The organism is Bacteroides sp. L008, from assembly GCF_040812255.1.
Taxonomy (GTDB): Bacteria; Bacteroidota; Bacteroidia; order Bacteroidales; family Bacteroidaceae; genus Bacteroides; species Bacteroides vicugnae.
Genome location: NZ_JBFNXO010000001.1, coordinates 1,903,161 through 1,960,831, shown reverse-complemented (window position 1 = coordinate 1,960,831; position 57,671 = coordinate 1,903,161). Strand labels below are relative to the sequence as shown.

The following is a 57,671-nucleotide window of genomic DNA, read 5'->3' as shown; positions in this document are numbered from 1 at the left end:
ATGCCATCCTGAAAAAACTATTATATTTGCATCTGAATTCTAAAAGCAATGATTTTGGGCACAATTCTTAAATTTGTTATAGCTTACTATTAGCCTCATAAACCACAGGCTAATTTCTTTCGTTTGAGTAGTTCTATACTTGAACAGGTTTTTCATTTTATCATTTTTATTATTCACTGCATCGTTTTTCAAGACTGATGCAATTTAGCTATTCAAGCTTTCAGTCCGGTTCATAGTAATCAGATGGGAGTGGTGGATGCGTTGAGAATGAATGGAAAATTTCGTAAGAAATAGTAAGCTGAACATAGAAGAAGAAATAAAAAGGATCGAGCTACAGTCGGTTGATCCTTTAGATAGAATCAGGCAGATCATTGGTGTCCTACAGGTTTCACTGACTTCGCTGAAAACAGCAGTTGCCGGATATCAGTTTCGAAATGATGAAGAAGAGATTCTTTTCTTTAAAGTATCGAAACCGCAGATTTCCGGTCTGTTGATGTTTTATGTCCGTTTGTATCAGATTGAAAAGAATCGTATCGGCAAATCTCTGTCCTCCCAATGCAGATATCTGAAGATTGAATTGGAGAACCTGCAAAAAACATTTTCGAATAATAGCTTTTATGAATATTATCGTGCCGGTCGGACAGAGTTTGATAACCACTATTTTATTCGGGAGAATTATGATATTCTTTCTGATATACATTGTCATCTATTGGATAGAGATACTTCTTTTACCACCTTGCATGATTCGAGTGTTGCAGAAATTCTGGCGAATAATCGTTTGATAGAATATGTATCGGAGGAAATAGAGCAACTGACAGAGAAACTTCATCTTAAATTTACTTTCATTGTAGACAGTAAGCTGTTGCAATGGACGGACAGTAAAGTGGCTTTGGTTGAGTTTATCTACGCTTTGTATGCAGGTAAATGCTTTAATAATGGAAATACGAGTTTGAAAGACATTGCTTTTTGTTGCGAAACACTGTTTAATATCGAGATAGGTGACTTTTATCGTATATTCTTGGAAATCAGGAATAGAAAGAAAAGCAGGACTCAATTTCTGGATAAGTTGAAAGAACAGATTATAAAGATGATGGATGAGCTTGACAGATAAATTTCAGGGCGTCTTGTGACATCTTGTGAATTATACAAATGGCTAATCTCCAACTTTGCGGAGAAATATAATTGATTCACAAAGAAAGATAACCGCTTTTGTATAGTTATGGAAACAACATTTACATGGGAAATAAGGGTGAAGAATTGCCCCTTATTAATTAAGAAATGCAGTCACTGTGATAGTGACCGCTTTTATTGCAGTGATAAGTTCAGGATGAATGCACAGAAGAAAAACATTGATGTCTGGCTGATTTATAGATGTGTGAAATGTGATAACACTTGTAATATGACTCTGTTATCACGAACAAAAACCGACTTGATTGATAAGAAGCTCTTTCACAGCTTTTCTATGAATGACAGGGAAGTTGCCTGGCAATATGCTTTTTCTGCCGGAGTGGCAAGCAGGAATAATCTTCAATTAGATTATGACAGTGTTGAATATGAAGTGATAAATACCGTCTCTTTAGAAGATATCCTGAATATGAGTAGTGAGATCATAAGTATCCGAGTCAAATGTGATTTCGACTTGAACCTTAAATTATCTTCGTTGATAAAAAGATGTCTTCCTCTTTCCAGTACCCGCTTGAAGCTGCTGTTTGAAAAAGGGTATATTTCTTTACTTTCCGGCAAAACATCTTCCAAGTGTAAGGTAAAGAATGGCGATACTATTTTGATAGATCGAAAAAGCCTGATTGATTTCTTGGGATAAAATCGGTTTTACAGTTTTTTTTAATAGCTTTGTGAAATGATCATTCGCATTCTGTAAAAGAGGTTGTACTATTAAGATTGAAGATATGAAAAAGGTATGTTTATTCGCTTTTATTTTGTTTGCTTGGAGTATCGTTGTGAATGCACAGGAAAGTGATGGACGATACGTTGAAGTGACCGGTTCTTCTGAAATAGAAGTCGTTCCGGATGAGATTCATTTTCTGATTCAGATTAAGGAGTATTGGCAAGAAGAATACACCGGTAAATCAAAAAAAGAAGAAGATTTCCGGACGAAAGTGCCATTGGCAATGATAGAGAAAGATTTGCGTAAAAGTTTGCGCAAAATAGGAATAACGGATGATGCTATCCGCACACAGGAAATAGGAGATTATTGGCGCCAGAGAGGAAAGGAATTTCTGATAGGTAAGCAATTGGATATCCGGCTTACGGATTTTGAGCAGATTAACTCTATTATTCGTTCGGTCAATACGTGGGGAATTGAGTCCATGCGCATCGGAGAACTCAAACATAAGGATTTGCCAATGTATCGGAAACAGGGTAAGATTGAAGCACTGAAGGCTGCCCGTGAGAAAGCATCTTATCTGGTGGAAGCGATGGGGCAGCAGTTGGGTGAAGTGATTCGTATCATCGAGCCTGCCGATAATAACATAAGCCGTTATCTTCCTTTCGAGGCGCAGAGCAATGTAAGCATGGGGGCGGCAGCTACCGAGCAGTACCGGGTTATCAAGCTACGGTATGAAATGACGGCTCGTTTTGCCATTAAATAAAAATAGTCTATCTTTGTCGCATGACAAGAAATAATAAATCGGATTTGGTTTAGTAAACAATCTGTGTTGCTGATACAGATTGTCCTTTCGTTTGCTCTCGGATGATTCCTTTCGGGAGTACTCTTTATGTCTTTATAATTTCAATTTTTAACTTGCGTACAAGGGTGCTAAAAGCATCGTGGTGCTTTGTAACGTGTGCGCTGTATACATTAAGATCATGAATAACGAAAATCAAACAATTCACAAATTCGACGTTAATTTAAACTGGTATGGCTGGAATGATAAACTAAGCCGACTAAAACAAGAATCACTCTACAGCACTCTTCTTCATGGACGTATATCCATAGTACACCGTACCTGCTACGAGGTCGTTTCCGAAAACGGATTGTTTCAGTGTGAACTCACGGGAAACATGATGTGTGGGAAATCTGATGCTGAATTACCCTGTACGGGTGATTGGGTGCTTTTTCAACCATTTGATGAGAATAAAGGGATTATTGTCGATATGCTGCCTCGTGAGCGGACATTGTATCGCAAGAAAAGCGGTACAGTTGCCGATAAGCAGGCCATTGCTTCTTACGTCGATAAAGCATTTATTGTGCAGAGCCTTGACGATAATTTCAATGTTCGCAGAGTAGAACGTTTTATGGTTCAGGTATTGGAAGAAAACATCAAGCCTGTATTGGTACTTAATAAATCCGATTTAGATTTTGACAGGCAGAGTGTTGAAGAACAAATAAAGCATATCTCCAATCAGATACCCGTATTTTTTACGAGTATTCATCAACCCCAAACGATTCTCCGGCTGCGGGAATCCATATCAGAAGGAGAAACTGTTGTATTTGTCGGTTCTTCGGGTGTCGGGAAAAGTTCTCTGGTAAATGCACTCTGTGAAAAATCTGTGTTACTTACCTCCGATATAAGCCTGTCCACAGGAAAAGGCCGGCATACATCGACCCGTCGGGAAATGGTATTGATGAATGATTCGGGTGTTTTAATCGATACTCCGGGTGTGCGTGAATTTGGCTTGGTTATCGACAATCCGGATTCACTGGCCGAAGTACTTGAAATCTCTGACTATGCAGAATCGTGCCGTTTCAAAGATTGTAAGCATATCAACGAACCGGGTTGTGCTGTTTTAGAAGCAGTCAATAGCGGTGTATTAGACTATAAAGTTTATGCAAGCTATCTGAAACTTCGCCGGGAAGCGTGGCACTTTTCTGCTTCCGAACATGAGAAACGTAAAAAGGAGAAGTCCTTTACAAAACTTGTAGAAGAAGTAAAGAATCGTAAGGCAAATCGCTGATTTCTATTTAAACGATGCAGGTATTGGAATTTATTTTTTTCTTCAAAAGAGCAAAAAAGTTTTAGCTGCGCAAAAAGGCTGCGCACCACTGCATCTATCTTTGTCGAAGAAACAAGAAAACAGGTCAAGTACGGGTTACTTCAACAACTCATTTAAGGTATGGAAATCACTCATACGATTATCCGTTTTCCTGTTTCGCAAAGGGGCAGTAGCTCAGTGGGTAGAGCATCATCTTTAATCTTGAGATTATCCTGATGAAAAAGGTCAATTAAGATTTACTCCTATCCCGTGACCGTCGTCGGTTCGACTCCGACCTGCTCCACAAAAAAATATATAGAGGTAGGACAGCAGCTTCGGGATTATCTGAAATGAGGTCAACCGGGGCTTACTTCTTAACGGTGGATAACGCTGGTTCGAATCCGGCCTGTTCTACCTCTTTTTATCAACTAAGGTCAAGGAAGACTTACTTCAAAACCGCAGGAATGCTCCATTGATTCACAGTCTTCCGATTACCTTACTTAAAAAAACAAAGTTATGAATAAAGATTTGTTGAAAGTGTCTATCAGGCAGAATGCAATCTATTTGCCTTTGATAGAAGGAGAGAAAAAGCAGGAAGAGTTGACTTCGACTACCATTGCATTGGTAGCCCAACTCCGTAAAGTAGGATATAGCTTGTCCGAAGAACTGCTGCATGCTGTTAATCAGTTATATCCGGCTCAACAGATGATGATTCTTCAGGTGATGAAAGAAGCATTGGGTGTGACGCTAAACTGGGCTCCATTGGTGAAAGGGTGGGATGTACCTACCGGAGAAACGCGTTTGGATCATCTGGTTACATGGATCGCTAACCTGTTTAATACCCCCAAAGGCGTTAAACTACCTTGCGGACACGTGATCCCTGATAATACATTCCCTATGGAACGATACAATGGTTGTCCGTTCTGCGGAACTCCGTTCCAAACGGCTACTACGGAATACTTCGGACAGGGAAGTAAACTGAAAGTGCTGGAACTTTGGCAGGACAAGGAGCTGAATGCTTTTTTCTGTGACTTGCTTGAATCGCGTACAGCTCTTGATGCCACACAAGCAGATAGCTTGAAAATAATGCTTGGCGAACTTCCGTTGCCGGCAGTCGGAATCAAAATGAAGGAGACATTGATGTTGGTGATAGATACATTGGTGGAGCAGGATAGAGCGCAGGAAGCGCAAATCTATTTCTCTACTCCGAATGATATATTGCGTTATCTGTGGTATAAGAAAACCGGATTCCTGCAAATCATAGAGCCTAAGACTATTATCCGTAAAACAGGTAGAAACAACACACATATATGTGGAGTTTTGGATAAAAGTCGTTCGGCAGCCCAAGCGAAGCGTGAGGAGTTGAAGTTGAAATATACGCGTCGTGAATGTAAAATGGTAGCTCTTTGGTTGAACAACCTGACAATGGCTCCGGAGAAGGCTTGCGAAATCATGCATCCGAAAAGAGAGATGTGGGTACGTATGATACGTGCGTTGCGTTTGGCGGAATATGCCCGTAAGCCGGAATTCGGGAATTTAAAGGAATTGATGGATATATTCTACCGTCAGGCATATACCGTTTGGCAGGGAGAAGTGGAGCGCAACCGTTTGAAAGCGGATGCGGAACAGACATTTGCTTTGTTAAAGCAGCGACCGGGTATGTTTGCACGTTCTTTATTTGCGAATATGCTTTGGTTCGGAGCGGAAGAGACGTTGGCTGCATTTAAAGAAGTGGTTCATTTGTTGCCGGCACGTTTGGTCGTTACCTTGGGTATGTATGCGGAGAGCTACTTTGAACCGGGACGTAAGAGAATGGTGAAACCTTTAGGGGGGAATGCTCTTTTGATAGAACCACACTATTTGGTGGGTCTGTATATGGAGGATCAGCTAAAAGCGATGGTGAAGGATGTACAGGATTTGTGTAAGGAAGTCGTAGCTGCCCGTTTCGCCGGTGTAACTGTCGGAAGTGAAAACAAAAGTATGTATATTGACCCTATGTTGTTCCATATTCCGTTGGCTATCGGCGATCGTAGCGAAACAATTCAGGATACTTCCTGTGCTTTGCAGGGAACGCGTTTCCCGGTAGAGGGAGATAAAGTGCGATTGTTTATGCAGTGGGGAAAAGGACTTCCGGCACAGCATCTTGATATGGACTTAAGTTGTCATATCACTTTGCCTTCTACAACAGAAGTTTGTTCCTTCTTCAACTTGCAAGCTATTGGCGCTAAACATAGCGGGGATATCCGAAGTATTCCTAATAAGAAAGGTACTGCCGAATATATCGAGCTGGATTTGAATGAACTGAACCGTGTAGGTGCAGAATATGTCGCTTTCACTTGCAATGCATATAGCAACGGGACTATCTCTCCTAATCTGGTGGTAGGTTGGATGAACTCTGCCTATCCAATGAAGATATCGGAAAGAACAGGAGTAGCTTACGATCCTTCTTGCGTGCAACATCAGGTACGTATTTCCCAAAGTTTGCAGAAAGGACTCGTTTTCGGAGTTCTGAAAGTGAAAGAACGGGAAATCGTTTGGCTAGAAATACCTTTTGGTGGACAGACGATTCTTTCTTTGGATACACAGACCATCGAAAAGTATCTGGATAAACTGGAAGCGAAAACAACTGTCGGTGAACTGTTGGCAGTTAAAGCGCAGGCACAGGGGGTGAAGTTAGTTGATATTCCGGAAGCGGACGAGATATATACTCGTGAATGGGCATTGAATACTGCCGCTGTGACTAAATTACTGTTAGGTGATTAAATTCTTGGGAGGAATTGTCTTTTTCCTCCTAAGATTTAAAGGTCGTATCGCATAAAGTTATACCTTTGCATGCGATAGATTAATCGTCTGACAGCTGTTGAACTTTCGTCTGACAACTGTTATCTTTCCGTCTGACAACTGTCAGACGAAAAAGATACAGCTGTCAGCAGGGCAGACGCATTATATTTTTTACTATCCCACTCCTGTTTTCATTCTATTTATATAATTGATTATTAACTTATTAATTCTTTCTTATTTCGACTATTTTCCTTATCTTTATAAGATATTATAAAACATAAACTAACATGAAAATAGGGATAATTGACCTTTGTAAACAAATAGAAGATCCTAGAATGAACCGTAAAAAAGTCCATAAAATGGAAACCATCGTCTATATATCCATTGCTGCTGTAATTTGTGGTGCCCAATCCTGGAATGAGATTGAGGAATTTGGCAATGCCAAAATTGCTTTTTTCAAAAGTCGCATACCTAATCTGGAGTTCATACCCAGCCATGATACTTTTAATAGATTCTTTAGCATCATAAAGCCCGAATATTTTGAGTTGATCTTCCGTAATTGGGTCAAACAAGTCTGTCAGGAGGTGAAAGGGGTTATAGCTATAGATGGCAAACTTATGCGTGGTCCAAGTAAATGTGACGGAGAACATACGACGGGAAAGGAAGGATTCAAATTATGGATGGTTTCCGCATGGTCCGCTGCCAATGGAATTTCTTTAGGACAAGTGAAGGTGGATGATAAAAGTAATGAAATTACCGCTATTCCATTGTTACTAAACTCTTTGGATCTCAATGATTGCATTGTCACAATTGACGCGATGGGCTGCCAGACAGATATAACACGGACCATCATTGAGCGTGACGCAAATTATATTATAGCTATAAAGGATAACAAGAAGAAAAACTATCAACTGACCAAACAGATCATTGAAGATTATCAGGATAAAGACGAAATAATCAATAGAGTCACCAGGCATGTGTCTCAAAATACCGGACATGGAAGGATAGAGACAAGAACTTGTACTGTAGTTAGTTATGGACCTATAATGGAAAAAATGTTTAAAAAGAAACTTGTGGGACTGAAGTCTGTTGTTGGGATAAAATCGGAAAGAACAATAGTGGCAACAGGAGAATATACACAAGAGGTAAGATACTATGTAACTTCAATGGATAATACCAAACCGGACGAAATTTCCTCTGCCATCAGACAGCATTGGTCTATTGAAAATAATCTGCATTGGCAACTGGATGTTACCTTTCGAGAAGACTATAGTAAAAAGGTCAAAAATGCAGCCAGAAACTTTTCCGCAGCAACAAAAATGGCACTTACTATCCTGAAGAAGGATAAAACAACTAAAGGAAGTATGAATCTAAAAAGGCTAAAAGCTGGGTGGGATGAAAAATATTTATCAAAACTTTTACAGGATAATGATTTTTAATGCGTCTGCCCTGCAGCTGTCAGACGATTATTTTTATATGAACTGAAGATTAAAGTTCAATGAACAGACGATTAAATATACGCAGTGAAAGTAATAAATGTATGAACTAATAAAAAGATATACTTATGAGTGCTCAATATGATTTGTATGAAACACCGGATCCTGATAGTACCGGAGAACAAAAGCCTTTGCATGCCCGTATCGTTCCAAATGGAACTTACTCGAAAAAAGAATTCCTGGAACGTGTATCTCGTTCTTCCCAGACTTTTAACTATAACGTGATAGATGCGGTAGTAGGAGTTGTATTGGATGAACTTGCCGAAACGTTAGCGGAGGGATATATCGTAGAACTTGGCGAACTCGGGCATTTCAGCATCTCTTTGAAATGTACGCATAAAGTAATGACTAAACGGGAGATTCGTGCCGAATCAATCTGTTTTGATAACGTGCATTTGCGCACTTCCAAAGAGTTCAAAAGGAAGATTAAACGTGAGATAGAGTTGGAACGTGTGGATAAATCCAGACACTCTTCTCAAAAAGTGGAATTTTCTATGGAGCAACGCCAGCAGCTTTTACAGGAATTTCTAAAGAAAAATGGTGGTATTACCCGATTGGAATATAGTAGCCTGACCGGACTTTCCCGGCTGAAAGCAATAGATGATTTGAATACTTTCATTGAGAAAGGGATTCTTCGTAAACGTGGAGCTGGAAGAACCGTGTTTTATGTCTGGCAACAAGAGCAATAATAATCAATTCAAAGATTTCTTCTTGTTATTGCTAACAATTTTGTACCTTTGTTTGTCTATAGAAAAAACAGTAGGATTATGGCAAGAATAACAATTCCTTATGCAGTAGCAGATTTCATAGAAATGCGTGAACGTGGTTTCTATTACGTAGATAAGACCCAATATATAACTAAGCTTGAAGATTATAAGGCTCCTGTATTTCTGCGTCCCCGTCGCTTTGGGAAGAGTTTGTTAGTCTCTACTCTAGCTTGCTATTATGACCGTACGAAAGCGCATCGGTTTGAAGAACTGTTTGGTGACACGTGGATTGGTAACCATCCGACAAAAGAACATAACCGTTATATGATAATCCGTTATGACTTCTCCGCAATGGTAATGTCAGACCATATTCAAGGGCTGGCACAGAATTTTAATGACCTGAATTGCGGTCCGGTAGAAGTAATGGTAGCACATAATCGTGATTTGTTTGGTGATTTTGAATTTAGCAATCGTGGCGATGCATCTAAAATGCTGGAAGAAGTGCTTACCTACGCCCGCTCTCACGAACTGCCTAAAGTTTATATTTTGATTGATGAATATGATAATTTCACCAATCAATTACTTACTGCCTATAATGACCCACTCTATGAAGAAGTTACTACTAATGACAGCTTTCTGCGTACTTTTTTTAAAGTAATTAAAAAAGGTATTGGTGAGGGGAGTATCCGTACTTGTTTTTGTACAGGTGTGCTGCCCGTCACTATGGATGATTTGACCAGTGGATATAATATTGCAGAGATATTGACTCTTGAGCCTAATTTCCTGAATATGCTTGGGTTTACATACGAAGAAACAGAAACATATCTACGTTATGTACTGGATAAATACTCTACGGGACAGGAGCGTTTTGACGAAATCTGGCAACTAATTGTAAGCAACTACGATGGCTACCGTTTCCGTCCCAATGGAGATCGGTTATTCAATGCCACTATCCTTACTTACTTCTTCAAGAAATTTGCAGCCAATGCCGGCAGTATTCCGGACGAGTTGGTAGATGAAAATCTACGTACTGACATTCATTGGATTCGTCGGTTGACTCTTTCGCTGGATAATGCGAAAGCGATGTTGGATGCATTGGTAATTGACGATGAACTGCCTTATAATGTGGCTGATCTTGCCAGTAAGTTTAATAAGAAAAAGTTTTTTGATAAAGAGTTTTATCCCATTAGTTTGTTTTATTTGGGAATGACAACGTTGAGGGATAAATTTGTGACAACATTGCCCAATATGACGATGCGTAGTGTATACATGGACTACTATAATCAACTGAACAAAATAGAAGGTAATGCACAACGTTATGTCCCTGTGTATCGGCACTATGATTCCAATCGAAGCCTGGAACCACTCGTTCAGAATTATTTCGAACAATATTTGGGACAATTTCCAGCACAAGTTTTTGATAAGATCAATGAAAACTTTATCCGGTGTTCTTTCTACGAACTGGTATCGCGTTATTTAAGTAGTTGTTATACCTTTGCCATCGAACAGAATAATTCAGCAGGCCGATCAGACTTTGAAATGACCGGTATTCCCGGTACGGATTACTATATGGATGATCGTGTGGTCGAATTTAAATACTATCGTATGAAGGAAGCTGAAAAGATGCTTGCACTTTCCGAGCCTCTTCCCGAGCACGTGGAACAGGTGAAAAGATACGGTGAAGACACTAAGAAAAAGTTTCCCAATTATAATGTGCGGACATATGTGGTGTACATTTGTGCTAATAAGGGATGGAAATGTTGGGAAGTATGAGACAATAAAATCTGCAATATTGCACTAACTGTTTATGAAAAATGAGAGTCATATTATCTCTCGAATGATTTCCGGAGATATAAATGCTTTTAAACTTCTTTTCGATCGTTACTATTCTCAAGTGCGTTTTTTCACATTGGGGATAGTGAAAGATTCTTTTGTTGCCGACGATATAGCCCAAAATGTATTTATCAAGGTCTGGACAAAAAGAGAACTGATTGATTGCGAGCGGAAGTTTAACAACTATTTGTATTCCATCACAAAGAATGAGATAACAGATTATTTCCGTTCTTTAGTCATTTCAGAACCCTTGGAAAGCATCTCTTATCTGAAGGATAGCGATCATACAGATGAAATGATAGAAAGTGTTTATGATCTGTCTCATATTAAAGAACTGGTAATGAAAGAGGTGGATAATATGCCGCCGCAGCGTCGTGCAGTATTTGTAATGAGTCGTTTGCAAGGATTGTCTAATGATGAGATAGCCTCTGAACTAGGAATATCCAAACGCACGGTAGAACGCCATCTGAATATAGCATTGCACATACTTCGTGAAAAACTGGGAGGGTTTCTTTATTGGATTGCTGCTTTGTTTATTCTTTCACTCTGATTTTAATTTTTCCGCTCTGCCATACTACTTTCTGTTACACCTCTATCCTTCAATTAATGGTTTATAAATGTTAAAGTCGAAAAAGCATTGGGTGTACTTTTCATAGCTTCCGTATATCAGATATAACCAGATAATACGAAGAAAAATGAAACTCTTACCTCCCGGAATATTGAAAGACTATTTCTATAACTTGAAGAAGGATATCACTTCAAGTGCATTTGGACGATGGTTCATAGAGAATGAGTCTAAACCGGAATTCGATCAGGAATTGCAAGAAATTTGGAAAGAATCGTCTCAAGTAGCCTGTGACCGGGAAATGACCTCTTCTGCCTTTGTGAAGGTCTGTGAAGCTATTGGCGGAGTAGCTCCGTCTCCTCAAAAGAGTACATTCACGAGAACAATACATTATCTGATACGTGTTGCAGCTATTCTGTTTATTCCTTTATTGGGAGCTACTCTTTATCTATATCTGGATAATAAGGAATCACAAGTCAACTGGATAGAAGTCTATGCCGAATATGGGCAAAAGAAAGAAGTTGTTTTGCCCGACCAGAGTAAAGTCTGGCTGAATTCCGGTACACATATTATCTATCCCGAACGGTTTACCCAAGTTCGCCAGATATTTGTTAGCGGAGAAACCTTTCTGGAAGTGACAAAAGATCCGGAACGTCCTTTTATTGTAGATACAAAAGATTTAAGCATCAAAGTACATGGAACAAGATTTAATGTACGTTCTTATACGGAAGATAAAGGCACGGAAGCCACACTGCTTGAAGGAAGTATTTCTTTGTTGGTAAAAGGAGATTTAAATCAGCATGATATTTTCCTTGTTCCGGGTGAGAAAGCCATACTGGATAAAAAACAAGTTAAACTTGAAAAGTTTGACGTCGATGGGTATCAATCCTGGCGAAACGGACAGTATACATTCAGAGACAAGACACTGCAAGAGATTATAACGGAACTTCAACGTCTGTTCAATGTTCAGATTGTGATAAGGGATAAAGCGCTACTCAAAGAAATTTTCTTTGTCACATTTGCCCAGGGACTTTCTTTGGATGAGATGCTCGAAGCATTGAATATAGACAATGAATTATGTATCAAGCGAGATCAGGATATTATTGAAATTTCAAGAAAGACGAGATAGACAACCCAGTTATTAACCTTAAAATACATGTGCGGAATGGATGGATAAACAAATAAAAAAATAAACGAGAAAGTGGTTGCGACACTTTCCCGTTTTGGAAATCAGTTAACAAAATTAATTATTAACTTAGATCATTGCCAAAGGTATGAAATATCATGAAAAACCGGCTCATTTTAGAGAGCTATTTAGCAATCTTTTACCAATTCTATTGGCGCTATTTATCTGGACGAATCCGGTATTGGCGCAGAATAATGGAGAACTTATCACGCTTAGTCTCAAAAATAAGACAATTGGTGAGGCGTTGGAAACAATCAATAAGCGATACAACTACACGTTTGTTCTTCGAACACCGGATATTGATACAAAAAGAAAAGTTTCAATAGACGCCAAACAACAAAAGATCGAAGATGTACTGAATAACCTGTTCCGGGGGCAGGATGTCTCTTTCGATATCAATAACAAGACTGTCCGTATCTCCAAGAATGTCAGGCAGAAAGACGCAGAATCTACACAGGCGGCTACTGCCAGAAACGTGACAGGACAAGTTACGGATAGTTCCGGCGAACCGATGATAGGTGTCAGTGTGATGGTGAAAGGAAGTAATAATGGAGTGGTGACCAATATGGATGGTAAGTACGAAATCAAAATCGATCATCCTAATCAAGTACTTCAATACTCTTTTCTCGGTTATCTGTCCCAGGAGAAAAGAATCGGAGACAACCGGATGCTGAATGTAACTTTAGAGGAAGATGTGAAGAAACTGGATGAGGTAGTTGTAGTAGGCTATAGCGTACAGAAGAAGAAAGATATAACGGGAGCTGTATCTACTGTTCTGGCAAAAGATATAGAAAATATTCCCGTGAATGATTTCGGTTCGGCACTTGCCGGACGTTCTCCGGGAGTACAGGTTATCACCCCTTCGGGAAAGCCGAATGAAGGTTTCTCTATCCGTGTCCGGGGAGCTACGTCTATCAATGCAGGAAACGAACCTTTGTATGTGGTGGATGGAGTGCCGACCAGTGACACAAAAACGATCAACCCTTCCGAAATAGAAAGTATTACGGTATTGAAAGACGCTTCTTCTGCTGCAATCTACGGAAATGCAGGTGCGAATGGGGTAGTACTGATTACCACCAAAAGAGGCCGGAAAGGTGAAGCGCAAATTGAGTTGAATGCCTACTATGGCTTTTCGGAACGTGCCAAGAGAATAGATGTCTTGAATAAAGATGAATATCAGGATTTACTTTCCGATTTGGGATATCCGGCCATGGATACATCCGTGTATAATGCCAATATCGACTGGCAGGATGAAATGTTTCGCAATGCGGCCATGCAGAATTATCAGTTATCCATTTCCGGCGGAAATGAAAAATCCCTTTATTACATTTCAGCCGGATTTATCAAACAGGATGGTATTGTCAAACCATCTTCGTTTGAACGTATGAATTTTAAGATCAATCTGGAGCAGGAATTGAAAAAATGGGTAAAGATCGGAACGAACCTAAGTTACAGTAAGATCAATGATGTCGATGTTTCGGATGGAAATTCCGAGACCGTTATTCTGCAAGCCATCACCACTCCATCTGTGGTAGGTAAATATAATGCGGACGGAACATTTCCTACGCTACCGTTTCTGTCTTCTTTGGAGAATCCTTTAAGTGCGGTAGAGTCATATACTCGTGATTATGTATATCATAAATTGTTGGGTAATCTCTATGCGGAGATTTCTTTTACCCCGGATCTGAAGTTAAAAACAAGTATGGGTATCGAAATGGGTGCTTCCCGGTACAAGGAATTTCTGGACCCGTTCAGTTCAGCTTGGGGACGTAACCAGCAGGGACAAGCGAGTTATAACACTTCGTTAAATTACAAATGGATCAACGAAGAAATTCTGACTTATAGCAAGAAGATAGGCGATCACAGTTTCTCAGCTTTGGCAGGGTTTGTAGCTTCCCGTTATGTGGGAGAATCGGCAAACAGTTCTATACGTGGATTCTCTGATAATAAAATACATTCTATGAACGCCGGAACTGTATTAAACAAGCCAAGTGAAGATTATGGTGCATCTACCAATGCTTCTGTATTGGGGAGAGTGACCTATGACTACCAGAATAAGTACCTCGCCACTGTCAATTTCCGTGCCGACGGTTCTTCCAAGTTTGGTGTGAACAACCGTTGGGGATATTTCCCTTCCTTCTCTTTGGGATGGAGACTGACTGGGGAGGAATTTATGAAACCATTGGATTGGTTGAGTGATTTGAAACTGCGTGTCGGCTGGGGACAGGTTGGTAATGACCAGGTGGGTTATTATAGTTCCTATGGAATTTATGGAATAGGAGCGAATTATAATATGGATGGCGTTATTCTACCGGGATATTATCAGAGCCAGATAGGTAATGATAAGCTACGTTGGGAGAGGACTACCCAGACAAATGTGGGACTCGACTTTTCTTTCCTTAATGGAAGAATAACGCTGACTGCCGATGCATACTATAAGAAAACAACCGATTTGTTACTAATGGTAAAACTGCCTCAAACTTCCGGATTTGATTCGGGTATGCAGAATGTAGGTAGCGTGGTTAATAAAGGACTGGAGTTCCAACTGACTACCCGTAACCTGACCGGAGAGCTGAAATGGACAACAGATTTCAATATCTCTACTAATAAGAATGAGGTGACAGATATGGCAGGAAGTCCTGCTATCTTTACCGGATCACTTGATAAGAAAATCTCCGGAAATGTGTCTATCATTCAGAAAGGACAGGCTTTAGGTTCTTTTTATGGTTTTCAGGCAGCAGGAGTAAACCCGCAAAACGGACGTATGATGTACGAAAAGGCTAACGGAATGTTAGTGTATGAAGAAGATTTGAGTGCAGATGAAGACCGCCGGATCTTAGGTTGTGCACAGCCGAAATTTCTGTATGGCATCAACAATGTCTTTTCATATAAGAATTTTGACCTGTCTTTCTTCTTCCAGGGCTCATACGGGAATGATATTTATAATGCCACCCGTATGTTTACCGAAGGAATGTTCGACTCCCGCAACCAGTCCGACCGTGTCCTGATGCGTTGGCGTAATCCGGGAGACTACACTACTGTTCCCCGTGCGGAGAAAGATAAATATCCGGCTATTTCTTCCCGTTTTGTAGAAGACGGATCTTACTTTAAACTGAAAAATGTGAAACTGTCATATACCTTGCCGCGTTCGTTGACCCGGAAGGCGTTGATGGACAGAGTGACGGTCTATATATCAGGAGATAACCTGGTGACTTTTACCAATTACAGAGGTTATGATCCTGAAGTGAATATCGGTGGGGGCAGTTCTTCGGCTATGGGAATCGACCAAGGTGTCTTCCCCCATGCGAGAACTTATATTCTGGGAGCTACTATTGTATTTTGAGCATTGTTCAACTCATTAAATCTAAAAAAGACATGAAACAGATATATTCTATATTTATATCCGCAGCTTTGCTGCTCAATGTAGGGCTGACCTCCTGTGATAGTTTCCTGACAGAAACACCACAGGGAGAACTGACCGAAGCCAATGCTTTTACTTCCATAAAAGATGCGGAAGCACTGATTATCAGTTGCTATGACGGAATACAGAAAGGGCATGAAGAATATTATATGTGGTATTACATGATTCTTGCAGACTGTTTTGCGGATAATGCATACAGTGGTGGTGATGATGTGGATATCAATAATGTGTTCTTGCGCGACCTGACTCCCCGTAATGCGGTTGTTATGAAATCATGGAAGTCACTTTACGGAAGTATTATGCGTTGTAATGTAGCTTTGAAATATATACCTCAAATTAATGATCCGTTATTGGACGCAGAAGCTTTTACCGGAGTGAGTAAACGTGAAGAAATGCTTGGAGAAGCTTCCTTCTTGCGGGCGTTGCATTATTTTAATTTAGTAAAGACTTGGGGATGTGTGCCTGTTGTGACTACTACGGGAAGCACTGCTCCGGCTGATGTGCAAGTGCCTCGTGCCGATTCGGAAGAGGAAGTTTATGCACGTATCATTGAAGATTTGGAATTTGCGTTGACCCGTTTACCGGACAAGCGTGCTACGGAAGCTGAAACCAGGGGATTTGCCAGTAAAGGGGTGGTTAACGCTTTGTTTGCAAAAGTGTATGCAACGAAAGGTGCACCCGGCAATGTAGAATGGGATAAGGTGAAGACCTATTCGGAAGCAGTGATGAATTCGCCGGTATACCGATTGGTGGATACGTATGACCATCTGTTTGACGATGAACATCGTAATAATAGTGAGACGATTCTGGCTGTACAGTATATTGCCAACAGTACGGAAAATAATTACGTACCTGTTCTTCTATTGCCTCCTTCCATGACAGAGCAGAATTGGCGTAAATATCTGACACCTTCCCAAAGTTTGCTGAAAGCTTTTGATGACGAAGGAGATCAGGTTCGTAAAAACTCTACGGTCATCTTTGAGGACATTAATAATATTTGGTTCGACCAGTATTATGCGCAACTGAAGAATGGACAATGGGAAACCCGTACATTGCCTTTCCCTTACAAGTGCAGGGCAAAGAATCGGGTAGGATGGGATTGCGGAGACTTGATCTATATTTTCCGTCTGGCTGATATTGTTCTGTTGCATGCAGAAGCAGTCAATGCTTTGTCCGGTCCGGCAACTGCAATAGCGGAACCCAATCTGCAAAAGATTCGTACTCGTGTCGGACTTCAGGAATTGAATGCCAGTTCAAGAGAAGAACTGACCCGGCTCCTTTTGAAAGAAAGACGCTTGGAACTGGCTTACGAAGGAGAGCGATTCTTTGATTTGAAACGTTATGGAATTGCTCAAAGCACCCTGTCAAGTCTGACGTGGTCGGAAATTGTGGATGGAGAGCAAACGACTGTTACGGGTAAATTTCCCGCACACATGTTGCTGATGCCTATTCCACAGGAAGAAAGGGATCGTAATCCGAACCTAACTCAAAATCCGGGGTATAATTAATCCTCTTCCTTTATTAATCTTTAAATGAAGAAATATGAAAACGAATTTATATAAGCTTGTTTCATTCTATATATTTATCGGGTTACTGGCTGTTTCTTGCCAGAATCAGGATGAAATGTTTTTCGATCCGTCTGCCGAAGCACCTGTCATTGGAAAGTTATCCTTGAATCAGGAACAGTTGCAATATGGTGGGTCGGTAAAATTAAACGTGGAGGTGACGGATGCAGATGCCTTGTCGCATGTAGAAATACGTTTGGTTGCCAATCAGGCGGTGCTTTATTCCAAAACTCTTCCGGGAAATAATCAAAAGACATTGAAAGTGGAAGAAGAAATCGAAGTGCCGTTCGGACGTTTGTGTGGCGAGCAACTTGCTTCTCTGGAGGTTGTGGCTACAAATAAAAATGTGAAAACAGCAGAACAATCTTACGAGATTCCATTGGAAAGGCCGGATTTTGCACAATTATATTTAGTGGTTGGTGAAACAGGGGAAGAAATTGTGCTGCAAAGGGATGAAAGTAATCCGTTAACTCCTTATTTATATAAGGCTACTGTAGACTTGCCGAATAATACAAATGTGTTTATATATAGCGAGCCGGAAAAGAAAGGAATGGTATGGGGATTTGATGCCAGTACGAATACTTGTGAGTTGGCTTCGTCGCGTCCGGTTTCCCTTTGTGATTCACAGAGTACGGAAGAGAAAGTGAGAGAGGTGGTATTCGATGCTTTTTCTTTTGAGATTTCACCTCTGAAAAAGGAAATGACAGTAAATGATGTTGTCTTCATGCTGTATAAGAAGAATGCGGCGGATAATGATTTTGTAAATAATACACTTCGTGCCCAGAATGTTTCTTTGACAAACGGTGAAGAAGTGAGGACAGAATTGATTGATCTCAATGCGTTGAAGTTTGATCCGGATTTCTTTAAACTGGAAGGAGATAAGTTGATGTATATCGGGCAGACAGGTAATGTGACGTTATATATGAATACGATGTTCAACTTTGTTTTTGTAGAGAGTGCGGAAAATCCGTTGACTACTAATGTTTCCTATCCGGAAGTTTTGTTTGTGAATGGTTGGGGAATCGGTCGCCCGGAATTGTGGAGCTATAATCCGGATTGGGATTTTAATAATGCGGTTATTTTCCGTAAGGTTTCGGAAGATGCTACCCAAACAGTTTACTCGCAGACTGTCATTGTCAGTAAATGGGTTCAATTCAAATTCTATAATCAAAAAGACTGGGGAGGTGAGTTCTCTTGTCCGAATATAACGTTTGAAGATGACAACTTTAAAGCCGTAGAAGAAAGCGGTAAACCGGGAAATTATAATATATCACCTTCGTTGGGCGATGATACGAGTTATAAATCAGCGGTTGCCAAGATTACATTTATTGTTCCGAAATCGGGAAATACAACTCATTTCCGGAGTACTATTCTGGTAGAAAGTGACCTGGATTGAGCAATCACTTATCATTAAACTAATTTGTATTATGCATAAAAAGATTCAATATATATTATTGCTTATGTTATTTACCTGTTTGATACCTGTTACGGCGAAAAACAAAAGCCGGATCAGTCTGAATGATGAATGGCAGTTCAAGCAATCTATATCTCAAAATTGGCTCCCGGCACAAGTGCCCGGAGCCGTACATACCGATTTGATGAATAATCGTATGATAAAGGACCCGTTTTACGGAGTGAATGAGAAATCCCTGCAATGGATTGGAGAAAAGGACTGGGAATATAAAAAGACTTTCACTGTAGACGAGGCTCTGCTTCAAGCGCCCAACGTACAGCTTGTTTTTGCCGGACTTGATACGTATGCCGATATTTATATCAATGATTATATGGTGATGAAGTGTGACAATATGTTTCGTACATGGACTTTGAATCCTCTTCCTTATTTGAAGAAAGGGGAGAACACTATCCGCATCTATTTCCATTCTATATTTAAGGTGGATATGCCTAAGTACCTGGCATCTCCTTTCCAGTTGCAGGCATGGCCTAATAATGATCAGTCAGATATTATGTTAAGCCTTTATGCCCGCAAAGCCGGATATAATTATGGGTGGGACTGGGGTCCTCGTTTGATTACTACCGGTATTTGGAGAGATGTTTATCTGGAATACTGGGATGATATCCATATCGATGGGACTCAAATTATTACCCGGAAACTGGAATCGGGAAAAGCGAAGATGGAGGCTGTTTGTACGGTGATGAGTGATGAAGATACGAAGGCAACGTTTACGGTGGAATATGATAAGAAAGAGGCTGTTCGTAAACAAGTAGCATTGACTAAAGGGATGAACACGGTACGAGTAGACTTCGAAGTGAAGAATCCTGAATTATGGTGGACTAACGGATTAGGCAATCCCCGGATGTATGATTTTGATATTGTATTAGATAAAGAAGGACATAAGGTTACAGACCGTGTAAAGACGGGTATCCGTACATTGGAAATAGTTCGTGAAAAAGATGAACAGGGGCAGTCGATGTTTGTGAAACTGAATGGAAAAGCGGTCTTTATGAAAGGAGCCAATTATATTCCTTTGGATAATTTTCCGAACAGGGTGCCTGAAAGTTGGTACGAATATATCATAAAGTCGGCAGCTGATGTGAATATGAATATGTTGCGTATTTGGGGCGGAGGTATTTATGAGATGGATGCGTTTTATGAGATGTGTGACAAATACGGTATTCTTGTCTGGCAGGATATGATGTTTGCCTGTGGCATGTTCCCCGCTGACGAGCATTATTTGAATAGTGTGGCCGAGGAAGTGAAGGACAATGTGAAACGTTTGCGTAATCATCCTTGTATTGCACTCTGGAATGGAAACAATGAAAATGAGATTTCATATTTCGGATGGGGATGGAAAGATCGTTATACGCCCGAAGAAGACAGAATTTATCAGAGTAATCTGCATAAACTCTTTTATGACGTAATTCCGGAAGCGATACAGGCTGTGGATGAAACGAGGTATTATCACCCGACATCTCCTGTGACCGGTTATAATAATATAGATTATAATATGGGAGATGTACATTTCTGGTCTGTCTGGAAAGGAGGATGGCTTGAAGAATATACGGAAGCTAAAAACATAGGTCGCTTTATGAGTGAGTATGGTTTCCAGTCTTATCCGGAGATGCGCACCATTCGTCGTTTTGCAAGTGAACATGATTTGCGTTTGGATTCGGAAGTTATGTTGTCTCATCAGCGTGCCCGCAATGACCAGACCCGTGATCCGAATTTCGGGAATAATATGATGAAGATGTATATGGAGAAATATTTTAAAGTTCCTGATGATTTTAGTGAATTTGTTTATATGAGCCAGTATTTGCAGGCGGAGGCGGTGAAGATCGGAATTGAAGCTCATCGTCGTGCAAAACCCTACTGTATGGGAACACTTTATTGGCAGATTAATGATTGCTGGCCGGTAGCTTCGTGGTCGAGCATTGATTATTATGGCAGATGGAAGGCTTTACAGTATTATGCCCGTGATGCTTATGCTGAGGTATTGGTTTCTCCTTATGCTTCCGGAAAACAAGTTGTGTTCAAAGTCATTTCCGATCGTTTGCAAAAGATGAAAGGAGAGTTGGAGATAACGACTCTGACCTTGGAGGGACAGACGGTGTTCTCAAAGAGAGTTTCACTTGAATTGGGTGCTAATGGGTGTGAAGATGTGGCTTCGATAACAACTATGGAACTTTATGGAGGTAAGAAAGAGAACGAAGTTTTCACTTATGTGACGTTGAATGAAAATGGTAAAACGATTTCTTCGAATATCTATTATCCGGTCTATTCCAATCAATATGCTTATTCAAAGGTAGCTCCTGTTATAACGGTGGAGAAGACCAATGAAGGAGTTGATTTGCGGCTTCGTTCTTCTGCATTGATCAGAGGACTCTATCTTTTCGTTGATGATGATGAAAGTTTCTTTGAGCAGAATTACGTAACGCTGATACCGGGAAAAGAGGAAGTGGTTCGGGTGAAGACTCATCTTTCAGCGGCAGCATTTGAGAAGCAATTGAAATGTCTCTCGGTAAATCAAGTCAATTGATTGTGAAATGTATATCTCAATCGGACCTATTAATACATAATAAAAATGAAGAAGATAATGAATAATATATTGGCAGCTTGTCTGCTTTCCAGCCTGATAGCTTGCACTTTGGATGATCCCTATATGCCGGTTAATCCAGAAGAAAAACCGGCTCCTCCTGTGGTTACGGAATATCAGCCTATTGCTTTAACGGTAGGGGCTAATGGTCATTTTGATATTTCCGGTTCCTCTGTAAAAATAGGGTTGAACGGGAAGAACTCTACTTATGGTGTTTGTCTGCCACAGATTGCGCAGGGACATTTTATTGCGGAGGTAACAGCTGATAAAACAACTAACTTTGGCTTGGCTATTGTCCGGGAGAAGAACGGGAAACCGGATTTCAATAATTATACTTCGGTGAGTGTGTGTACAGAATCCGGTGTGTCGACCGTACGGGTATTGGATCGTCAGGACGGAATAGATAACGTTTTGGATCATACGAAGAAGATAAATAAAAACGATTATTCTTTCCGTTATTCCATACCTCTCAATAATAGCTATTTTTCTGTTCCTTTTACAGCTTCTACAGGTAAGGCGCGTATCATCAGGAATAAGATATCCGGTTTCTTTCATTTTTATGTGAGCGTTGGGAAAGAAATAGACGGGGAGTTTCATGAAAACTGGATTGAACTTGCTCAATCGAAAGATTGGGGAGGACAGGGGCAGAACTATTTTATTTGTCCGATTGTCAGGAATGGTAATGAAAATTCGACCGAGGTGAATTATTCTGATATCCGTTTTGAAGAGTTTCCGGCAGAAGATGTTGTAGAGGCGTCACCGGACTTTGATGTAAAGCAGCGTAACTTCACGTGGGCAGGTTTTCCGGGTGATGCAACGGTAATCAGTTTCAATCCGAAACATTGTCCGGCTGCTGCACAAAACAGGCAATTTGTATTTTGGTCGGAAGCGAATTTCGTACCTGCCTGGCACATGAGCAATGAATTGCTTTATTGCTATGAGTTTGCTGAAACATGGTCGGATTTGAATAAAGGATGTTTTGAGCCGATGTCGGATCGTTTGTTAGCGTATGCAAAAGTAGATATCATAGAGAATAACAAAGTACGGAAAGTGGTTAAGTACCATTATGCGTTGGTAAATCCGGATTATAAGGCTCCTTATCCTGACGGGATATATCCGGAAGTAGACGAGTATTATACTTTCTATGCTGACGGAGTAGGTGTGAGACGCATCGAGTATATTCAGAAACAGGCGGGACAGGCTTATTATCGCTATCATGAGTTGAGTGAACCCATGGTTATTTCCGGCAGTTCATCCATTCCGTCAGATCATGTGAAACAACCGGCTTTTAGTATTTCTAATCTTTCAGGCAACCGGTATGATCTTTATCCGGCTAAACCATTTGATGAAGTCAACCAGAATGTGAAAAACTGGAAAGAGCAAATCTATACTGCTCATTTAAATAATGCTCCTGATGCTTTTTCTGTATTCTCTTACACTCCCGAACGTCCGGAAGTCTCTCCGTTGCCGATTGAGAATGACTTGACCTGGCATGATATAAATTATCAGATGTCTCATTGGCCGGTAGATAAACAACCCTATTTAAATGCCCGTTATGGGGATTATGATAAGTCGACGGCTACCTGGCCGTCACAGGTTTCCCATTCTTCATTGATTGGTGTGGAGGCTAAAGGAGATGTTTCTTGGAATACTGCTTATCAGGTTAATTCGGATGGAAATAAATATAGAGTATATCTGATGCTGTTGGGTATCAATCAACCTGATGCGGCTTCTGACATAGATGCATATACAAGAGGATGGCTGTATATGGGAAGTCCGACGAATCTGAACGGAGTTTCTTATAATCCGGATGTAACAGGGTATTCCAAACGGGAGATGGTTTTGATGAAAACGGCAGGTACGGAAAGTTGCCAGTTTACTTGTAACCCTACCGGTGCAGTGAAAAATCCTGTATTTAGAATTGATAATTGGATCGGAAGCGGAAATGTAACGGTCAAGGTTGATGGAAAGGCATTGGTGTCTGATAGTGACTATTTGAGTGATACAGTAGGAGGAAGCCTCGTAATCTGGCTTAATAAAACAATATCTTCTACATTCTCTGTCGAAATTATTCCGGTATAATATGATCCTTTGGAGAGGACTTTTCAAATCCTCTCCAAAGGATTTTAAATGAATCAAGAGAGGTTGTTTTTTTATGAGATATATACTATTCATTCTTTTGTTTTTTCTCTGTTTATCCTGTTCACATCATCCGGTTCAGGAGGTTGATACAGTTTCTTACAGAGGGTGGGAGAACTGTCTTAAGCTATCTAACAGGGTTGTTTCCGTTATTGTTAATCCGACGTATGGCGGACAAATTCTATATTTCGGCTTAGAGAGTCGTGGAGATAATATATTGTGGAGTGATTCTGTTATCAACGGCTGGACTGTAGAGAACTATATACGAACAAGACGAAGTCCTGATGCCGGTAGATTTGATATCGGTAATGAACGTAAAACGGAGAATATCCATGATTCAATTTGGGCAGGACCTTATCAAACCTTTGTTGAGGAAGATAAATTGCGCTTGGTCAGCCATCCATCACAGGCGATGGGTATTCAGGTGGAGAGGATTTACTTTTTGGAAGAGAACCAGCCGGTTCTGCATATTAAACAGCGAATGTCTAATATATCAAATGGGGAGGTTGAATATTGTTTTTGGACACGTACATTACTGCCTGCCGGTGGTATTTACTATTGTGAAGCGATTCCAAATTCACAATATCCATTGGGATTTAGTGAGATTTCATTGTCAGCAGATACATTAATTCCCTCTCATCATTTGCAGGAACGTATTCATGTAGAGAATCGTTATTTTACAGCCTTTCCCGGAGGAGACGAGCAAAAGAAATATGGGATAAATACTACAAACGGTATGTATTTTTATCAGTTCAATGATTATTTGTATATCAAACAAAATAAGTATTTTCCGCAGGGGAAATATGATAATAATTTGCGGGTGTGCTTTCCTAACATGATTTATTTTAATGATGAATTTTTGGAAATGGAACCGAACAGTCCTATGGTCAAGCTAAAGCCGGGAGAGGCTTATGAATATGAGGAGATTTGGACATTAAGGGAGTTGAACTCTATTACTGATAACACATATTAAGACTGATTATTTGCTGGTTCTTTTTCATACCGGTATATTTGTCCCGCTATTCTATTAATCAATAGAGAGAGAATGTATCAAAAGAAAAATATAAGGGTATATATAGCATGGATGTTATTCATGACATTCATTCCTTTCTTTGTAGTGAAGACCTTTCACTATCATGGAAGTGAGGATGAAAAGTCGTGTTCCCATGCAAAGCATTCCCATAATTCTTCCGATGATTGTGCGATATGTAAATACTCTCTTTCTCTTTTCACGGAACCTCAATTAATAGAATATCATACTATACTGACGCTCGTGCCCTACGAGCCGGTTATTTACCAGGATAAGGTTGTTTGCAAACCAACTTATTCGCATCATTTACGCGGGCCTCCGTTCGCATGATTACATACTCATATTTTCAATGGAGATAGATTGGCTTTCAATCTATCCTCACATTCATTTTACACATTAAATAAAAGATTGTAATTGATGCGTATCGGAATTATTTCGGGCGTAATAGGGTTATTTGTAACCTTATCCGTCCATGCACAGAAATCCGATTCAATCAAGAGCATGCTTTTGCCTGATGTTGTGGTAACCGAAACGTACCAGCAACGTCAAGTAAAAAAGTCTGCCCTTACGGTTGATGTAGCCGATCAGGATTTTTTGCGCAAACATTTTACAGGAAACTTCATGCAGGCGATGGAGAACATTCCCGGAGTACAGGCAATGGATATTGGTTCGGGCTTCTCCAAACCGATGATTCGCGGAATGGGATTCAACCGGATTGCTGTATTGGAAAACGGAATCAAACAGGAAGGACAACAATGGGGAGCTGATCACGGACTGGAACTGGATGCTTTCAATATCGGAGCAGTCAATGTATTGAAAGGACCCTCCTCACTGCTCTATGGCAGTGATGCAATGGGAGGAGTGATTGATGTTGTTCCACCGGCTGTTCCTGCTGATAATCGTGTGTTCGGAGATGTCACACTGCTGGGTAAATCAGTCAATGGAACCATCGGAGGATCACTGATGCTGGGAATCAGGAAGAATGCCTGGTACTCCCATATCCGTTATTCGGAACAACATTTCGGTGACTATCGTATTCCGACGGACTCTATTGTCTACCTGACACAAAGAATTCCCATATATGGGCGTAAACTCAAGAATACAGCAGGCATTGAACGTAATATCGGACTTTTTACCCAATATCAACGAAGAGCCTATAAAGCGAATTATGCTGTGAGTAATGTATATCAAAAGACGGGATTCTTCCCGGGGGCACATGGCATACCCGATGCGTCACGTGTGGAAGATGATGGAGACAGCCGTAATATTGAATTGCCATTCAGTAAAGTGAATCACCTGAAAGTGACTACCCACCAGCAATATGCATGGGAGAAACTGATCTTGTCAGGCGATTTAGGTTTCCAGAACAATCACCGTGAAGAGTGGAGTGCTTTCCATACTCACTACGGTTCGCAACCCGCACCGGAGAAAGACCCCGACAAGGAACTTGCTTTTAATCTGAACACTTTCAGTGCTTCGGTGAAAGCTCGTTTTATTGGTTCTTCTTCGTGGGAACATACATTGGGGTGGGATGGACAACATCAACGGAACGACATTTCCGGCTATTCGTTTTTACTGCCTGAATATCGCCGTTCCACTACCGGAATGCTTTGGCTTACGACATACAGACCTAACAATGTGTTTTCAGTCAGCGGAGGAGTGCGATATGACTACGGATATATGAATATCTCTTCGCATGAAGATGCTTACCTTGCCGATTATCTTCGGAAACAGGGCTATGATCCGGAACAGATAGACTTCTACAAGTGGAACAGTCACTCTGTGAATAAGCACTACGGTGATTATTCTCTTTCTCTGGGACTGGTATGGACTCCCTCCGACAAGCATCTGGTAAAGGTGAATATCGGGCGTAGTTTCCGCCTGCCCGGTGCGAATGAGTTGGCTGCCAACGGTGTACATCACGGCACTTTCCGCCATGAACAGGGAGATGCAAACCTAAAGTCCGAACAAGGCTGGCAACTGGATGCTTCTTATCATCTGAAGTACCGGGGAATTTCTTTCTCCGTCTCTCCATTTGTCAGTTGGTTCAGCAATTACATCTTTCTGCGTCCTACCGGAGAGTGGTCTGTATTGCCTCATGCCGGACAAATCTATCGCTATACCGGAGCGGAAGCGCTATTTGCAGGAACTGAAGCTACCGTAGATGTTGATTTTCTGCGCAACTTCAATTATCGGATTTCCGCTGAATACGTTTACACCTATAATTGTGATGAACATATTCCATTGAGTTTCTCGCCACCTCCTGTTATGCGCAATACATTAACCTGGCAAAAGAAGCGGTATATGTTGTATGCAGAATGGCAGAGCATTGCCCGGCAAAATAGAGTGGACCGTAACGAAGATCGTACAGCCGGAGCAAATCTCTTTCATCTGGGTGGTTCATTGAATATTCCGATAGGTGGAAACAATGAGATTGAAATAACCCTGACCGCCCGGAATATATTCGATACCCGATATTACAATCATCTTAGTTTTTACAGGAAAGTTGAAATCCCCGAACCGGGACGTAACTTCCAGATATTAATCAAAGTTCCATTTAAAAAAATACTGAAATGAAAAATAAATTTTATCTCCCAATGATTAGCCTTTTGGCAACAGTTACTTTCATGTTTTCCTCTTGTGATAATGATGACTCCAGCGATACGACCAAACCTTTGATTGAACTTCACGAACCGGAAGAAGGTCAGGCTTTGAAGATTGGAAACGAACATGGGGTTCATTTTGAAATGGATTTGTCGGATGATGTCATGCTGAAATCCTATAAGATTGAAATTCATAGTAATTTCGACCACCATTCACACGGAGGTAATAGCAGGGCTGCACAGGAAACTGTAGATTTTAGTTTCAACAGATCCTATGATGTGTCCGGACAGAAAACCGCCCATATTCATCATCACGATATTGTAATACCGGCCAATGCTACTGCAGGGGATTATCATTTGATGGTTTATTGCACGGATGCCGCAGGTAACGAATCTTATATCGCGCGCAATATCAAATTGAGTAATGAGGTGGAAGACGAAGACCATCATCATGATGAATAAGATAGATTGCAATACATAAGGAAGGAATGTCTACTATCCATAGGACGATAGATAGACTGTTTTTTTTGTAATGAGTATTTTTTCTTTTGAAAGGTGTAATATCTATTACACCTTTTTTGTTTCCAATCCTTTACTTTTGTGAAAAATACTTTTTCATATGATGAAGTTTCCAATAATAAATCGACTCTTTCCTTCTTATAAATGGAAGGTAGCGGCTGTCATCATTGGCGGTGTTATTGTGGGTGGAGGAGCACTGTTTATGTATATGCTCCGGGCGCATACCTATCTTGGGGATGACCCGGCTGCGTGCGTGAATTGCCACATTATGACTCCTTACTATGCAACTTGGTTTCATAGTTCGCATGCCCGGAATGCCACCTGCAATGATTGTCATGTGCCGCATGAAAATGCTGTGAAGAAATGGACCTTTAAAGGTATGGACGGTATGAAACACGTGGCTGCATTTCTTACCAAAAGCGAGCCGCAGGTCATTCAGGCTCATGAAGCCAGTTCCGAAGTGATTATGAATAACTGTATTCGCTGTCATACACAACTCAATACGGAATTTGTGAAGACGGGGAAGATCGATTATATGATGTCACAGGTAGGAGAGGGGAAGGCTTGCTGGGATTGCCATCGTGATGTTCCTCATGGTGGAAAGAATTCCCTGTCTGGTACTCCGGGAGCGATTGTTCCTCTTCCGGAATCGCCTGTTCCCGAATGGCTCCGGAAGATGGTGAATCAGAAAGATAAATAAGAAATGAAATACGTAATAAAATAATAAAACCGATATACAATGGAAAAGAAATTAAAATCATGGCAAGGATGGCTGTTGTTCGGAGGTTCAATGGTCGTTGTATTTGTTTTGGGATTATGCGTTTCTGCGTTGATGGAACGGAGGGCGGAAGTTGCCAGCATTTTCAATAACCGTAAAAACGTTATCAAAGGGATTGAAGCACGGAATGAACTGTTTAAGGATGACTTTCCCCGTGAATACCAGACTTGGACGGAGACTGCAAAGACTGACTTTGAGAGTGAATTTAATGGGAATATTGCTGTAGATGCTTTGGAAAAACGTCCTGAAATGGTGATTCTATGGGCGGGATATGCTTTCTCAAAAGATTATTCCACTCCACGGGGACACATGCATGCCATTGAGGATATTACGGCATCTTTGCGTACCGGTTCGCCCATGAGCCCGACCGAAGGTCCTCAACCGTCTACCTGTTGGACTTGTAAGAGTCCGGATGTTCCCCGTATGATGGAGGCATTGGGTGTCGATTCTTTCTATAACAATAAATGGGGGGCTATGGGCGCTGAAATTGTGAATCCTATCGGATGCTCCGATTGCCATGATCCCGAAACAATGAATCTTCATATCAGTCGTCCCGCTTTGATAGAGGCTTTCCAACGTCAGGGTAAAGACATCACTAAAGCTACTCCGCAGGAGATGCGTTCATTGGTATGTGCACAATGTCATGTGGAATATTATTTCAAAGGGGATGGCAAATACCTGACTTTCCCTTGGGACAAAGGTTTTACGGTAGAAGATATGGAGGCTTATTATGATGAGGCCGGTTTCTATGATTATATTCATAAATTGAGCCGTACTCCGATTCTGAAAGCGCAGCATCCTGACTATGAGATTTGTCAGATGGGTATCCACGGACAGAGAGGTGTCTCTTGTGCCGATTGCCACATGCCGTATAAGAGTGAAGGTGGTGTGAAATTCAGCGATCACCATATCCAAAGCCCGTTGGCTATGATTGACCGCACCTGTCAGGTTTGTCACCGTGAAAGTGAAGAGACTTTGCGTAATAATGTGTACGAACGCCAGCGTAAAGCGAATGAAATCCGTAACCGTCTGGAACAGGAATTGGCAAAAGCACATATCGAAGCTAAATTTGCCTGGGACAAGGGTGCCACAGAAACACAGATGAAAGATGTGCTCGCACTGATTCGTCAGGCACAATGGCGTTGGGATTTCGGAGTAGCTTCACACGGAGGTTCTTTCCATGCACCGCAGGAAATTCAGAGAATTCTTTCTCATGGATTGGATCGTGCCATGCAAGCCCGTCTGGCTGTGTCTAAAGTATTGGCAAAGAACGGATATACGGGAGATGTTCCAATGCCGGACATTTCAACAAAGGCAAAAGCACAGGAATATATCGGCTTGGATATGGATGCTGAAAGAGCGGCTAAGGAGAAATTCCTGAAAACAACTGTTCCGGCATGGTTGGAGAAAGCGAAAGAAAACGGTCGTCTGGCACAGAAATAAGAGAGTTTATATATGTGGAGCAAACCATGGAGTTATAAAGAAGGGCTGGTGATTGGCGCAGGATTACTGGTGATAGGGTTATTGCTGCAAATGACAGTGGGAGCCATTCATTGGGATCTGTTTGCCTGTCCGGTCAATGTGATTGTGTTAGTGGTTTATATCATTGCTTTGCTAGCCATGCACCTTCTTCGCAAACGTATCTATTTATTCGGATGGTTGAGTCATTATTCCGCTGCTGTCTCGTCTCTATTGTGGGTGGTCGGCATGACGGTAGTGATGGGACTGATCCGGCAGACTCCTTCCGGTCATGCTCCGGCTGATCTGCTGGGATTTTCGCAGATGATTTCTTCCTGGCCTTTTGTCTTGCTCTACTTTTGGATGGTCACCGCCTTGGGGCTGACAATCCTTCGCACCGGTTTCTCTTTGAAGATCAGCAGAATTTCTTTCCTACTGAATCATATCGGATTGTTTATTGCACTGATAACAGCCACTTTGGGAAATGCCGATATGCAAAGGTTGAAAATGACAACCCGGATGGGAAGTGCCGAATGGCGGGCTACGGATGATAAAGGCCAACTGATTGAACTTCCGTTGGCTATCGAACTGAAGGATTTCACTATCGACGAATATCCTCCGAAACTGATGTTGATTGATAATGAAACCGGCCGTACGCTTCCCGACAAATCTCCTGTACATGTATTGTTGGAAGAGGGAGTGACAAATGGCAGCTTGCAGGATTGGCAGCTAACTATCGAGCAATCTATTCCGATGGCTGCTTCTGTGGCTACCGAAGATACCTTGAAGTTTACAAAATTCTATTCGATGGGAGCGACTTATGCTGTCTATCTGAAAGCAGTCAATCAGAAGAATCAAACAACCAAAGAGGGATGGGTAAGCTGTGGTAGTTTTCTTTTTCCCTATAAGGCAATCCGGCTGGATTCTTTAACCAGTATTGTAATGCCGGAACGGGAACCGCAGCGATTTGCATCGGAAGTGAAGATTTACACACAAGAAGGAACGACCACGGAAGGAACCATTGAAGTGAACCGTCCGATGGAGATAGAAGGTTGGAAAATTTATCAACTTAGTTACGATGAAACAAAGGGACGATGGAGCGATGTCAGTGTTTTCGAGTTGGTTCGCGATCCGTGGTTGCCGGTTGTTTACACAGGAATTATAATGATGATGGCAGGAGCCATCTGTCTGTTTGTCAGCGCACAAAAGAGGAAAGAGGAGGACAAAGCATGAGTTGGGAATACTTTATACTATTTGCAATAGCTGCACTGGTTTGTTGGGCTTTGGGAGCTTTTGCTGCCTGGAAAGGTACAAAACCGGGATGGGCTTATGGATTTACTTTCTTAGGTCTGGCTATTTTCTTCAGCTTCATTATCGGAATGTGGATTTCATTAGAACGTCCTCCGATGCGGACAATGGGAGAGACACGGCTGTGGTATTCTTTCTTCCTTCCGTTGGCGGGATTGATAACCTATGCACGCTGGAAGTATAAATGGATTTTAAGTTTCAGTTGCATCCTTTCATTGGTCTTTATCTGTATCAATATCTTCAAACCGGAGATTCACAATAAGACATTAATGCCTGCTTTGCAAAGCCCGTGGTTTGCCCCTCATGTCATTGTGTATATGTTTGCTTATGCTATGTTGGGAGCGGCGACGGTGATGGCCGTCTATCTGCTTTGGTTCAAAAAGAAGGAGGTTGAACGGAAAGAGATGGATTTGTGTGACAACCTCACCTATGTAGGTCTGGCATTTATGACATTAGGTATGCTTACCGGAGCTATCTGGGCAAAAGAAGCCTGGGGGCATTACTGGGCTTGGGACCCGAAAGAGACTTGGGCGGCAGCAACTTGGTTCGCTTATCTGGTGTATATCCATTTCAGATTAGGCAAGCCATTGAAGGCACGTCCTGCGTTGATTATTCTGTTAGTATCATTTGTCCTGTTGCAAATGTGCTGGTATGGAATCAATTACCTTCCGGCCGCACAGGGAGTCAGTGTGCATACTTATAATTTAAATTGAAATATCGAATCACTAAAACTTCAATATCAATGAAAACATTTTATGGGTCATTCTTGCTTATGCTGTTGCCAAGCATGGCATATACACAAAACACGGAGAAAGAGAATGAATTTACGATGTCTATGCAAATCAGACCTCGTGCGGAGTATCGGAATGGTGCATTGACTCCACGGGATGAAGGGGTAGCTCCTACATCTTTCATCAATAACCGTGCACGCCTCTCGATGGATTATAAACGTTCGGATCTGGAACTAAAGATGTCGGCACAGCATGTCGGTGTTTGGGGACAAGACCCGCAGATTGAGAAGAATGGGCGTTTTATGTTGAATGAGGCTTGGGCGAAACTGAACTTTGGTGAAGGGTTCTTTGCTCAACTGGGACGTCAGTCATTGATTTATGATGATGAACGTATTTTGGGAGGACTGGATTGGAATGTAGCGGGTCGTTACCACGATGCATTGAAGCTGGGATATGCTAACAAAAATAATGAAGTGCATCTGATTCTTGCTTTTAACCAGAATAATGACAATAGAACAAGTGGAGGTACTTACTATGATTCTTCTACCGGACAGCCTTATAAGAATATGCAAACCGTCTGGTATCATTATAAAGCGGATAATGTTCCGTTCGGAGCTTCTTTATTGTTTATGAATCTGGGATTGGAAACGGGTGATAAAGCCACGGATGATTCTCATACCCGCTATTTACAAACAATGGGTACTTACCTCACTTATAAGAATAGTAACTGGAATCTGGATGGTGCTTTCTACTATCAGATGGGTAAGAATAAAGCTGCGGAGAAAGTTTCAGCTTTGATGGGAAGCATACAAGCCGCCTATACCTTTAATCAGACATGGGGAGCCGTGGCTAGTTTTGATTATTTAAGCGGTGATAAAGGAAATGGCGGTAAGTATAAGGCTTTTGATCCTCTTTATGGAACCCATCATAAATTCTATGGAGCAATGGATTATTTTTATGCTTCTACATTTGCGAACGGTTATGCACCGGGATTGATGGATGCTCGTATCGGAGGTCGTTTCCGTCTATCTGACAAGGTGGATATGGAACTCAATTACCATTACTTTAGTACAGCAGTTAAAGTTCAGGACTTAAAGAAATCATTAGGTTCGGAAGTTGATTATCAGATAAACTGGTCAATCATGAAAGATGTGAAACTCTCTGCCGGATATTCTTTTATGCGTGGCACGAAGACAATGGATATTGTGAAAACAGGTAATCATAAAAGCTGGCAGGACTGGGGTTGGGTATCATTGAATATCAATCCGAAAATATTGTTTGTAAAATGGTAAATCCAAGGAAATAATAAGAATTAAATAGAGAGAGAATTTTTGAAAAGTTTTGAGTTTATAAAATCATCCTTACTATACATATTGCAGTAAGGATGATTTTTTGTTTTAGAGACTTCCCTGATAATTATCTTTATTGTTATGGAATAGATTATTACAGATATTTCTCTAAAGTTATTTGATCTAAAATCACTATTCGTTTTCCTTCCATAGTGACAAGCCCTTCTTTAATCATCTTATTGATTTCTTTAGATAGGGCGGGACGTGATACATTTAAGTATTCGGCGAGTTGGGATTGAGTATGCATGATATCTACCACCAATGAATCTTTTTTCTTATGTTCATATAGATAAACAATAAATCTTTCCCGCACGGTTTTGCGTGAAAGAGGTTTCAGGCGGGATACGGTACAGATATTGCAATTTCCTGCTATGCAAAGAAAATTATGTAATACTTGTGGATCCTGACTGATTACTTTGAAAGTTGACTCTTTTGTTGCCATGAGTAATATGCTGTCTTCCAAGGCTGTGAATGTAGCTGGCAATGTGTTGTTTGTATTGAATAGGTGAGGAGTAGCAAAAGTTCGTGGAGCGATGATATATTCAATCATTACTTCGTTTCCAAGTCCGTCTATAATGTCTGTGCGTAGTTTGCCTTCTAATAATACATATAATTTATTGCATGGGGTACCTTGGGTTACAACAATCTCTTTTTTTTCTGCTGCATAGACTACAAATTCAAGTTTCTCAAGCAAAGAAAGTTTGATATTCAGAGGTAAATCCCGAAAAAGAGGGATTTGAAACAGCTTATCTTTATGAGAGTCAGTCAGTAGTATTTTCTTCATTGTATTATATTGTTCGTATCCTGAACAAAGATATGAATTAAAATTGAGACTTAGCGCAAAGCGTAGTAATAAGGCTGACAAATAGCGATTTAGGCGAGAGAAAGAAAAGAACAGAACGCTATCCGAAACCAACAGAAAGCCAAGTGAGGACAAAGTTACATTACTATCCCGTTACTTTCTTTTGGCAGGCAGATGATTGCAATATAGTTTTCAAAGTGCTGAGTTACATGGATTTCAAATGCTAAATAACGGTTGGCTACAGTGTGATCCGTTCTACGGGTACAGCATCACAAAAGAAGAAACCAAACGGGGCTTTCTGACAAAAGAGGAAATCACACAGCTTATCAACGGCACGTTCAAGAAGAAAAGCTATGAATTGATTCGTGACTTGTTCATTTTCTGCACATTCACAGGGTTAAGCTGGACGGACATGTATCACTTGACGAAAGAGAACCTGGAAATATCCTTTGACGGTCATCTGTGGATTAAGACCAAACGCCAGAAAACGGGTACGGAAAGTAACATCCGTCTGTTGGAAGTTGCCAAACATATCATAGAGAAATACGAGGGTATGGCGAAAGACGGCAAACTGCTGCCCGTTCCCTGCTATCCCAACTGCAAAAACGAATACCATAATACAAGTATGATTGAAGGGATAAATAAGCAAATTAATTAGTCTATTATCTAAATATCAAGCCACCATTGGCGTTATCTTTATCACCAATATATTGCTTGTAAAGTGTAAAACACCTATATTTGCAATAAAACCATCTATAGAAAAGCAGATATAGCCAGTATAAATACAATATAAGAATGAAGCAGGAAGAGAAAAAAACTCGAAACAGACGGACTAATGAACAATTAGACAGGGATGTAATGTCCGAACTCGAAAAACTCGTGGCGGAACAGGGATTCGGCAATGTCAATCTAAGCACCTTGACGAAAGCCGCAGGGGTGGAAGCCAACGTATTCTATAGAAGATACGGTTCGATGGATAATCTCTATGACAAACTTGCCAAGCAATATGACTTCTGGATAAACAATGCCATCGATATTTCCAACTTGAATGTATTGGGACCTAAAAGGTTCTTCGCTGAAACATTCAAGATACTCTTCAAGAACTTGTCTGATAATCCCGTTATGCAAAAGCTGTTGCTTTACGAAATGTCAGTTGTCAATGATACCACAAAAAGAACGGCGGAAACGCGAGATGTCATGAACCTTAATTTGATTACATATTACGAAACGCTGTTTAAACCTGCAAAAGTCAATATTAAAAGTATCGCTGCAATCCTAATCGGAGGAATTTACTATTTGATACTTCATAAGGAGTGTGCCAAAATCTGCACGATAGACTTTAATACCCCGGAAGGAGAAAAAGCCTTTTCAGAGGGAATAGACTTTTTGACTGATACCATTTTCAATAGATTGGAAGCGTATGAAAGAGACAGAAACGCAGTCCGGCAAATGCTGGCTGACGGCATAAGCGAGTTAAAGGTATGCAAATACATGGGCATCAGCAAGAATGACTTGAAAATGTTGCTCTCAAAGTAACCACGGTACAACTTTTTATATAGCCATATCAAATATGGCTATATTTCTTTTTCGTACAATGCGATTGGGATAATCATGTTTCCATTTTTAAAAGGATTCGGATGAAATAATATTCAGCTATAAATCAATAGATTGATGGTAGTTTAGTTATGTGCTCATCCGAATCACAGGCATATTAATTTAGCTCAAATCCTATAATAATTAAAATGTATATTATATTTATAAGCAAAATACTTTTCTTATAATTTATTTGTATTACTTTTGTCGGTTGAGTATTAGCCCGTCATAGCAACCAAGAATTGCAGGTTGCCTGGACGGGCAAAAGGACTATACACTAATTAAATGAAACTCAAGTAATACAATAAAAAAATATGAAAAAAATTATGTTACTGCTCCTTTTCGGAGTAATGGTACTTACGAGTACGGCACAGGAAAAAGTTTACCAAATAGAAGAAATCACTGTTATCAACTATGGGGATGGTCGGATGCTCTTTCGCTTGAATAATGAAGAAAAGACCCCGCTCAACGGCTCTCACCGCCTGATTGACGGCTACCACTCGGAGTACATTCTCGCTGACTTTAAGGATGGCATGTATCATGGTAATTACCGACATTTCAAAGGGAACAAACTACTTGAAGAGTGCCGTTACAAAGAGGGAAACAGGGATGGATTATACAAGCGCTATTATGGTGACGGACAGACCGTGCAAAGTGAGCGAACGTTTATAGACGGCAAAGTGGATGGCGTGAGCAGGACATATCACTCGAACGGCAAAGTTGAAACAGAAAAAGTATATAAGTTAGGGATTGAAGATGGTTATGACCGCCGATACGACAGCGACGGCACTCTGACGCTCGACGAATGTTATAAAGACGGTAAACGCGATGGCAAATGGACTGAACATTTGTCGGGCAACGTAGGTGATGTGACTCGCATCAGTTTCTATAAGAACGGCTTGCCCGATGGTCAGTGGAGCGAAACGTGGAAAGACGGCAAGCCCCGTAGCAAAAGTAGCTATAAAGACGGCAAAAAAGAGGGTGTCTGGATTAGATATGGTAAAGGCGGCAAGCCTGAAAAGTCCACCACTTACAGAAACGATGAAAAGAATGGAGAAGAGATTACTTATTTCACTGACGGCACTCCTGAAAAGTCGTCAAACTACCTCAATGGCAAATTGAACGGAGTAACAAAGGAATTTTATTTTGGATCAGGCCAATGTAAATCGGAATATACTTTCAAGAACGGTAAGCGTGAAGGAGCATATAAACGTTACTTTGATACCGGAAAGTTGCGGGAAGAGGGCCGTTGTGAAGCTGATAGCGAGGTCTATCGCAAGGAGTATTACGCTAACGGCAAGCTCAAATCGGTTGCCGAGCGTAAGGGCGGAGGCTGGAATACCATTGAAAGATATGATTCGGATGGTAACAAAGAGTAAATATTATAATATCCCTATTCCAAGCAGGTAATATTTTGGCAATTTTACCATTTTTGATAAATATCAAATTGAATAATTGGTTGGCTTTAGCTGTATATATATGACAAGAAAACAGATGAAATGAAGCAACGGAAAAAAAAGAGCAACAAGCAATCGAGGCGTGAAATCATAGCCGATGTCAAGCGTAGAGAGGCTGAGTGGAGAAAGAAAAAGAGAAAGGAAAGGTGGCGTATATGCAAATCCCATATCATGTTGTGGGGCACATTTATATCTTTCTTCCCATTACTTATATTCGTCACGCTGTCAGATATACGTAATACCTTCACCAACGTCATGCTTGGATTGATAGCCATTAACGGTGGAATTTACCTGTTTATGTACATCCTGTTTAAAGAAGCCCGGAATCTGGCTATCCGGATACCTCTGAAAAATGGCGAAAGTACGGGAAATACGCAATGTTTGCCGGATTCTTCGGAAACTTTGGTAGAGCCTGAATATTTAAGCCGGTGTGATGACAAACAGATTGTCATTGATAATGATGACGTATTGGCGAGGATTTTTCTGTTTTTGCTCCTTTTTATTATCTTTTTAGCCCTGGTCTATTTTGCAGATGCCACTCCTTCAAAACTTACAACTGAAGATTATGGAAGTACATTACTGCTTCTTGAGTTGTACTTGCTCATCCTGACACTAGGAATAAGTGCCATTCTACAGCCTTGGCGGCGGATTGTTTTTGATCGTGTTTCCAGGACCGTAACTATACCAGGACGACTTCTGCTGCATAAAAAAGAAACGATACCTTATAGTCAGGCTGAACTCACGATTCGTTATTACATGGGGCCTGGTTCGCTGGGGTGTGTGTCAAGTATAATAATTTCCAATTCCAATTCACCCAGTCTGTTAAGTGGAGTTTTCTTGATGGACGGTGATATGGATAAAGCCAGACGTTTTGCCCGCTTCATACAACTATACATGGAGGAAGAGGAATTGCCGGATATGCCGGAATTTGAGAAATACAGAAATAAGAAGGAGCAGGAACATACTGAAATTGAGAAAGAAATCCCTATATGGAAGAGATGAATGTACCTTTAGATGCAAGAAGGCTTCTTTATCACGAAGCAAAGACTGTATTAGAACAAGTATTTATATCTCCGGACAGTAAAGATGTGTGGGATTTTTGAAAAAAATAGAAACAGGTATGGAAATGGAAACAGATAGAAACCGTCCCTCTACAATCAGAATAATATTTGGCATCATTGTATTGCTATGCGGAATTCCGGTATTTTTGGTTTGTTGTAATGGAATGTGGCGCTTTACCAATTGGCCTTATGAGGAGCTATGGATTTTTGAGTATGTATGGGGTAAGCTATTAATACTTTTCGTATCCGGAATGATATTTTTGATGTCAATAGGACTGATTTTGGTAGGTGTATTAATCGCAACAAAGATATGGATGGGGAAAAGCAGAATGATGGAGCATATTATATATCCCTTTCCAACTGTATTAACGGCTGAGCTTGCCGATAGCATGAATGTAGAAAGAGCTGATGATAAATTTTTCGTCTTCAATCCGAGTTCCTTAATCCGGAGTACTTTGATAGTCATCGGGGGGATTCTTTCATGCGTAGGAATAATCGTCATTTATCGAGAAATAAATGATCCATCTAGTGATCTTTATTCACCTCCCATAAGTGGAGGAATAGTAGCCTCTTTTTTTCTGCTTTTAAACGGATTACTTGCTCCTTCCCGTCGTTTTGTACTAGACAGAATGAAGGGTACTGTGACTTTTCCCCGCCATTTGTTTTTTCCACGTTGTACCATTCCCTTTTCAAAAGTAATTCCGGGGTATTCTAACGGAAACTTAGGTTTTGCACATCCTTACAGTGGAATTGTCATTCCTGTCCTTGGTGCGTATGATTCCGGCTGGTGGTCATTTTATGTCCTCTATATGGATAAAAATCGTCCGTTACCTCAAGGGGACACTTTCGATCCTTACAGGGAGAAAGACTTTTTACGCCGGAAGGCAGAAGGATTCCCTAAACCGATATATCCTAATACCATACTTGTTACAGATGCTTATATGGGTTATATATATGGTACGGATGAGTTTAAGCAGAGATTATCTAAAATAAAACACAGAATAGTATATTATTATGACAGAGTGTCATGGTATTGTCAGAAGCATGAAATAGAAATACCGAATGATAACGATTTGGTCTTAATCGGCATCTGGAAAAAACAATTTGTATTTAAGTTGTTCGCTCCTGAAAATGTGGAATATATCATACTTCCCGACGACACCGTATTGACCGACTGTTTTCTTTGCGATAGTAACACAGCGGAGGTAAAATATATCAAATAACCTGATATCTTTATGATAGCGTTAGATTATTATCAAGGATACAATAATTGGAGATGGAAATTTTAATTAAGTGCAAACATTATCAGGGAGATGAATATTAATACGGAATTTTAATTTGACATATCAGTTATGAGACTAAAGACAGTTATAATCACGGGAGTAACAAGTCTTTTCGGCTTGGTTGGTTGCACAAAGGCACAGGTAGGGAAACCGGTTTTCAACTTAGACAATCCGGACTACGGCCTAAACGTAGCCGCTATGATGTCTTCCCTCTTAGATACCACACAGCAGAAGATTGAAGCGCGGTACAAAGTAGATACCCTTAAATTTTACAACACGGAAACGGATGAACTGTTTCCGCCTTTGGTGGCTTACAGAAACAAGGGAGGCAGTAAAAGAACGGAAGCCACTTTCCGGGGATTTGACTTTACAGACCTCGGCATGGTAACAACAGAACAAGGCGAATTAGTGCAGGTAAAAGGCAAGAGGGAAACAGACGAAGAAGGTTTCGCCAAGTTGGTGAAAGCAGCCACAAAGAAATATGGAAAACCACATTTTGAGGAGGGAACCGATTTTGAAGGACGACCCGGGAAACTGTACCGCTGGGAAACAAAGAAAGAATATATCCAGTTATATGCCAAAAGTAACAGCAGTAAAGACACACTTGTCATTGCGGTGGCAGGCAATGAAAACGGGCTTGTCAACATGGAAAACGACAAGCCGCGTCTGGACGTAACACTATGGCGATGGAAAAAAGAATATCACGATTGGCTCGTCTTCGAACTGGACTATTGCGTGCTTGGAGAGGAAGCGCCAAAACTATCCAGCTTGTCTAATATTCAAAGTGCAGAGATGTATACACCGGAATGGGTGAAACCGTTCCTTATTACTGCACATAATCTGGATGCTTTGGAAAACTCGGGTGATGTATGGGGTAAAATCGAAGCCAGTTTCTATTATCGTATTCCGAACGGTAAAGTAATCGATGAAACCGGTATAACAGATTCTGTAGAAATCAACCGGGAGGCTTGCCTTCCTTGCTGGGACTTTGAAGAGTTTAAGAGCAATTTCAAAGACGGACTTAGCACCACAGCATATATGGCTCGCCAAATGGAAAAAGGCATGAAGTTTACGGAACTGATGGAAGACAAAGAGCTGTGCCCCAATATTACGTATTATGGTGAAGCGAGATGGAGGGAAAAAGTGACAAAATCCGTTATTGTGACGTTTCATTCGAATGGGAATATAGAATGGGAGGAGAGATACCTGACGGAAGATGAAGAACAGCTCCCCCTTGTTGCCGGTGAAACGAGATTGCGGAGAACAAAAAGACTATCCGGTATTGTGGAGTTTGAACGGAATGAAAAAGGAGATATGACACTGAGAAGTCCTGATGCAGATGAATATGACATATGCGATATGTGCCTTATTATTGATGACAATGTACAAGAACGACTGCATGGAAGGTGGTATATTATGGAGGATAAAATAGCATACATGATAGAAATACAAGAAGAATTGCGGAAAAGCGGTTTGGATTTGGAGCATACAACAGCACGTCTGGTGAGAATGCCGGCAATTCCTTTCGCTTTTTTCACTGACGGGAAAAAGGATATGTTTATGAATATCGACAAACAAGGCTCCAGTATCTATACTCCTAATGGCCGTGAATGGAAAGCAGGCAAAGTTTACCGGCTTTATGATTATCTGATAAGTTGGTGATTAATCATGGAATCGCATTATATGAAGTGAGGGATTAATGTCAAATGAAAAGATAAGCAAAGCAGTTTTTGTATTTGTGTTATCCCTGTTTGTTTGCGTGCAAATGGGATGTACACATCATCGTTGTGTTCCATTCAACCGGAAAGGTTGGGACGAATGGGGCGGTCATTATTATTCCAGAAAGTTTATGATTGACGATTTGATAAATAACCGTTTGAAGACAGGGATGACCTACCGGGAAATACTGGACCTATTGGGAGAATCCTATTTTGTGAATGAAGAGGATTCAATGCCCGGCATCCGTTACGAAATAGACGTTGAGTATCAATTCCTCGACATCGACTTCTACAAAGGAAAAGACCTATTCATAAAATTTGATAAAGACTCCTTAGTGGTCAGCTATAAACTTATTGATAGTAAAAGAGTGTATTGGGATTATTATGGCGATGGATCGTATAGTATAAACGGAATAGATAATATATTTACTTCAGCACCTAATAATTACAAATATGTTTATTCTGAATAATATCATTTAATTAACCGATATGTATAACTGTAAAAATTGATAAGATGAATAGAAATTATTTCGCATTAATAACTTTCGTGTTATTATTAAGTTGTTCTGGAGCAGCAAACAGAAAATCCACTTTAACACCCACAAACGATACTATTGTTACAAACATAGCGTCTGATACACTGAATAGTATGAATAATGTCTCAATAGATAAGAAAACCGCTCTTGATAGTGTTAAGATGTTACTTCCGGGAGGAAGATATACGATAGGTAAAGAATCCCAAATTATAAATAACAGTTGGAAAGAATTTTATCGTGATACTATTACTGGGAATTATTGTATAGATAGAGCAAAATATACAGTAAGCACTTATACAGACGAATGCCTTGGGATGGAGTGTGAATACATTAAAAGCGGTAGAAACAGTCTGTTCTTTATTAATATGCCTACTTTAAAGAATGGTATTGTAGATAGTATCCCTATAGGAACGGGATATATTGCACCTAAAACGCCTATGGTTATAAACTTTAATTCTTCTAAGTATACTATCAGTGTTTTTGCAGAACTTTCGGATGAAAATAAAGAAGAATACGAACCTAATAAAGAGTATTCATATTGGTGTAATTATAAAATGACTCTCTGTAAAGACAATTCACAAGAAGTGGAGTTATTTAATATCGATAAGTTTTATGATTCAGTACTGCGTCTTTTATTTGCCGGTGACATAGATGGAGATGGGAAACTGGATTTAATATTTGACTCACATATAAACTACGAAGAAGAATCAATCACATTGTTTTTATCATCTTTAGCCGGTAATGGTATAATTACTCGTGTCGCAAAGGCTTCTATTTCCTATGATTGTTAATAAACGTCTATAGGAAAGTCCTGCGTGGAGTAACTCCCAGACCTATCTGCTCTACCCGATACAGAGATTATTTTGACAAAACCTTTAAATGGGAGATACAATGAATGATTTTCATTTTAACGATTATTTCCCGGAAGAAGGAGATGAAATATCCGGTTTCATAAAAGGTCTGTTCATGAGAAAAAAACAAGAATATAAACGATTAACGATGCGGGATTTGCAAGAGGGAATTATTAAAGAAAAAATCTATTGATTTGCCGACGCTATCCTGCCCTAAAATTAAGTATATGAAAATAAAATTATTGCTTTTGGTCGCCGTTTTGTATGCTTGTGGAACTAAAACTGTTTCGGAAGAGGAAACTTATGACCGCATAACCGTGACGACTTATGAAAACAAGTACGATGAAAAGAATCGTTTGTCAGAGGTGCAATGGACCAGAACATCTCGTATGTATGAAAAAGATGCTGAAACAATGGAGGTGACTGAAAATAAGAGTACGGATTATTATACGTATACGGACGATGAAAAATTTACCGTAGAAAGAAAATCGAAGACGTCGGGCAATATTGAGATGATGAGATACGCTCCCCAAAGTGAGGAATCGTTAACATTGAATGCCCAAGGGGATACCGTTGATTATTCGTTGCGGAAATATTACGACAAACGCAAGCGCAAACCGGTATACGTCAGAAACATAAACAATGACTACGTATTGCTTGAAGACAACGACTATGAGGAAAAGAATGAATACGACGGAGGTGGTAATCTGAGAAAAAGTGTGCAATGCTATTTTGACACGGGGAAAAAGAGAACCACTTACTTCTTTCGGGGACTATCTTATGAAGAAGCCCAAAAAAGGATTCCCCGTACAGACGGGGACTATGACATCGTGTGCAATATAGAGAAAATATCAGGAGACACTCTTATCAGAGAAAGTATAAAGAATGGTATTGTCAGTCATATCAAAAAGACGATTATCGAAAAAAACGGAAAGAAGGAATTTAGATTCGATGCTGACATGAAGCTCACAGGCAGTTTCACGGAACTTAAGTCGGATGGTTTTGATATTCACGTTGATTGTATCGGGAGCGATTTCATTGATAGCACTTATTATAAGAATGGGAAAGAGGTAAGATGTGTTTATCTTTCGGATACATCCAAAGATATTGTACTTTTTAAATATGACAAACAGGGAAATATTGTAGAAAGGGTGGAAAAGACAAAGTATTTTGATACACGCAATGAAGAGGATTTAGTCAATGAAATGCTGCAGGTAGTGAAAGAGAATGAGAAGAAGAAAGAAAATAGAAAGCGATTGAAAATAAAATAGGTTATGGGAAGTAAATATTTAATCGGGATATGAAGGGATTTGACAAGTTCTTAGACAGAATGACCATTATTGTTACGATAATCTTCACGATATTCGTGATTATCAAAATCGGAAACTTGTGGATCGGGCTCCATAGCCTCATCATCTCACCCATGACTGGGCTTTTTGTGCTTGCCACCTATGAGAACTGTGCCGCCGGATACAGGAGATCGATGGAACAATACAGGAAGGTGCTGGAATCCGACAGGGAGATGCTGGAACGAGCGAGAAGACAGAAATTGAAAAAATCATATCATGATTTTAAAAAAAGAGTTGAGAAAATCCGTTCAAAAGAGTTAAGAGAAATCCGTTGGAAATATATATATTGTGTCATCATGGTAATAATGTGGAATATAACCGAATTCATAATAATGGCACTCCTTATGGACGAACCTCGGTATTCTTTTTTTTGAGGCATTCCGGGAATTTTAAAAGAAAATATGGATTTGTCATTTAAATAAAATTATAATATGACAAGGAAACAGATGAAATGAAGAAACAGAAAAAAAAGAGTAACAAGCAATGGCGTCGTGAAATCATAGCTGATGTCAATCGGAGAGAAGCCGAGAAGAGAAAGGAAAAGTGGCATGTAAGGATATGTTGGATATCAATATTTGCAGTGGGTTTGGTTCCAGGTTCGGTTACGGCTTTAATTGGAGTATTAAATTTGGACAATAATACAGTAACCTTCACAAATATTTCACTAGGCTTAATTACGATTACGGGTAGCACTTGTCTAGCTGGAATAATTGGATTGTATGCTATCTGGAAATTATTTCCCAATATATCATTGAAGAATGATGGCAGTTTAAAAGACGTACCATTGCCGGAATATTTAATACCTCCTACTGGAGAACATTCATTCAAGAGGATTGATGATAAGCAGATTATTATCGTCAATGATGGTATTCCTGTTAGAATTATTGGATTCTTTATTTTCTTTATCCTATTCATTGTTTTGGTTACATATGTAGGCATTACTCCTCAGAATGTTGTGTCAGAAGGCTACTCAAGAGCCTTGATTCTTCTTCAACTTGATGTTGCTATGTTATTAGGTGTGATAGGTATTTGCCTCAAACCATGGCGTCGAGTCGTTTTTGACCGTACTACTAAAACGATAACTATTCCTGCCCGATTTCGCTTTCAGAGGAAAGAGACTATTCCTTATGAACAAGCGGTGGTTACCATGTCTTTTAATTCAGAAGCGAAGTCATTTAGTGGTAAGGGTGAAGAGCAGATTGTAATAGCCAATCCGTCCCGTTTTTTGGGTGGAATCACTTTAAATATATATGGGGGTATGGATGCTGCATTACGCTTTGCCCGCTTCATACAAGTATACATGGAGGAAGAGGAATTACCGGACATGCCGGAATTTGAGAAATACAGGAATAAGGAGGAGCAGGAACACACTGAAATTGAGAAAGAAATCCCTATTTGGAAGAGATGAATGTACCTTTAGATTCAAGAAGGCTTCTTTATCACGAAGCAAAGACTGTATTAGAACAAGTATTTGTATCTCCAAACAGTAAAGATGTGTGGAATTTTTAAAAATAGAAACAGTTATGGAAATGGAAACAGATAGAAATCGCCCCTCTACAATCAGAATTATAGCCGGAATCATGGCATTGCTATGTGGATTTCCGGTATTTGGGGTTTGTTGTTATGGAATGTGGCATTTTATAAATTGGCGTTATGAGGAGCTATGGTTTTTTGAGTATATATGGGGCAAGCTATTGATACTTTTTGTATCCGGAATGATATTTTTGATGTCGATAGGACTGATTTTGGTAGGTGTATTAATTGCAACAAAAATATGGATGGGGAAAAGCAGAATGATGGAGCATATTATACATCCCTTTCCAATTGTATTAACGACTGAGCTTGCCGATAGCATGAATGTAGAAAGAGCTGATGATGAATTTCTTATTTTCAATCCGAGTTCCTTAATCCGGAGTACTTTGATAGTCATCGGGGGTATTCTTTCATGCGTAGGAATAATCCTCATTTGTATAGAAATAAATATTCCGTTTAGTAAACTTTATTGGCCTCCCATGAGCGGAGGAATATTGGCTTCTTTTTTTATGCTTTTAAACGGATTACTTACTCCTTCCCACCGTTTTGTACTAGACAGAATGAAGGGTACTGTAACTTTTCCCCACCATTTGTTTTTTTCCCGTTATACCATTCCTTTTTCAAAAGTAATTCCGGGGTATTCTAACGGCAACTTAGGTTTTGCCCATCCGTACAGTGGAATTGTCATTCCTGTCCTTGGGGCGTATGATTCCGGGTGGTGGTCATTTTATGTCCTCTATATGGATAAGAATCGTCCGTTACCTCAAGGGGATGCTTTCCATCCTTACAGGGAGAAAGACTTTCTGCGCCGAAAGGCAGAAGGATTCCCTAAACCAATATATCCCAGTACATCGCTTGTAACTGACGCTTATATGGGTTATATATATGGTACGGATGAATTTAAGCAGAGATTATCCAAGATGAAACTCGGAATAATACATTGTTATACAAGAGTTTCATGGTTTTGTCAGAAGAAAGAGATAAAATATGGCAACCCTAACGATTTGGTCTTAATCGGCATCTGGAAAAAACAATTTGTATTTAAGTTGTTCGCTCCTGAAAATGTGGAATATATCATACTTCACGACGACACCGTATTGACCGACTGTTTTCTTTGCGATGGCAACACAGCGGAGATAAAATATATCAAATAACCTGATATCTTTATAATAGCGTTAGATTATTATCAAGGATATAATAATTGGAGATGGGAATTTTAATTATTTATACAAACAGAAAAAGATGAAGTCTATAATAATATTGTTCGGCATTGGTTGTATATTCATGCTGTCTTCGTGCAACAGTTGTGCTTCTACCAATGATAAGTTATTGAATGGAATTGATAACCTGATAGGTAAAGTCGACCGGTTTTTAGAAGAAAACAAAGCCGTTGCTAAACCCCAACCGCCTATTGATTACGAGAAGGAAGGGGTAAACACCAAGCACTTGTTTATTTTTACGGATACCACCATGACCTACAATGGCAAATCGTTTATGCCGGGAATGACAATCGGTGAGCTGTGCGAGATATTTGGACAATACGAACGCCTTGCAGAGCCCGGAATTTATATTTGGGACTCTATAGGGCTTCGGATGACTTCATTGGATAAAAGTGGAAAAAACAGTGCTCCTATTAACGGGATACTTATCAATTGGAATATAGATTTGCGTGGAGTTATCAGTGAAGACAATATAAAATGGCTAAGAAACCGTGGTCCTCGTCACTATTTCACAGGTAAAATCATTGTAGGTGGTGCTGTTTTGGGTAGAGGGATGCATATTGATGAGTTCTTAAAAAAAACGAGTTTGGAGTTCGATAATGATCCGTTCCCGCTACTTTATTTTTGTCATCTTGATAAGTGGGACTATACGAAAGCTCCTATTCACCGCAAAGAAGAATACTATACTTATGAGATTGGAAAATCGGATGATGGTACTGATATTAAACATTTTTATATTGGAACCAACTCTCGTGTCATTGGCTCTCCCGTTCCTCCCTATGATGGTCCTGAATATGAAAAGTATGTGAATGTAGAATGATACAGCAAGAGATATGGGAATACAGAACTATAAATCAAAGTGATATGAAACCAGAAACAGCATACAAGTTGGTAAAGATGGTAAATTATATACATCTCCTAAAGCAAAAAAAGAAGAATTGGAAATTTATGAAATAAAGAAAGAAATACAATGAAAAGCCATAAACAATATAAAAATGAAAATCAACGTTGGACTGAGGAGATTCAAGCGTTAAATGAAGCAGTACAACGTGATACGAAGAAATGGAAAATTATTGGATGCTTCTTTGCCTTGTTTGCAAGTCTATCATTTTGTGGCTCATTTTTTGCGGCTTGCTTTATCTGTGAGATAGCAACAATAACTAACTTGACTTTATCAGTATGTATTGCAATATTGGGATTTTGTTTTTGGTTAGTTCTGATATTTTACAAAGTAACTCCTAAAGTTTTTCCTAAAATTCCCCTCACAAATAATGATAAACTTTGGAGGTATAGTTATTTTGATTTCCGAGACAAATGGGTGTATAAATACATTGATGTATTTATACAGTTCGACGAAAAGAGAATCGTAATAGATGCCACCGATTCTACAAGGAGAGGAGCACCAATATTTTTCCTTCTTATCGTGATTATATTGCCTTTATTAGGCATATATCCTTTTCAAGGAGGAAATAATAGTTTTGCTGAAAACTACACGATTATTTTGATTAATTGCGTTTTAATATTGTCGGGAATATTTAAATTCTTATCCCCCCGAAGAACAATTGTCTTTGACCGGGAAAAGAAGACAATCACTATTCCTCGCCGTTGGCTAATCCATAAAGAAGAAACGATACCATTTCAAAAAGCGGTGATTTCCTTTGGGCAGGATGCTCTCCGAGGAATTGATGGCGTAGTCATAGCCAATTACCAGCATCTTGTTGGTGAAGTTTCTTTGCAGTTTGCCGGCCGCACAAACGGGTATTGTTTTGCTCGTTTGATTCAAGCTTATATGACTGAAGACGATTTATCAAATCATCCTGAATTTGAAACTTTCAAGCAGATACAAAAGGAAATAAGAATAAACAAACTACGGAAAGAGACTGAAAAGTAATGAGAGAACAAACATTTCAAATTATAAAATCATGTCTACAGAATAGAATAAGTAGATTTATTTTTCATAATAACATGCCTAAAAGTGATGATGTGATAAAACTGAAAATAGTTAACTTAAAAACAAAAGTCGAAATATGAATTCATTCTTCCAAACCCTCGCCTTCACCTACCTGCCCTACCCGATATTGGGATTGATACCGGTAGGATTAGGCGTTTTCATAGCCAAGAAGAATGCCTTGCTGGGTAACAAACGGCTGGTAGGCTATACCATCGGTGCAATCGTAATCCTGACGATCCCTGCTTTGCTGGGATTCCTTGATTACGGTTTCATGCCTTACGGCTACGTCTTCCTTGCTATGCTGTATCTCCTTTTGGGCAGTTATAACATTCGCCTGATTGCGTGGGTTTTTAAAAACGACTACAAGTACCGCCACGAAATCATACTCACCAGTTTCGGACAGCAACAAGAAGGCTTAGCTGTTCGGTTTACAGTCACCAATCCCCCATGGGCAATAGATTATTTGATGAGCGGAATTCAATAAAAGCAGAATTGGAAAAATGGGTAGAATAGTGGAACAGAAAAAAAAGAGTAACAAGCAATGGCGTCGTGAAATCATAGCTGATGTCAATCGTAGAGAAGCCGAGAAGAAAAAGGAAAAGTGGCGTGTAAGGAAGTGTTGGGCAGTAATATATGGAATAGGTTTTTTGTGGCCTATGATCATATTATTAATAGTATTGCTCAATATACATAATGATAAAGTCACCTTCACTAATATTATGCTTGGATTGATAACTATTAATGGTGGATTTTTCTTGTGTGTATACATTGGGTTAAAAGCTGTTTGGAACATGTACCCCAAAATACCTCTGAAAAATGACGGAAAATTAAAATTGATAGCTTTGCCGGATCATTGGAAATCCTCGACTGGTGAAAAATATGAATTTAACCGGATTGATGACAAACAGATTGTCATTGATAATGATTACGTATTGGCGAGGATTTTTCTGTTTTTGCTCCTTTTTATTATCTTTTTAGCCCTGGTCTATTTTGCAGATGCCACTCCTTCAAAACTTTCGACCGAAGGTTTTGTAAATGCGTTATTATTCCTTGAAGCTGATGTAGCTATGTTATGGATGGCAATCTGTCAAATTCTTAACCCTTGGCGGCGGATCGTTTTTGATCGCGTTTCCAAAACTATAACTATACCTGCCCGATTTATATTTCAGAAAAAGGAGACAATACCTTATGACCAGGCAGTGATCACACTTTTTGGCAATTATCATGCGAAGACTCTCAGCGGCAAGGGTGAAGAAGAAATAGTAATCGCCAATCCACGCCGTTCACTGGGCGGAATCCCCTTGGGCATTGCTGGCGGTATAGATGCTGCTAAGCGCTTTGCCCGCTTCATACAAGTATACATGGAGGAAGAGGAATTGCCGGACATGCCGGAATTTGAGAAATACAGAAATAAGAAGGAGCAGGAACATGTTGAAATTGAGAAAGAAGTCCCTATATGGAAGAGATGAATGTACCTTTAGATTCAAGAAGGCTTCTTTATAACGAAGCAAAGACTAAATTAGAACAAGTATTTATATCTCCGGATAGTAAAAGCGTTTGGAATTTCTAATTATAATAATGAATATGGAAATAGATAGAAACCGCCCGTCCACAATGAGGATAATTGCAGGAATAATTATGATTATAAGCGGCATAGCAATAGGAGCATTAGGATTTTATAGCATGGCGTATCTTAAGGAGTTATCCTATGGCAAATTATGGATCTTCAATTTTTTATGGGGCAAGTTATTGTTACTTCTTGCATCTGGAATGACATTCATCCTAATAATAGGATTAATAGTTATTTGCACATTGATAGCACTAGCCATTCTTCAAGGTAAGCAGCGTCTAATGGAGCATATCATATACCCATTTCCCACTGTATTAACCAACGAAATTGTCCGAGATATGAAAATAGAAAGGGTAGATGATGAATTTTTGATTTTCGACTTGGGATTTCTAATAAGGAAAACTTTAATAATTGTTGGAGGAGTTCCGGCCTTTGCCCTTGCATGGGCTATTTATGCAGACATGGATAACCTTTACGGTGATACATATTTCTCCCCTATACCCGGAATGACAATTGTAATGTTCGTCATGTTTCTATATGGGTTATTTCCTCCTTCTCGACGTTTTGTATTGGATAGGATGAACGGAACTATCACTTTCCCCCGACATTTGTTTTTCCACCGTTGTACCATTCCTTTTTCAAAAGTAGTGCCGGGTTATTCTGTAGGCATGTTGGGATTCGCACATCCCTATACTGGAATCGTTTTATCTGTCCTAGGACAATATGATTCCGGCTGGTGGTCGTTTTATGTTCTCTACATGGATAAAAATCGTCCGTTACCACAAGGGGATGCTTTCGACCCTTACAGAGAGAAAGACTTTTTACGCCGGAAGGCAGAAGGATTCCCTAAACCGATATATCCTAATACCATACTTGTTACAGATGCTTATATGGGGTATATATATGGTACGGATGAGTTTAAACAGAAATTATCTAAAATAAAACACAGAATAGTATATTATTACGACAGGGTGTCATGGTATTGTAAGAAGCACGAAATAGAAATACCGAATGATAACGATTTGGTCTTAATCGGCATCTGGAAAAAACAATTTGTATTTAAGTTGTTCGCTCCTGAAAATGTGGAATATATCGTACTTCCCGACGACACTGTATTGACCGACTGTTTTCTTTGTGATAGTAACACAGCGGAGGTAAAATATATCAAATAACCTGATAGCATGAAAGTACAGAAACCTATGACTAATTTGAAAGCACTGTCTTTAATGATATTGCTTATAGCATTTGTGGGGCATAGCAATACCCAAGTGGAAACAAAAATAGGTATGAAACAGCAAATAGCAAAAATGGAAGAACTGATAAAACAAGAGTTCCAAATGGTAAAGACTTATCCCGAAAAGCCGGCTTACTATGTACAAGAGATTGCGTAAAATTACCAGTAAAACATGGAATCTGTAATTTAGGTATCTTTCTCTGTAATTTGTCTACATTCGATCTGCTTTTATTTCTCTACTTTTGCAAAATGAATCGTTGACAGAAAGAATTCTGAAAATAAAAAGTAATAAAGTAAAGTTATGGCTAAAAAGGTTTTGATAATTTCATCCAGTCCACGTAAAGGTGGTAATTCTGATTTATTATGTGATGAATTTATGAAAGGTGCTCTCGAAGCAGGTAATGAAGTGGAGAAGATTTTCCTGAAAGACAAAACAGTTCATCCTTGTACGGGATGCAGTGTTTGCAGTATGTACGGTAAACCTTGTCCGCAGAAGGATGATGCAACGCAAATTGTAGAGAAGATGATTGCTGCAGATGTGATTGTGATGGCAACTCCGGTCTATTTTTATACCATGTGCGGACAGATGAAAATTATGATCGACCGCTGCTGTGCACGCTATACGGAAATAACCAATAAGGAATTTTATTTCATTATTGCGGCTGCGGAAAACAATAAAGTAATGATGGAACGTACCATTGATGGTTTCCGTGGCTTCCTCGATTGTTTGGAAGGACCTCAGGAAAAGGGAACGGTTTATGGAATTGGTGCATGGAAGGTAGGGGAAATTAAAGATACTCCCTATATGCAGGAAGCTTACAAGATGGGAAAAATGGTATAACCTTTTGAAGGATAAAAATAAGGATTCAATCAGAAAGATTGAAAAGTCAAGAATTTTAATTGATTAGATTGCTTGTTCTGCCACAGAATTATTATAATTTTGTGGCAGAACTTTTTATTTTACATTATTTGTTTGATAACTAAATGTCATGAGCTATAAAATAACGACTCTTGTGGAGAATTGTGTCTATGGACGTAAATTGCAGGCCGAGCATGGTCTTTCTCTCTATATTGAGATCCAAGGGAATAGAATTCTTTTCGATACGGGGGCATCCGACTTGTTTATCCGTAATGCTCGTCTGTTGCGCATTGATTTACAAAAAGTTGATTATTTAATATTATCCCACGGTCACAGTGACCATACGGGGGGACTGCGTTATTTTCTGGAATTGAATACACAGGCAACCGTTGTCTGTAAACGTGAAATCTTTTCTCCTAAATTCAAGGATGAACGCGAGAATGGAATGAAGCATACGCAAAATCTTGATCTTTCCCGTTTCCGCTTTATCACAGAGCAGACCGAACTGCTTCCCGGAGTCTTTCTTTTTCCATCTATTGATATTATCAATCAGGAGGATACCCATTTTGAACGCTTCTGGGTTCAGCAAGAAGATGGTTGCAAAATACCGGATACCTTTCAGGATGAATTGGCAATGGTGTTAGTGGAACCGGAAGGAGTTTCTGTGTTGAGCGCCTGTTCTCACCGGGGGATCACCAATATCTTGCGTACTGTTCGGGCTGCATTTCCTGAATCTCCCTGCAAGTTACTTCTCGGAGGTTTTCACATTCATAATGCGGAAAAACAAAAATATCAGATCATTGCAGATTATTTGCAGGAATACCTTCCCCGGCAAATTGGCGTTTGTCATTGTACGGGAGTGGATAAATACGCCTTCTTTTTCAAAGATTTTGGTGACAAAGCATTCTATAATTACACGGGAAAACTAATTCAAACTGATTTTTCAGAATAAATATATAATAAATTGATATGAAGAAACTAATAACTTCGTTAGCACTGGTATTATCAGCATTATCCAGCTATGCAATTACTCCTTTGTGGATGCGTGATGCACGTATTTCACCGGATGGGACCGAGATTGTCTTCTGTTATAAAGGAGATATTTATAAAGTTCCCGCACAAGGAGGAACTGCCGTTCAACTTACCACACAAGCCTCTTATGAAGCCAATCCCGTCTGGTCTCCCGACGGAAAACAAATCGCATTTGCCAGTGACCGGAATGGAAATTTCGACCTGTTCATCATGCCTGCCGACGGAGGTGTCGCCCGGAGACTGACTTACCATTCCGCATCGGAAATTCCCTCGGCTTTTACACCGGATGGAAAGTATGTCCTTTTCTCCGCTTCCATACAAGATCCTGCAAACAGTGCTTTGTTTCCTACGGGAGCAATGACAGAATTATACAAAGTTTCTGTAGACGGAGGACGCACCGAACAAGTATTGGCAACTCCCGCCGAACTCGTTTGTTTTGATAAAGCAGGAAAGAACTTTCTTTATCAGGACCGCAAAGGTTTTGAGGATGAATGGAGAAAACATCACACTTCATCCATTACGAGAGATATTTGGTTATACAATACCCAAACCGGAAAACATACGAACCTGACAAACCGGGGAGGGGAGGACCGTAATCCTGTATATGCACCTGATGGTAATACAGTCTATTTTTTGAGTGAACGTAATGGAGGTTCTTTTAATGTGTATACTTTCCCATTGAATACTCCACAAGAAGTAAAGGCTGTCACTACTTTTAAGACTCATCCGGTACGTTTCTTGTCTGTCAGCGATAAAGGAACTTTGTGTTATGCCTATGACGGTGAACTTTATACCCAGAAACCCGGTGCCCGTCCGGAAAAAGTAAAAGTAGAGCTTGTCCGTGATGATGAAGAGCAGGTTGCTGCACTTAAATTCTCACAGGGAGCCACTTCCGCTTCCGTATCTCCGGATGGCAAACAGGTTGCTTTTATTGTACGTGGTGACGTTTTTGTAACTTCAACTGACTATGCTACAACCAAGCAAATTACAAATACTCCTGCAAAAGAGGCTTCCGTCTCTTTTGCTCCAGACAACCGAACGCTAGTTTATGCCAGTGAACGCACCGGTAATTGGCAACTTTACACAGCAAAAATAAGCCGTAAGGAAGACCCTAATTTCCCTAATGCCACTCTTATTGAGGAGGAAGTTTTATTACCGTCCAAAACGGTAGAACGTGCTTATCCGCAATATTCGCCGGATGGTAAAGAGCTGGCTTTTATCGAAGACCGCAATCGTTTGATGGTACTCGATTTGAAAACGAAGAAAGTACGTCAGGTGACGGACGGTTCTACATGGTATAACACCGGAGGTGGATTTGACTATGAATGGTCACCGGATGGCAAATGGTTTACTCTTGAATTTATCGGCAACCGTCACGATCCTTATTCGGATATAGGTATTGTCAGTGCACAGGGAGGAGCGATAACCAATCTGACTAATAGCGGATATATCAGCGGTTCTCCGCGTTGGGTACTCGATGGAAATGCCATTCTTTTCCAGACCGAACGTTATGGTATGCGTGCGCATGCTTCCTGGGGATCGCAACAGGATGTTATGTTGGTATTTCTCAATCAGGATGCTTATGATCGTTATCGTTTGAGTAAGGAAGATTTCGAATTGCTCAAGGAACTTGAAAAGGAACAAAAGAAAGCAAAGGAGAAAGATGATAACAAGAAGAAAGACGGTGATAAGGAGAAGGCGGATGAGGAAAAAGTAGACCAGAAAGATATAGTAGTCGAGCTTAACGGTATTGAAGACCGTATCGTACGTCTGACTCCCAACTCTTCTGACTTAGGCAGTGCCATACTATCCAAAGATGGGGAGGATCTCTACTATTTCTCTGCTTTCGAAGATGGATATGACCTTTGGAAAATGAATCTCCGTGAGAAAGAGACAAAACGTCTGCATAAACTCAATACCGGATGGGCATCGCTGATGCTGGATAAAAAAGGAGATATCTTCTTATTGGGAAGCCGCAATATGCAAAAGATGGATGCCAAGTCGGATGCTTTGAAATCAATCAGTTATCAGGCTGAAATGAAAATGGATTTGGCAGCTGAACGTGAAGCGATGTTTGACCATGTGTACAAACAACATCAGAAACGTTTTTATAATGTCAATATGCACGGGGTAAACTGGGATGCCATGACTAATGCTTATCGCAAGTTCCTGCCTCACATTGATAACAATTATGACTTTGCAGAACTGTTGAGTGAATGGTTGGGCGAGTTGAATGTTTCACATACCGGAGGACGCTATTCTCCCAAAGGTAAAGGTGATGTTACTTCCAATCTGGGACTTCTGTTCGACTGGGATTATCAGGGAAAAGGGATGCAGATTGCCGAAATTATCGAGAAAGGTCCGTTCGACCATTCGCGTACCAAAGTAAAAGCGGGATGTATCATTGAAAAGATTAACGGTGAGGAAATAACTCCCGATCATGACATCACTTGTCTGTTGAATAATAAAGCAGGGAAGAAGACCTTGATTTCAATCTACAATCCGCAAAATAAAGAACGTTGGGAAGAAGTTGTGATGCCGGTTACGAGCGGCCAACTGAATGGGTTGTTATACAAACGTTGGGTGAAACAGCGGGCGGCAGATGTTGAGAAATGGTCGAAAGGACGTTTGGGATATGTTCATATTCAATCCATGGGAGATGACAGTTTCCGTACCGTTTACTCGGATATTCTGGGAAAATATAACAACTGTGATGGAATTGTGATTGATACTCGGTTCAACGGTGGTGGTCGTTTGCATGAAGATATTGAAATACTGTTCAGTGGTCAGAAATACTTCACTCAAGTAGTCCGCGGACGTGAAGCGTGTGACATGCCAAGCCGTCGTTGGAACAAGCCGTCTATTATGCTGCAATGTGAAGCCAACTATTCGAATGCACATGGAACTCCATGGGTATATAAACATCAAAATATAGGAAAACTTGTCGGTATGCCTGTTCCGGGTACAATGACGAGCGTGTCTTGGGAAACTTTACAAGATCCTTCACTCGTCTTTGGTATTCCTATCATTGGCTATCGTTTGCCTGATGGCAGTTATTTGGAAAACACCCAGTTGGAACCGGATGTGAAGGTTGCTAATGATCCGGAGACGGTTGTTAAGGGAGAGGATACCCAATTAAAAGTGGCTGTCGATGAACTTCTGAAAGAAATAGATAAGCAGAAGAAGTAAATGCAAGTATAACTATAGATGAAATAAGAAGTCGCTTCTTTGAAAAGAATTTGAATCTTTCAAAGAAGCGACTTTTTTATAAGGTGTTTATCTAAAACTGACGCAGGATTTACTTCCAGACTGGTAATAATTTATGGAGGGTCTTTCTCGTCATTATCTTTTGATTCAGGAAACTTACAATATATCCGGTTATGCAGGCTGCAATGAGCGACCCCTCACGTACTCCTTGAATACCTTGTGTCAGTAAGAGGGAGAGAATTACGGCCAACGTCACCAAAGTAATATCAAAATAGACTTTGAACTTTCCGAACTCCTTGTTATAATGGCGGGACGCATATTTCACGAATGCTTCTGCACTCATCATGGCTACTCTCGGTTTTAGTTCGAGAACTACTCCGATAGATTGCACCATGCATCCTGTAAGTAATAAAGCGATTGACATGCCATAATTGGCGGGATGCAGTTCACTTGTCAGCATCATATTAAAATCAATGAATGCCGAAAAGATAAAAGAGAACGGCATTTGAAGAAGAATTTCAATAATATCCTGCCGGGTTCTGTTTTTTCGGATTAACCAGAATTGTCCCAAGATAAGAACCATATTGATGATGAAGGTGCAAGTACCTAATGACAAAGGACTATTCAAGCTTAATACATAATTGATGCTCGATATGGGAGTAGTCCCTAGTGCCGAGCGTATAATCAATACAATGCCTGCCGCTAAAAAATAAAGTCCGATAACAAATACTAAATACCTCTTGAAAACATCTTTCATTTCCATTCCTTTTTGACCTCCTTTATTTATTTTCCTTTCATGTATTGAAAAGGATATGCAAAGGTCCCGTTTTTTACTCTGAAATAGATTATCTAATTCCGTACACTTTTTGTCATATCCGAAACAAATCGTATTTTTACGTCATAAAAAGAAGATGTAAATGGTAAAATCTCGTATATTTGATAATACACAGCTGTTGAAGGA

The 57,671-nt window shown here is 40.1% G+C and carries 47 protein-coding genes and 2 pseudogenes (1 of these 49 only partly in view); 47 read left to right on the top strand and 2 right to left on the bottom strand.

Annotated elements, in window-relative coordinates; genetic code table 11:
• Positions 1–271 precede the first annotated feature (271 nt).
• From AB3G73_RS08005 to AB3G73_RS07890, 24 genes are all read left to right on the top strand, one after another.
• Positions 272–1,111, top strand: a complete 840-nt coding sequence (locus AB3G73_RS08005) for an RteC domain-containing protein (RefSeq protein ID WP_367744389.1) — start codon at positions 272–274, stop codon at positions 1,109–1,111.
• Between the two features lie 108 nt (positions 1,112–1,219).
• Positions 1,220–1,822 carry a DUF1062 domain-containing protein gene (locus tag AB3G73_RS08000; RefSeq protein ID WP_148364909.1) on the top strand — a complete coding sequence of 201 codons (603 nt, stop codon included), beginning with the start codon at positions 1,220–1,222 and terminating at the stop codon, positions 1,820–1,822.
• An 85-nt stretch (positions 1,823–1,907) separates the two neighbouring features.
• Positions 1,908–2,609: an SIMPL domain-containing protein gene (locus AB3G73_RS07995; protein WP_195649480.1), complete on the top strand. Its 702-nt coding sequence runs from the start codon at positions 1,908–1,910 to the stop codon at positions 2,607–2,609.
• Between the two features lie 217 nt (positions 2,610–2,826).
• Complete coding sequence (rsgA, locus tag AB3G73_RS07990; RefSeq protein ID WP_367744379.1) at positions 2,827–3,915, top strand: ribosome small subunit-dependent GTPase A; 1,089 nt, start codon at positions 2,827–2,829, stop codon at positions 3,913–3,915.
• 534 nt (positions 3,916–4,449) lie between these two features.
• The gene (locus tag AB3G73_RS07985; RefSeq protein ID WP_367744375.1) at positions 4,450–6,696 is read left to right on the top strand and encodes a hypothetical protein; all 2,247 of its coding nucleotides are present in this window, start codon (positions 4,450–4,452) and stop codon (positions 6,694–6,696) included.
• A 305-nt stretch (positions 6,697–7,001) separates the two neighbouring features.
• Positions 7,002–8,153 carry an ISAs1 family transposase gene (locus AB3G73_RS07980; protein ID WP_367744371.1) on the top strand — a complete coding sequence of 384 codons (1,152 nt, stop codon included), beginning with the start codon at positions 7,002–7,004 and terminating at the stop codon, positions 8,151–8,153.
• Between the two features lie 125 nt (positions 8,154–8,278).
• The gene (locus tag AB3G73_RS07975; RefSeq protein WP_148364913.1) at positions 8,279–8,899 is read left to right on the top strand and encodes a DNA-binding protein; all 621 of its coding nucleotides are present in this window, start codon (positions 8,279–8,281) and stop codon (positions 8,897–8,899) included.
• Between the two features lie 78 nt (positions 8,900–8,977).
• Entirely contained in the window at positions 8,978–10,690 is a 1,713-nt protein-coding gene (locus AB3G73_RS07970; RefSeq protein WP_367744368.1) for an ATP-binding protein, read from the top strand.
• Positions 10,691–10,724: 34 nt separating this feature from the next.
• Positions 10,725–11,300, top strand: coding sequence for an RNA polymerase sigma-70 factor (locus AB3G73_RS07965; protein WP_148364915.1), 576 nt, complete (start codon positions 10,725–10,727; stop codon positions 11,298–11,300).
• Positions 11,301–11,445: 145 nt separating this feature from the next.
• Positions 11,446–12,444, top strand: coding sequence for a FecR family protein (locus AB3G73_RS07960; RefSeq protein WP_148364916.1), 999 nt, complete (start codon positions 11,446–11,448; stop codon positions 12,442–12,444).
• A 145-nt stretch (positions 12,445–12,589) separates the two neighbouring features.
• Positions 12,590–15,844 carry a TonB-dependent receptor gene (locus AB3G73_RS07955; RefSeq protein WP_298044945.1) on the top strand — a complete coding sequence of 1,085 codons (3,255 nt, stop codon included), beginning with the start codon at positions 12,590–12,592 and terminating at the stop codon, positions 15,842–15,844.
• A 32-nt stretch (positions 15,845–15,876) separates the two neighbouring features.
• On the top strand, positions 15,877–17,430 hold the full coding sequence (locus tag AB3G73_RS07950) for a RagB/SusD family nutrient uptake outer membrane protein (RefSeq protein ID WP_367744357.1): 1,554 nt from the start codon (positions 15,877–15,879) through the stop codon (positions 17,428–17,430).
• A gap of 34 nt (positions 17,431–17,464) precedes the next feature.
• Positions 17,465–18,883, top strand: a complete 1,419-nt coding sequence (locus tag AB3G73_RS07945; RefSeq protein WP_195650670.1) for a DUF5125 domain-containing protein — start codon at positions 17,465–17,467, stop codon at positions 18,881–18,883.
• Positions 18,884–18,914: 31 nt separating this feature from the next.
• Positions 18,915–21,482, top strand: a complete 2,568-nt coding sequence (locus AB3G73_RS07940; RefSeq protein WP_367744351.1) for a glycoside hydrolase family 2 protein — start codon at positions 18,915–18,917, stop codon at positions 21,480–21,482.
• A 45-nt stretch (positions 21,483–21,527) separates the two neighbouring features.
• Positions 21,528–23,621 carry a hypothetical protein gene (locus AB3G73_RS07935; protein WP_367744347.1) on the top strand — a complete coding sequence of 698 codons (2,094 nt, stop codon included), beginning with the start codon at positions 21,528–21,530 and terminating at the stop codon, positions 23,619–23,621.
• A 73-nt stretch (positions 23,622–23,694) separates the two neighbouring features.
• Positions 23,695–24,651 carry a hypothetical protein gene (locus AB3G73_RS07930; RefSeq protein WP_367744343.1) on the top strand — a complete coding sequence of 319 codons (957 nt, stop codon included), beginning with the start codon at positions 23,695–23,697 and terminating at the stop codon, positions 24,649–24,651.
• A 72-nt stretch (positions 24,652–24,723) separates the two neighbouring features.
• A complete protein-coding gene (locus AB3G73_RS07925) occupies positions 24,724–25,038 on the top strand; it encodes a hypothetical protein (RefSeq protein WP_148364922.1) in 315 nt (104 codons plus the stop codon).
• Between the two features lie 87 nt (positions 25,039–25,125).
• A complete protein-coding gene (locus tag AB3G73_RS07920; protein ID WP_367744340.1) occupies positions 25,126–27,285 on the top strand; it encodes a TonB-dependent receptor in 2,160 nt (719 codons plus the stop codon).
• Complete coding sequence (locus AB3G73_RS07915; protein WP_164727312.1) at positions 27,282–27,773, top strand: DUF4625 domain-containing protein; 492 nt, start codon at positions 27,282–27,284, stop codon at positions 27,771–27,773. Before AB3G73_RS07920 ends, AB3G73_RS07915 begins: the two co-directional genes overlap by 4 nt.
• 157 nt (positions 27,774–27,930) lie before the next feature.
• Complete coding sequence (gene nrfH / locus AB3G73_RS07910; RefSeq protein WP_004297093.1) at positions 27,931–28,530, top strand: cytochrome c nitrite reductase small subunit; 600 nt, start codon at positions 27,931–27,933, stop codon at positions 28,528–28,530.
• A gap of 39 nt (positions 28,531–28,569) precedes the next feature.
• Complete coding sequence (nrfA, locus tag AB3G73_RS07905) at positions 28,570–30,051, top strand: ammonia-forming cytochrome c nitrite reductase (protein WP_004304071.1); 1,482 nt, start codon at positions 28,570–28,572, stop codon at positions 30,049–30,051.
• A gap of 12 nt (positions 30,052–30,063) precedes the next feature.
• On the top strand, positions 30,064–31,299 hold the full coding sequence (locus tag AB3G73_RS07900) for a cytochrome c biogenesis protein ResB (protein WP_148364927.1): 1,236 nt from the start codon (positions 30,064–30,066) through the stop codon (positions 31,297–31,299).
• Positions 31,296–32,087 (top strand): cytochrome c biogenesis protein, encoded by a 792-nt coding sequence (locus AB3G73_RS07895; RefSeq protein WP_367744334.1) that lies wholly within the window; start codon positions 31,296–31,298, stop codon positions 32,085–32,087. The genes AB3G73_RS07900 and AB3G73_RS07895 overlap by 4 nt, the downstream gene beginning before the upstream one ends.
• Positions 32,088–32,116: 29 nt before the next feature.
• Positions 32,117–33,397 (top strand): hypothetical protein, encoded by a 1,281-nt coding sequence (locus AB3G73_RS07890; RefSeq protein ID WP_367744332.1) that lies wholly within the window; start codon positions 32,117–32,119, stop codon positions 33,395–33,397.
• A 151-nt stretch (positions 33,398–33,548) separates the two neighbouring features.
• Here AB3G73_RS07890 and AB3G73_RS07885 read toward each other — a convergent pair whose 3' ends face one another.
• Entirely contained in the window at positions 33,549–34,238 is a 690-nt protein-coding gene (locus AB3G73_RS07885; protein ID WP_148364929.1) for a Crp/Fnr family transcriptional regulator, read from the bottom strand.
• 241 nt (positions 34,239–34,479) lie between these two features.
• Between AB3G73_RS07885 and AB3G73_RS07880 the strand changes: the two are divergent.
• The 22 genes and pseudogenes from AB3G73_RS07880 to AB3G73_RS07775 all read left to right on the top strand — a co-directional run.
• A pseudogene (locus AB3G73_RS07880) lies at positions 34,480–34,914 on the top strand (site-specific integrase); the annotation flags it as partial.
• Positions 34,915–35,051: 137 nt separating this feature from the next.
• Positions 35,052–35,792 carry a TetR/AcrR family transcriptional regulator gene (locus AB3G73_RS07875; protein ID WP_320980763.1) on the top strand — a complete coding sequence of 247 codons (741 nt, stop codon included), beginning with the start codon at positions 35,052–35,054 and terminating at the stop codon, positions 35,790–35,792.
• 371 nt (positions 35,793–36,163) lie between these two features.
• Positions 36,164–37,228, top strand: a complete 1,065-nt coding sequence (locus tag AB3G73_RS07870; RefSeq protein ID WP_143259633.1) for a toxin-antitoxin system YwqK family antitoxin — start codon at positions 36,164–36,166, stop codon at positions 37,226–37,228.
• Between the two features lie 120 nt (positions 37,229–37,348).
• The gene (locus AB3G73_RS07865) at positions 37,349–38,308 is read left to right on the top strand and encodes a hypothetical protein (protein ID WP_367744329.1); all 960 of its coding nucleotides are present in this window, start codon (positions 37,349–37,351) and stop codon (positions 38,306–38,308) included.
• A 118-nt stretch (positions 38,309–38,426) separates the two neighbouring features.
• Positions 38,427–39,590 (top strand): hypothetical protein, encoded by a 1,164-nt coding sequence (locus tag AB3G73_RS07860; RefSeq protein WP_322019296.1) that lies wholly within the window; start codon positions 38,427–38,429, stop codon positions 39,588–39,590.
• A 129-nt stretch (positions 39,591–39,719) separates the two neighbouring features.
• Positions 39,720–41,312: a hypothetical protein gene (locus AB3G73_RS07855; protein ID WP_367744324.1), complete on the top strand. Its 1,593-nt coding sequence runs from the start codon at positions 39,720–39,722 to the stop codon at positions 41,310–41,312.
• A 37-nt stretch (positions 41,313–41,349) separates the two neighbouring features.
• Positions 41,350–41,838 (top strand): hypothetical protein, encoded by a 489-nt coding sequence (locus AB3G73_RS07850; RefSeq protein ID WP_229128681.1) that lies wholly within the window; start codon positions 41,350–41,352, stop codon positions 41,836–41,838.
• A 44-nt stretch (positions 41,839–41,882) separates the two neighbouring features.
• The gene (locus AB3G73_RS07845; RefSeq protein ID WP_195650334.1) at positions 41,883–42,695 is read left to right on the top strand and encodes a hypothetical protein; all 813 of its coding nucleotides are present in this window, start codon (positions 41,883–41,885) and stop codon (positions 42,693–42,695) included.
• 100 nt (positions 42,696–42,795) lie between these two features.
• Positions 42,796–42,948: a hypothetical protein gene (locus tag AB3G73_RS07840; RefSeq protein ID WP_195650365.1), complete on the top strand. Its 153-nt coding sequence runs from the start codon at positions 42,796–42,798 to the stop codon at positions 42,946–42,948.
• A 34-nt stretch (positions 42,949–42,982) separates the two neighbouring features.
• Entirely contained in the window at positions 42,983–44,026 is a 1,044-nt protein-coding gene (locus AB3G73_RS07835) for a hypothetical protein (protein ID WP_367744321.1), read from the top strand.
• A 29-nt stretch (positions 44,027–44,055) separates the two neighbouring features.
• A complete protein-coding gene (locus AB3G73_RS07830) occupies positions 44,056–44,478 on the top strand; it encodes a hypothetical protein (RefSeq protein ID WP_234133951.1) in 423 nt (140 codons plus the stop codon).
• A 77-nt stretch (positions 44,479–44,555) separates the two neighbouring features.
• Complete coding sequence (locus tag AB3G73_RS07825; RefSeq protein ID WP_367744318.1) at positions 44,556–45,512, top strand: hypothetical protein; 957 nt, start codon at positions 44,556–44,558, stop codon at positions 45,510–45,512.
• 115 nt (positions 45,513–45,627) lie between these two features.
• On the top strand, positions 45,628–46,791 hold the full coding sequence (locus AB3G73_RS07820) for a hypothetical protein (protein ID WP_367744316.1): 1,164 nt from the start codon (positions 45,628–45,630) through the stop codon (positions 46,789–46,791).
• 88 nt (positions 46,792–46,879) lie between these two features.
• Positions 46,880–47,677 (top strand): hypothetical protein, encoded by a 798-nt coding sequence (locus AB3G73_RS07815; protein WP_195650337.1) that lies wholly within the window; start codon positions 46,880–46,882, stop codon positions 47,675–47,677.
• A gap of 150 nt (positions 47,678–47,827) precedes the next feature.
• Positions 47,828–48,748, top strand: coding sequence for a hypothetical protein (locus tag AB3G73_RS07810; protein ID WP_195650338.1), 921 nt, complete (start codon positions 47,828–47,830; stop codon positions 48,746–48,748).
• Positions 48,749–48,884: 136 nt separating this feature from the next.
• A pseudogene (locus tag AB3G73_RS07805) lies at positions 48,885–49,199 on the top strand (TssN family type VI secretion system protein); the annotation flags it as partial.
• Between the two features lie 109 nt (positions 49,200–49,308).
• The gene (locus tag AB3G73_RS07800; RefSeq protein WP_367744313.1) at positions 49,309–50,277 is read left to right on the top strand and encodes a hypothetical protein; all 969 of its coding nucleotides are present in this window, start codon (positions 49,309–49,311) and stop codon (positions 50,275–50,277) included.
• A gap of 439 nt (positions 50,278–50,716) precedes the next feature.
• Positions 50,717–51,550 (top strand): hypothetical protein, encoded by an 834-nt coding sequence (locus tag AB3G73_RS07795; protein ID WP_367744311.1) that lies wholly within the window; start codon positions 50,717–50,719, stop codon positions 51,548–51,550.
• 9 nt (positions 51,551–51,559) lie between these two features.
• Entirely contained in the window at positions 51,560–51,769 is a 210-nt protein-coding gene (locus tag AB3G73_RS07790) for a hypothetical protein (protein WP_143259650.1), read from the top strand.
• Between the two features lie 144 nt (positions 51,770–51,913).
• Positions 51,914–52,453, top strand: coding sequence for a flavodoxin family protein (locus AB3G73_RS07785; RefSeq protein WP_367744308.1), 540 nt, complete (start codon positions 51,914–51,916; stop codon positions 52,451–52,453).
• Positions 52,454–52,601: 148 nt separating this feature from the next.
• On the top strand, positions 52,602–53,423 hold the full coding sequence (locus tag AB3G73_RS07780; RefSeq protein WP_367744306.1) for an MBL fold metallo-hydrolase: 822 nt from the start codon (positions 52,602–52,604) through the stop codon (positions 53,421–53,423).
• Positions 53,424–53,440: 17 nt separating this feature from the next.
• The gene (locus AB3G73_RS07775; RefSeq protein WP_367744304.1) at positions 53,441–56,692 is read left to right on the top strand and encodes a S41 family peptidase; all 3,252 of its coding nucleotides are present in this window, start codon (positions 53,441–53,443) and stop codon (positions 56,690–56,692) included.
• A gap of 109 nt (positions 56,693–56,801) precedes the next feature.
• Here AB3G73_RS07775 and AB3G73_RS07770 read toward each other — a convergent pair whose 3' ends face one another.
• The gene (locus tag AB3G73_RS07770; protein WP_009000000.1) at positions 56,802–57,473 is read right to left on the bottom strand and encodes a YitT family protein; all 672 of its coding nucleotides are present in this window, start codon (positions 57,471–57,473) and stop codon (positions 56,802–56,804) included.
• 154 nt (positions 57,474–57,627) lie between these two features.
• Here AB3G73_RS07770 and AB3G73_RS07765 point away from each other — a divergent pair, with 154 nt between their 5' ends.
• On the top strand, positions 57,628–57,671 hold the 5' end (the start) of the coding sequence (locus AB3G73_RS07765) for an AraC family transcriptional regulator (RefSeq protein ID WP_009000001.1). Its footprint extends 862 nt past the window's final position; 44 of the gene's 906 nt are visible here — the first part of the coding sequence; its start codon is at positions 57,628–57,630; the stop codon falls past the right edge of the window.

What these genes read in the sequence shown, in the direction of transcription:
- AB3G73_RS08005 (WP_367744389.1), top strand. Translation starts at nt 272, where the DNA reads ATGGAAAATTTCGTAAGAAATAGTAAGCTGAACATAGAAGAAGAAATA.
- AB3G73_RS08000 (WP_148364909.1), top strand. Translation starts at nt 1,220, where the DNA reads ATGGAAACAACATTTACATGGGAAATAAGGGTGAAGAATTGCCCCTTA.
- AB3G73_RS07995 (WP_195649480.1), top strand. Translation starts at nt 1,908, where the DNA reads ATGAAAAAGGTATGTTTATTCGCTTTTATTTTGTTTGCTTGGAGTATC.
- rsgA (WP_367744379.1), top strand. Translation starts at nt 2,827, where the DNA reads ATGAATAACGAAAATCAAACAATTCACAAATTCGACGTTAATTTAAAC.
- AB3G73_RS07985 (WP_367744375.1), top strand. Translation starts at nt 4,450, where the DNA reads ATGAATAAAGATTTGTTGAAAGTGTCTATCAGGCAGAATGCAATCTAT.
- AB3G73_RS07980 (WP_367744371.1), top strand. Translation starts at nt 7,002, where the DNA reads ATGAAAATAGGGATAATTGACCTTTGTAAACAAATAGAAGATCCTAGA.
- AB3G73_RS07975 (WP_148364913.1), top strand. Translation starts at nt 8,279, where the DNA reads ATGAGTGCTCAATATGATTTGTATGAAACACCGGATCCTGATAGTACC.
- AB3G73_RS07970 (WP_367744368.1), top strand. Translation starts at nt 8,978, where the DNA reads ATGGCAAGAATAACAATTCCTTATGCAGTAGCAGATTTCATAGAAATG.
- AB3G73_RS07965 (WP_148364915.1), top strand. Translation starts at nt 10,725, where the DNA reads ATGAAAAATGAGAGTCATATTATCTCTCGAATGATTTCCGGAGATATA.
- AB3G73_RS07960 (WP_148364916.1), top strand. Translation starts at nt 11,446, where the DNA reads ATGAAACTCTTACCTCCCGGAATATTGAAAGACTATTTCTATAACTTG.
- AB3G73_RS07955 (WP_298044945.1), top strand. Translation starts at nt 12,590, where the DNA reads ATGAAATATCATGAAAAACCGGCTCATTTTAGAGAGCTATTTAGCAAT.
- AB3G73_RS07950 (WP_367744357.1), top strand. Translation starts at nt 15,877, where the DNA reads ATGAAACAGATATATTCTATATTTATATCCGCAGCTTTGCTGCTCAAT.
- AB3G73_RS07945 (WP_195650670.1), top strand. Translation starts at nt 17,465, where the DNA reads ATGAAAACGAATTTATATAAGCTTGTTTCATTCTATATATTTATCGGG.
- AB3G73_RS07940 (WP_367744351.1), top strand. Translation starts at nt 18,915, where the DNA reads ATGCATAAAAAGATTCAATATATATTATTGCTTATGTTATTTACCTGT.
- AB3G73_RS07935 (WP_367744347.1), top strand. Translation starts at nt 21,528, where the DNA reads ATGAAGAAGATAATGAATAATATATTGGCAGCTTGTCTGCTTTCCAGC.
- AB3G73_RS07930 (WP_367744343.1), top strand. Translation starts at nt 23,695, where the DNA reads ATGAGATATATACTATTCATTCTTTTGTTTTTTCTCTGTTTATCCTGT.
- AB3G73_RS07925 (WP_148364922.1), top strand. Translation starts at nt 24,724, where the DNA reads ATGTATCAAAAGAAAAATATAAGGGTATATATAGCATGGATGTTATTC.
- AB3G73_RS07920 (WP_367744340.1), top strand. Translation starts at nt 25,126, where the DNA reads ATGCGTATCGGAATTATTTCGGGCGTAATAGGGTTATTTGTAACCTTA.
- AB3G73_RS07915 (WP_164727312.1), top strand. Translation starts at nt 27,282, where the DNA reads ATGAAAAATAAATTTTATCTCCCAATGATTAGCCTTTTGGCAACAGTT.
- nrfH (WP_004297093.1), top strand. Translation starts at nt 27,931, where the DNA reads ATGATGAAGTTTCCAATAATAAATCGACTCTTTCCTTCTTATAAATGG.
- nrfA (WP_004304071.1), top strand. Translation starts at nt 28,570, where the DNA reads ATGGAAAAGAAATTAAAATCATGGCAAGGATGGCTGTTGTTCGGAGGT.
- AB3G73_RS07900 (WP_148364927.1), top strand. Translation starts at nt 30,064, where the DNA reads ATGTGGAGCAAACCATGGAGTTATAAAGAAGGGCTGGTGATTGGCGCA.
- AB3G73_RS07895 (WP_367744334.1), top strand. Translation starts at nt 31,296, where the DNA reads ATGAGTTGGGAATACTTTATACTATTTGCAATAGCTGCACTGGTTTGT.
- AB3G73_RS07890 (WP_367744332.1), top strand. Translation starts at nt 32,117, where the DNA reads ATGAAAACATTTTATGGGTCATTCTTGCTTATGCTGTTGCCAAGCATG.
- AB3G73_RS07885 (WP_148364929.1), bottom strand. Translation starts at nt 34,238, where the DNA reads ATGAAGAAAATACTACTGACTGACTCTCATAAAGATAAGCTGTTTCAA.
- AB3G73_RS07875 (WP_320980763.1), top strand. Translation starts at nt 35,052, where the DNA reads ATGAAGCAGGAAGAGAAAAAAACTCGAAACAGACGGACTAATGAACAA.
- AB3G73_RS07870 (WP_143259633.1), top strand. Translation starts at nt 36,164, where the DNA reads ATGAAAAAAATTATGTTACTGCTCCTTTTCGGAGTAATGGTACTTACG.
- AB3G73_RS07865 (WP_367744329.1), top strand. Translation starts at nt 37,349, where the DNA reads ATGAAGCAACGGAAAAAAAAGAGCAACAAGCAATCGAGGCGTGAAATC.
- AB3G73_RS07860 (WP_322019296.1), top strand. Translation starts at nt 38,427, where the DNA reads ATGGAAATGGAAACAGATAGAAACCGTCCCTCTACAATCAGAATAATA.
- AB3G73_RS07855 (WP_367744324.1), top strand. Translation starts at nt 39,720, where the DNA reads ATGAGACTAAAGACAGTTATAATCACGGGAGTAACAAGTCTTTTCGGC.
- AB3G73_RS07850 (WP_229128681.1), top strand. Translation starts at nt 41,350, where the DNA reads ATGTCAAATGAAAAGATAAGCAAAGCAGTTTTTGTATTTGTGTTATCC.
- AB3G73_RS07845 (WP_195650334.1), top strand. Translation starts at nt 41,883, where the DNA reads ATGAATAGAAATTATTTCGCATTAATAACTTTCGTGTTATTATTAAGT.
- AB3G73_RS07840 (WP_195650365.1), top strand. Translation starts at nt 42,796, where the DNA reads ATGAATGATTTTCATTTTAACGATTATTTCCCGGAAGAAGGAGATGAA.
- AB3G73_RS07835 (WP_367744321.1), top strand. Translation starts at nt 42,983, where the DNA reads ATGAAAATAAAATTATTGCTTTTGGTCGCCGTTTTGTATGCTTGTGGA.
- AB3G73_RS07830 (WP_234133951.1), top strand. Translation starts at nt 44,056, where the DNA reads ATGAAGGGATTTGACAAGTTCTTAGACAGAATGACCATTATTGTTACG.
- AB3G73_RS07825 (WP_367744318.1), top strand. Translation starts at nt 44,556, where the DNA reads ATGAAGAAACAGAAAAAAAAGAGTAACAAGCAATGGCGTCGTGAAATC.
- AB3G73_RS07820 (WP_367744316.1), top strand. Translation starts at nt 45,628, where the DNA reads ATGGAAATGGAAACAGATAGAAATCGCCCCTCTACAATCAGAATTATA.
- AB3G73_RS07815 (WP_195650337.1), top strand. Translation starts at nt 46,880, where the DNA reads ATGAAGTCTATAATAATATTGTTCGGCATTGGTTGTATATTCATGCTG.
- AB3G73_RS07810 (WP_195650338.1), top strand. Translation starts at nt 47,828, where the DNA reads ATGAAAAGCCATAAACAATATAAAAATGAAAATCAACGTTGGACTGAG.
- AB3G73_RS07800 (WP_367744313.1), top strand. Translation starts at nt 49,309, where the DNA reads ATGGGTAGAATAGTGGAACAGAAAAAAAAGAGTAACAAGCAATGGCGT.
- AB3G73_RS07795 (WP_367744311.1), top strand. Translation starts at nt 50,717, where the DNA reads ATGAAAATAGAAAGGGTAGATGATGAATTTTTGATTTTCGACTTGGGA.
- AB3G73_RS07790 (WP_143259650.1), top strand. Translation starts at nt 51,560, where the DNA reads ATGAAAGTACAGAAACCTATGACTAATTTGAAAGCACTGTCTTTAATG.
- AB3G73_RS07785 (WP_367744308.1), top strand. Translation starts at nt 51,914, where the DNA reads ATGGCTAAAAAGGTTTTGATAATTTCATCCAGTCCACGTAAAGGTGGT.
- AB3G73_RS07780 (WP_367744306.1), top strand. Translation starts at nt 52,602, where the DNA reads ATGAGCTATAAAATAACGACTCTTGTGGAGAATTGTGTCTATGGACGT.
- AB3G73_RS07775 (WP_367744304.1), top strand. Translation starts at nt 53,441, where the DNA reads ATGAAGAAACTAATAACTTCGTTAGCACTGGTATTATCAGCATTATCC.
- AB3G73_RS07770 (WP_009000000.1), bottom strand. Translation starts at nt 57,473, where the DNA reads ATGGAAATGAAAGATGTTTTCAAGAGGTATTTAGTATTTGTTATCGGA.